At 42.6% G+C, this 44,215-nt stretch carries 38 protein-coding genes and 1 tRNA gene; 16 read left to right on the forward strand and 23 right to left on the reverse strand.

Going from position 1 to position 44,215, the window contains the following annotated elements; genetic code table 11:
* Positions 1-9 precede the first annotated feature (9 nt).
* Entirely contained in the window at positions 10-753 is a 744-nt protein-coding gene (locus tag A3775_RS13635) for a hypothetical protein (protein WP_066384693.1), read from the reverse strand.
* Positions 754-1,079: 326 nt separating this feature from the next.
* Here A3775_RS13635 and mnmA point away from each other — a divergent pair, with 326 nt between their 5' ends.
* The 3 genes from mnmA (at position 1,080) to A3775_RS13650 (ending at position 6,113) form a co-directional block, all read left to right on the forward strand.
* Positions 1,080-2,135 carry a tRNA 2-thiouridine(34) synthase MnmA gene (gene mnmA / locus A3775_RS13640; RefSeq protein WP_066425389.1) on the forward strand — a complete coding sequence of 352 codons (1,056 nt, stop codon included), beginning with the start codon at positions 1,080-1,082 and terminating at the stop codon, positions 2,133-2,135.
* A gap of 545 nt (positions 2,136-2,680) precedes the next feature.
* On the forward strand, positions 2,681-3,859 hold the full coding sequence (gene sat, locus A3775_RS13645) for a sulfate adenylyltransferase (RefSeq protein WP_066384688.1): 1,179 nt from the start codon (positions 2,681-2,683) through the stop codon (positions 3,857-3,859).
* A gap of 100 nt (positions 3,860-3,959) precedes the next feature.
* Entirely contained in the window at positions 3,960-6,113 is a 2,154-nt protein-coding gene (locus tag A3775_RS13650) for a caspase family protein (RefSeq protein ID WP_066384685.1), read from the forward strand.
* 61 nt (positions 6,114-6,174) lie between these two features.
* Here the strand turns inward: A3775_RS13650 and A3775_RS13655 are convergent, their stop codons facing one another.
* Positions 6,175-7,047, reverse strand: coding sequence for an S-methyl-5'-thioadenosine phosphorylase (locus A3775_RS13655; protein WP_066425392.1), 873 nt, complete (start codon positions 7,045-7,047; stop codon positions 6,175-6,177).
* Between the two features lie 290 nt (positions 7,048-7,337).
* Here A3775_RS13655 and A3775_RS13660 point away from each other — a divergent pair, with 290 nt between their 5' ends.
* Entirely contained in the window at positions 7,338-7,541 is a 204-nt protein-coding gene (locus A3775_RS13660; RefSeq protein WP_066384681.1) for a hypothetical protein, read from the forward strand.
* 5 nt (positions 7,542-7,546) lie between these two features.
* On the opposite strand, the gene A3775_RS13665 is transcribed toward A3775_RS13660, so the two are convergent.
* The 9 genes from A3775_RS13665 to A3775_RS13695 form a co-directional block, all read right to left on the reverse strand.
* Positions 7,547-9,367: an ABC transporter ATP-binding protein gene (locus tag A3775_RS13665; RefSeq protein ID WP_066384680.1), complete on the reverse strand. Its 1,821-nt coding sequence runs from the start codon at positions 9,365-9,367 to the stop codon at positions 7,547-7,549.
* An 82-nt stretch (positions 9,368-9,449) separates the two neighbouring features.
* On the reverse strand, positions 9,450-10,340 hold the full coding sequence (locus A3775_RS13670) for a serine kinase (protein WP_066384679.1): 891 nt from the start codon (positions 10,338-10,340) through the stop codon (positions 9,450-9,452).
* Positions 10,341-10,771: 431 nt separating this feature from the next.
* The gene (locus tag A3775_RS24265) at positions 10,772-10,933 is read right to left on the reverse strand and encodes a lasso peptide (protein ID WP_156481632.1); all 162 of its coding nucleotides are present in this window, start codon (positions 10,931-10,933) and stop codon (positions 10,772-10,774) included.
* Positions 10,934-11,110: 177 nt separating this feature from the next.
* Positions 11,111-11,293, reverse strand: coding sequence for a lasso peptide (locus A3775_RS13675; protein WP_066425394.1), 183 nt, complete (start codon positions 11,291-11,293; stop codon positions 11,111-11,113).
* 99 nt (positions 11,294-11,392) lie between these two features.
* Positions 11,393-11,566: a lasso peptide gene (locus A3775_RS24270; RefSeq protein ID WP_156481633.1), complete on the reverse strand. Its 174-nt coding sequence runs from the start codon at positions 11,564-11,566 to the stop codon at positions 11,393-11,395.
* Between the two features lie 96 nt (positions 11,567-11,662).
* Complete coding sequence (locus A3775_RS13680; RefSeq protein WP_066425397.1) at positions 11,663-13,687, reverse strand: lasso peptide isopeptide bond-forming cyclase; 2,025 nt, start codon at positions 13,685-13,687, stop codon at positions 11,663-11,665.
* Positions 13,684-14,118, reverse strand: coding sequence for a lasso peptide biosynthesis B2 protein (locus tag A3775_RS13685; protein ID WP_066425399.1), 435 nt, complete (start codon positions 14,116-14,118; stop codon positions 13,684-13,686). Before A3775_RS13685 ends, A3775_RS13680 begins: the two co-directional genes overlap by 4 nt.
* Positions 14,102-14,407, reverse strand: a complete 306-nt coding sequence (locus A3775_RS13690; protein WP_066384673.1) for a PqqD family peptide modification chaperone — start codon at positions 14,405-14,407, stop codon at positions 14,102-14,104. The genes A3775_RS13685 and A3775_RS13690 overlap by 17 nt, the downstream gene beginning before the upstream one ends.
* Before the next feature lie 580 nt (positions 14,408-14,987).
* A tRNA-Pro gene (locus tag A3775_RS13695) sits at positions 14,988-15,061 on the reverse strand.
* Between the two features lie 346 nt (positions 15,062-15,407).
* Here A3775_RS13695 and lipA point away from each other — a divergent pair.
* The 4 genes from lipA to A3775_RS13715 all read left to right on the forward strand — a co-directional run bounded on the left by lipA (position 15,408) and on the right by A3775_RS13715 (position 20,018).
* Complete coding sequence (lipA, locus tag A3775_RS13700; RefSeq protein ID WP_066425400.1) at positions 15,408-16,292, forward strand: lipoyl synthase; 885 nt, start codon at positions 15,408-15,410, stop codon at positions 16,290-16,292.
* Between the two features lie 79 nt (positions 16,293-16,371).
* Complete coding sequence (locus A3775_RS13705; protein WP_066425433.1) at positions 16,372-17,310, forward strand: NAD(P)H-dependent glycerol-3-phosphate dehydrogenase; 939 nt, start codon at positions 16,372-16,374, stop codon at positions 17,308-17,310.
* A 682-nt stretch (positions 17,311-17,992) separates the two neighbouring features.
* On the forward strand, positions 17,993-19,243 hold the full coding sequence (gene sigC, locus A3775_RS13710) for an RNA polymerase sigma factor SigC (RefSeq protein ID WP_066384668.1): 1,251 nt from the start codon (positions 17,993-17,995) through the stop codon (positions 19,241-19,243).
* Between the two features lie 319 nt (positions 19,244-19,562).
* The gene (locus A3775_RS13715; RefSeq protein ID WP_066384666.1) at positions 19,563-20,018 is read left to right on the forward strand and encodes a Fur family transcriptional regulator; all 456 of its coding nucleotides are present in this window, start codon (positions 19,563-19,565) and stop codon (positions 20,016-20,018) included.
* Positions 20,019-20,341: 323 nt separating this feature from the next.
* Here A3775_RS13715 and cobN read toward each other — a convergent pair whose 3' ends face one another.
* Positions 20,342-24,364, reverse strand: coding sequence for a cobaltochelatase subunit CobN (gene cobN / locus A3775_RS13720; RefSeq protein WP_066425402.1), 4,023 nt, complete (start codon positions 24,362-24,364; stop codon positions 20,342-20,344).
* Positions 24,365-24,456: 92 nt separating this feature from the next.
* Between cobN and A3775_RS13725 the strand changes: the two genes are divergently transcribed.
* Positions 24,457-26,421: a GAF domain-containing sensor histidine kinase gene (locus tag A3775_RS13725; protein ID WP_066425404.1), complete on the forward strand. Its 1,965-nt coding sequence runs from the start codon at positions 24,457-24,459 to the stop codon at positions 26,419-26,421.
* 296 nt (positions 26,422-26,717) lie between these two features.
* Entirely contained in the window at positions 26,718-27,299 is a 582-nt protein-coding gene (locus A3775_RS13730) for a hypothetical protein (RefSeq protein WP_066425406.1), read from the forward strand.
* Positions 27,300-27,308: 9 nt separating this feature from the next.
* Here A3775_RS13730 and A3775_RS13735 read toward each other — a convergent pair whose 3' ends face one another.
* Positions 27,309-28,211: a hypothetical protein gene (locus A3775_RS13735; protein ID WP_066381812.1), complete on the reverse strand. Its 903-nt coding sequence runs from the start codon at positions 28,209-28,211 to the stop codon at positions 27,309-27,311.
* Positions 28,212-28,323: 112 nt separating this feature from the next.
* On the opposite strand from A3775_RS13735, the gene A3775_RS13740 reads away from it, so the two are divergent.
* Positions 28,324-29,235, forward strand: coding sequence for a metallophosphoesterase (locus A3775_RS13740; protein WP_066381814.1), 912 nt, complete (start codon positions 28,324-28,326; stop codon positions 29,233-29,235).
* A gap of 418 nt (positions 29,236-29,653) precedes the next feature.
* Here the strand turns inward: A3775_RS13740 and A3775_RS13745 are convergent, their stop codons facing one another.
* On the reverse strand, positions 29,654-30,127 hold the full coding sequence (locus A3775_RS13745; protein ID WP_066381815.1) for a TspO/MBR family protein: 474 nt from the start codon (positions 30,125-30,127) through the stop codon (positions 29,654-29,656).
* A 268-nt stretch (positions 30,128-30,395) separates the two neighbouring features.
* On the opposite strand from A3775_RS13745, the gene A3775_RS13750 reads away from it, so the two are divergent.
* Positions 30,396-30,977, forward strand: coding sequence for a DUF3611 family protein (locus tag A3775_RS13750; protein WP_082803745.1), 582 nt, complete (start codon positions 30,396-30,398; stop codon positions 30,975-30,977).
* Between the two features lie 50 nt (positions 30,978-31,027).
* Here the strand turns inward: A3775_RS13750 and murD are convergent, their stop codons facing one another.
* The 3 genes from murD to cutA all read right to left on the reverse strand — a co-directional run bounded on the left by murD (position 31,028) and on the right by cutA (position 35,170).
* Positions 31,028-32,407: a UDP-N-acetylmuramoyl-L-alanine--D-glutamate ligase gene (gene murD, locus A3775_RS13755; protein ID WP_066425412.1), complete on the reverse strand. Its 1,380-nt coding sequence runs from the start codon at positions 32,405-32,407 to the stop codon at positions 31,028-31,030.
* An 84-nt stretch (positions 32,408-32,491) separates the two neighbouring features.
* On the reverse strand, positions 32,492-34,645 hold the full coding sequence (gene glyS / locus A3775_RS13760) for a glycine--tRNA ligase subunit beta (RefSeq protein ID WP_066425414.1): 2,154 nt from the start codon (positions 34,643-34,645) through the stop codon (positions 32,492-32,494).
* Between the two features lie 204 nt (positions 34,646-34,849).
* Positions 34,850-35,170 (reverse strand): divalent-cation tolerance protein CutA, encoded by a 321-nt coding sequence (gene cutA / locus A3775_RS13765; protein WP_066425418.1) that lies wholly within the window; start codon positions 35,168-35,170, stop codon positions 34,850-34,852.
* A 111-nt stretch (positions 35,171-35,281) separates the two neighbouring features.
* On the opposite strand from cutA, the gene A3775_RS13770 reads away from it, so the two are divergent.
* Positions 35,282-36,058 (forward strand): carbonic anhydrase, encoded by a 777-nt coding sequence (locus A3775_RS13770; RefSeq protein WP_066425419.1) that lies wholly within the window; start codon positions 35,282-35,284, stop codon positions 36,056-36,058.
* 114 nt (positions 36,059-36,172) lie between these two features.
* Here the strand turns inward: A3775_RS13770 and A3775_RS13775 are convergent, their stop codons facing one another.
* Positions 36,173-37,609 carry a deoxyribodipyrimidine photo-lyase, 8-HDF type gene (locus A3775_RS13775; protein ID WP_066425421.1) on the reverse strand — a complete coding sequence of 479 codons (1,437 nt, stop codon included), beginning with the start codon at positions 37,607-37,609 and terminating at the stop codon, positions 36,173-36,175.
* 177 nt (positions 37,610-37,786) lie between these two features.
* Between A3775_RS13775 and A3775_RS13780 the strand changes: the two genes are divergently transcribed.
* Positions 37,787-38,344 (forward strand): cupin domain-containing protein, encoded by a 558-nt coding sequence (locus A3775_RS13780; protein WP_066381835.1) that lies wholly within the window; start codon positions 37,787-37,789, stop codon positions 38,342-38,344.
* Here the strand turns inward: A3775_RS13780 and A3775_RS13785 are convergent.
* Positions 38,338-39,606: an ABC transporter substrate-binding protein gene (locus A3775_RS13785; protein WP_066381868.1), complete on the reverse strand. Its 1,269-nt coding sequence runs from the start codon at positions 39,604-39,606 to the stop codon at positions 38,338-38,340. The genes A3775_RS13780 and A3775_RS13785 overlap by 7 nt on opposite strands.
* A 68-nt stretch (positions 39,607-39,674) precedes the next feature.
* Positions 39,675-40,328, reverse strand: a complete 654-nt coding sequence (locus A3775_RS13790; RefSeq protein WP_066381839.1) for a glycosyltransferase family A protein — start codon at positions 40,326-40,328, stop codon at positions 39,675-39,677.
* A gap of 90 nt (positions 40,329-40,418) precedes the next feature.
* Between A3775_RS13790 and A3775_RS13795 the strand changes: the two genes are divergently transcribed.
* Entirely contained in the window at positions 40,419-40,919 is a 501-nt protein-coding gene (locus A3775_RS13795; RefSeq protein ID WP_082803744.1) for a methyltransferase domain-containing protein, read from the forward strand.
* 70 nt (positions 40,920-40,989) lie between these two features.
* Here the strand turns inward: A3775_RS13795 and A3775_RS13800 are convergent, their stop codons facing one another.
* On the reverse strand, positions 40,990-41,886 hold the full coding sequence (locus tag A3775_RS13800) for an LD-carboxypeptidase (RefSeq protein WP_066381840.1): 897 nt from the start codon (positions 41,884-41,886) through the stop codon (positions 40,990-40,992).
* A gap of 606 nt (positions 41,887-42,492) precedes the next feature.
* Between A3775_RS13800 and A3775_RS24275 the strand changes: the two genes are divergently transcribed.
* Positions 42,493-42,651, forward strand: coding sequence for a hypothetical protein (locus tag A3775_RS24275; protein ID WP_156481634.1), 159 nt, complete (start codon positions 42,493-42,495; stop codon positions 42,649-42,651).
* A 57-nt stretch (positions 42,652-42,708) separates the two neighbouring features.
* Here the strand turns inward: A3775_RS24275 and A3775_RS13805 are convergent, their stop codons facing one another.
* Together A3775_RS13805 and A3775_RS24675 are read right to left on the reverse strand one after the other, a co-directional pair.
* The gene (locus A3775_RS13805; RefSeq protein WP_066381842.1) at positions 42,709-42,954 is read right to left on the reverse strand and encodes a hypothetical protein; all 246 of its coding nucleotides are present in this window, start codon (positions 42,952-42,954) and stop codon (positions 42,709-42,711) included.
* Positions 42,955-43,100: 146 nt separating this feature from the next.
* The coding region (locus A3775_RS24675; RefSeq protein WP_304439291.1) for a calcium-binding protein at positions 43,101-44,215 on the reverse strand (1,115 nt) is incomplete at its 5' end.

Raw genomic sequence — 44,215 nt, forward strand, 5'->3', positions numbered from 1 at the left:
GTAAAAAATTTACCGGGCGTAGTAAACTCTGGCATTACCAAAACCGCCTTCGCGCAACAATTGGTTTATCCTGATGGCTTCAGTTCGTTTATTAAAAGGCCCTACGGCAACGTGTGGCCCTAGAGGTTGTTGTCTCGGATTCACTTGATTGTATAATCTTGTCAGTTGTCTGACTTGGAAGACAATAGAGGATAATTCCTGTGAGTTGGCAGGAATAATCGCGTAATACCCGCCTGTGTTCCTGACAGAATTTCTATTCACAGGATTATTAGGCATGACTGGTGCATTAGAAAATCCCGCAATTTCAGCACCATAAATACCAATTCTCTGTAACTGTAATACTCGCTGTTGAGCATTGACTAAACTATTAAATACTCCTGACTGCACCACAGAACGCCCATTGTACTGGCGAATGTAAGCTGTAGGTTCAATTCGACGGACTTGTTGTAGAGTTTGTGAGTTTCTGTTGTCAACGTAGACTGAGTAACGTTGAAAGTTTTGATTATATTGGTACTGTACTGGTTGATAGATTTGGGAACTCTCTCCAAATTGATTAAAATCCACCGTCTGCTCCGGTATAAAGCCCGGTGGCGGTGGTAAATTTTCATATACACTTTGAGCTAACAGTATGCTGTGATTTTGAGCAATTTGCCCTTGTGCGGGACTTATATCAGCAGCCAGCGCGAACCAACTGCCAACGAAAACAGGCATCATCGGTAATGCAAAATATTTGGCTATCATCTGACTGGACATCTTGGTAATTAACTAATTTAGTAGAATTTACCTAGTGCTAGCTTAAAGGTTGTAAGTCTAGGTGGCAATAAATACCTCTAAACAAATTTTCAAGAGCAAAGAGTCACAACCGGATGGGGTATCCACTCCCTGAGTACAAACAGCCTTGAGAGTCAGGCTTTAAAGGATATATGCTACAATTGAGCAGTTAAAAATCTTTCGTGTCTGATGGGTGGCGATCGCAATTCTTTAGTCTGAAGATGAGCGTTGAGTACCTACCAAATTTAATTATTTAACCCTCAAGTTTTCCATTCTGCAAGGCGGTTAGCCAAGCACTATTGAAAGATATGAAAAAAGTCGTCGTTGGTCTTTCTGGTGGCGTTGACAGTTCCACCGCCGCCGCTATTTTACACCATCAGGGCTATGAAGTCATCGGTTTGACCCTTTGGCTGATGAAAGGCAAAGGACAATGTTGCTCTGAAGGTATGATCGACGCTGCTTATATTTGTGAACAATTAGGCATTCCCCATCAAGTGGTGGATATGCGGGATGTCTTTCAAACTCATATTGTCGATTATTTAGTCACTGGTTACAGTGCTGGCATTACACCGTTACCTTGCTCTCAGTGTAATAAAACGGTCAAGTTCGGGCCTATGGTAAACTATGCCCGTGAACAGTTGGGTTGCGATCGCATCGCCACAGGTCATTATGCCCGCATCCACTACAATCAAGCAACTGGGCGTTACGAATTGTTAAGAGCCATTGACCGCAACAAAGACCAGTCTTATTTTCTGTATGATTTGTCTCAAGAGTTACTAGCAGCGTCACTATTTCCCCTAGGGGAAATGCAAAAAGCCGACACCCGGCGCATTGCGGCGGAACATGGCTTAAAAACTGCCGACAAGCCAGAAAGTCAAGACCTATGCTTAGTAGAAAGCAACGGTTCTATGCGGTCGTTTTTGGATAAGTATCTCGCACCCAAAAAAGGTGAGATTGTGGATACCACAGGCAAAGTTTTAGGACAGCATGATGGTGTCCATCATTACACCATTGGACAACGCAAAGGATTGGGAATTGCCGCACCCGAACCACTGTATGTGATTGCCTTAGATGCAGTGAATAATAAAGTAATTGTAGGCGATCGCACCAAAGCCACCCAGGCAGAATGTACAGTCGGGCGAGTCAATTGGGTATCTATGGCTGAACCAACTACCCCTATTCGTGCGTCAGTGCAAATTCGCTACCGTTCCGCACCCGAACCAGTGACAGTCATACCTTTAGAAAATTCCCGCGTCCGCTTGGTGTTTGATGAACCCCAGTTCAGTATTACACCCGGACAAGCTGCGGTTTGGTACGACAGCGAAAAAGTTCTCGGTGGCGGAATTATTGAGCAGTTTAGCTAATTCTGCATCAATTTTGATGTCCGCCAAAATCGCCCCTGCTTGCTGACAGCGATTTTCAGGTAAATGAACCACAAAAGAAAGTTTTAAAACCTTGTAGAGACGTTGCATGCAACGTCTCTACACCTTTGTATATAGCGGTTTTGAACGAGAGTCAGAAGAAAAATTATTGAACGCAGAGAGAAGTCTGAGCGGCGGCTTCCGCCGTAGACGCGCAAGCGGCTTGTCGTAGACATCAGAACTTCTCCTAACGGAGACGCTGCGCGAACGGTGTAAACGCAGATAAACGCGGATGAATCTTTATTCTGTTTGGTTGCCTCCCCTATAGTTAGTAGGGTGCGTCAGTGTGAAGATTTTCTTGGCATAGCTAGGGTTTCTCGTCCTGACGCACCCGACATTTTGGAGATTTTTTGATCTGGCAGTCCCTGAGTCACGCTACTCTGATTTTTCCAATCCCTAAACTATTTATGTTTCTGTACCAGCATTTTGATAAGTTAGTACATAGTTCGCAACAATAACACACACTTATCGCTAAGGGGGATTGTAACTTGAGTCAGCAACCAGATGCCATTGCCGCACACGGTGGACAGTTGATTAATCGCATTGCCACACCAGAACAAAGAGAAGAATTTCTTTCTAAGGCTGAGTTTTTGCCCAGAGTGCAACTCGATGAACGCGCCGTTTCTGATTTAGAAATGATTGCCATCGGTGGTTTTAGTCCCCTCACTGGTTTTATGAACCAGGAAGATTATAATCGGGTGGTGACAGAAATGCGCCTCGCTAACGGTTTAGTGTGGTCAATTCCGATTACACTTTCTGTCTCCGAGGAAGTAGCAGCACCTTTAAAAGAAGATGGCTATGTTCGTCTAGATAACCCCCAAGGTGAATATATTGGGGTTTTGCATCTCACACAAAAATATCACTACGATAAAAACCGCGAAGCTATCAACGTCTACCGCACTGATGAAGCTAAACACCCAGGCGTACAGGTAGTTTATAACCAAGGTGCTGTAAATCTGGCTGGTGATGTCTGGTTACTGCAACGCGATGATCACCCTTATTTCCCCAAATACCAAATTGATCCGGCTGCTTCACGGCAGATGTTCAGAGAAAAAGGTTGGAAAACTATCGTCGGTTTCCAAACCCGTAACCCCATTCACCGCGCCCATGAATATATTCAAAAGTGCGCTTTAGAAACAGTGGATGGTTTATTTTTACATCCTTTGGTCGGCGCAACCAAAGAAGATGATATCCCGGCGGATGTGCGGATGCGTTGCTATGAAATTTTGCTAGAACACTATTACCCCACAGACAGAGTGATTTTAGCAATTAATCCCGCCGCCATGCGTTACGCTGGCCCCCGTGAGGCAATTTTCCATGCTTTAGTTCGCAAAAACTACGGCTGTACTCACTTTATTGTGGGACGAGATCATGCTGGTGTGGGTGACTATTATGGTACTTACGATGCTCAATACATCTTTGATGAATTTGAGCCGAGTGAAATCGGTATTGTACCCATGAAGTTTGAACACGCTTTCTACTGCACCCGCACCAAACAAATGGCGACAACTAAAACCAGTCCCAGCAAACCAGAGGAACGGGTTCACCTGTCTGGTACTAAAGTTAGAGAAATGCTGCGTCGCGGTGAGTTACCCCCACCAGAATTTTCTCGTCCCGAAGTTGCGGCGGAATTGGCTAGAGCAATGCGAGTACAAGTATTGGCTTAGGCTCATTTGTTGGCGAACAAACAGTATAGACTTTAACTGTACACTCTACACTTCAGCCCTAAAAGCTATATGCTTAGGGGCTGGAGGTTGATAGCAAATTATGAAGCGTCGGACTTTTTTACAACAGATTGGCTCAATACTCGCAGTGTTGGGTGTGACTGAGGCTGAATGGTTTAGGTTAAGCGATCGCTATTCTCAAGCTTTAGCACAACCCACACCGCGCAAACTGGCATTATTAATCGGCATCAATCAATATCAAAAAAGTCCCTCTCTCAATGGTTGTCTCACTGATGTCGAACTGCAAACAGAACTTTTAACTCATCGGTTTGGCTTCCAACCCTCCGATATTCTGACTTTGACTGAGGAACAAGCTACTAGGGAAGCCATTGAAGCCGCTTTTTTCAATCATCTCACCCAGCAAGCCCAACCTGGGGATGTGGTGGTGTTTCATTTTAGCGGTTACGGTACGCGCATTCAGGTAGCACCAAATCAGCTACAAAATGCTTTAGTAGCTGGGGATGAAAATCCAGCATTACAAAATGTTCCCATTGCTAATTATGTACTAGAAGAAACCTTACTATTATTATTGCGATCGCTCCCCACAGATAAAGTCACCGCAGTCTTAGATACTAGCTACTCTACCCCTAGCACCGCCCAAACTACCGGGTTGCGAATTCGCGCCCGTCAGGAGTTACCATCGGTACAGTTAGCACTCCCAGAATTAGAGTTTCTCAAACAACTCAAAACCCAAACTTTGCTCAAGGCTCAAGATATTGAAGTCAGCCCAGCTATCATATTATCTGCTACCTCAGATATGGAGGAGTCGGCTAGAGAGGTATTGTTATCTGGTTTTAGTGCCGGGTTATTTACTTACGCTTTAACTCAACAATTGTGGGAATCCACCCCAGCCACGACAATTCAAGTGAGCTTTTCCCGTGTGGCTAGTGCGATGTCTCAATTAGGCAGTAAACAACAACCAGGGTTAGTCAGTAACAAGAAAAATCAACAGGCAGGAGTTACCATCGCCAATTTACTCCCAGATAGGATGATGGGCGCAGAGGGAGCAATCATCGCTACAGAAGATGATGGTAAAGTCGCGCAAATCTGGCTAGGTGGGCTACCTGCTCAGGTATTAGAATACTACGGTATTCATTCCCGACTGGCTTTAGCATCAGGGGAACATTTAGAGGTGCGATCGCGCAGTGGATTAACAGCTAAGGCGCAACTCGCTAAAATAAGCGATACTACACCTTTGCAAGTCGGGCAACTCTTGCAAGAAGCAGTCAGAGTTTTACCCCGCAATATTAATTTAACCGTAGCTTTAGATCCGAAACTGGAAAGAATTGAACGTGTCGATGCCACCAGTGCTTTTGCGACACTTCCCCATGTTTCTAAGGTAGTGGAAGGAGAACAACCAGCCGATTATGTGTTTGGTAAATTGCTACAAACTCCTAGTCGTTATGGTTTATTTTCTCTCGGTGGTGAGTTAATTCCTAACACCACAGGGGAATTTGGCGAAGCTGTCAAAGTCGCTGCCTTGCGATTAGCAACGAAATTACCCACCCTCTTAGCAACCAAGTTATGGCGACTGACAGAAAATGAAGGTTCTTCTCGCTTGCCTGTGAAGGTAACGTTAGAGATTTTGGGGATTTCACCGAAAGTGGTATTGCAACGGGAAACTTTACGGAATCTCAGCAGTCAACAAAGTCATTCTCCTACCCGCAACCAACCAGTTGCTATTCCTACGGTTCCCGTTGGTAGTCGCGTACAGTACCGGGTACAAAATAAAAGCCAGCAGCCTATATATTTGATGCTGTTGGGTATTAACAATCATCGAACTGCGATCGCTTTCTACCCCTGGCAAATAGTCTCAGATTCTGATAATAGTCCCAATAATCAACCTCTACTGCAACCAGTAGTTATTCCCCCCGGTGAAACTGTGACTTTACCACAAACTGCCACTACATCGGGTTGGATGATTTCTGGGCCTACCTATGAATGCGAACACCAATTAATTTTTAGCACTTCGCCTTTTCCTGAAACTTTGAAAGCTTTGGAAACTGCTAAGTATCCCACGGGAGATCAACAGCCTATTACTACTTTGGTCAATCCTTTGGTGATTGCTCAAGCTTTGTTGCAAGATTTGCACAATGCTAGCAATGTTAAGGCGGAGATGAATGGTACTGCAAACGATTATTATATCTTAGATGTGAGTCATTGGGCAAGTGTTAATTTTAGTTTTCGTGTGGCTTAGGTGGGTGTGAGTTTTAAACGCGGAGGGGCGCGGAGGCAACGCAAAGGGGCGCGGAGGTTTTTTAGAGGTATTTTTTGAGTAGTAGGGCTAATTTTTCTTTGGTGGCGGTGGGGGCTTGGGTTAGATTAGTCAAGATGGCGTATTTGAGGGCGGTGTGGGCTTCGCTGGTTGGGGGGTTTTGCCTGAGTCGTCGGACGGTTTCTTGTATGGCTTTTTGGGCGTTGATGGCGTTGCGTTGTAGGTTGGCAATTACCATGTCTACTGTGACGCTATCGTGTTCTGGATGCCAGCAATCGTAGTCTGTGACTAGGGCTAGGGTGGCGTAGGCAATTTCGGCTTCTCTGGCTAGTTTGGCTTCTGGTAAGTTTGTCATGCCAATTACGGTTGCACCCCAACTACGGTAAAGGTTTGATTCGGCTTTGGTGGAAAATGCTGGCCCTTCCATGCACACGTAAGTACCGCCACGATGTAGGCTGACTTCTGGTAAGTTTAAAGATGCGATCGCCTCTGCTAAGATATTCGCCAAGTTTTTACAAATCGGTTCGCCAAAAGCAATATGTGCTACAATCCCTTCACCAAAAAATGTGGAAACCCGATTTTTGGTTCTGTCAATAAATTGATCTGGTATTACCATATCTAAGGGTTTGGCTTCGGCTTGCAAAGAACCTACCGCACTGGCTGAGATTAAATACTCTACTCCTAGTTGTTTCATGGCGTAGATATTGGCACGGAAGGGTAACTCTGACGGTAATAGCGTATGATTACGACCATGACGAGCTAAAAATGCTACTCTGGTGTTTTCTAAAGTTCCCAAGATTAACGCATCAGACGGCGCACCAAAGGGTGTCTGAATTTGTACTTCTTCTACATCTTTTAACGCATCCATTTTGTAGAGTCCACTACCGCCAATGATGCCAATCTGAGCCTGTGCCATGATTTTTGACCTATTGTTTATTTAACTGCCTAGTTATTTTACCTAAAATACGAGTATCAGAGGAGGCATAAAACTCTTGACAATTTCGCCTCAGTAATTCCGTAGGGATACTCATGTCATACTTCATCAAAAATTGTTATTTTGTGAAAAATTAATTGCAAAAAATACATGAATCATATTTGATTTCTGAGAAAACTGTGTACACTTGTAAAGTCCTTCTTTCCTGTCCCCTGTTCCCTGTTCCCTGTTCCCTGTTCCCTGTTCCCCTACATAAAGTTTCAGTGAATAATATGCAAGCTACCACTACCTCAACCCCCATGTCTTTAGAAACTGTCTTGCAGCGCATATTCACTATTAACAGAATTACGCGCCGTGATCAGCAGTTACTTATGTCTACGTTGCTGTCTAAAGCAGATTTAAGTGAGCAAGAACACCAGCAAATCAACCGCATATTGGATGGTTTAAAACGAGGATTACTCAAAGTTGTTGATTAGCACAGCTACATCAGATACTGTTGCGCTTGCGTTTCAAACAAATAAGCATAAGTCCCATTCATCTGCATCAACTCATCATGGGTTCCACTCTCAACAATAGTGCCATTATCCATGACATAAATTCGATCAGCCATTTTCACTGTAGATAAACGATGGCTGATCAAAATTGCCGCTTGATCTTTAATCAGTTGGCGGAATTTATCAAACACTTCATACTCGGCTTTCGGATCCATTGCACTGGTAGGTTCATCCAATACAATTAATTGGGAATCTCTTAAAAATGCTCTAGCCAAAGCAACTTTTTGCCATTGCCCAATACTCAGTTCTTCTCCTTCTTCAAATAGTTTACCTAATACGGTGTCATACCCTTTTGGTAATTTACTAATTACATCATCGGCACCGGAACGACGCGCCGCAGCAATAATGCTTTCCCGTTGTGGTGGTAAATCAATGTTTGCTAACCAAATATTTTCTTGGGCTGTGAAGTGATATTTGGCGTAGTCTTGGAAAATTACACTAATTTCTCGCCGCAATTCTGCTGTTTTATATTCTTTCAGGTCAATGCCATCAATCGTAATTTTCCCACCTGTGGGGTCATACAATCTACACAACAGTTTAATTAGTGTCGTTTTACCTGAACCATTTTCTCCTACTAATGCAATTACTTCTCCCGGCCCTACTCTCAAATTAATATCTTTTAATGCTTGACGGGTAGTAGTAGAATATTGAAAACTGACGTTTTGAAATTCAATACCACTTTGCATCGGTCGGGGAAGCGGTACTGGGTTGATCGAGTCTACTATTCTCGGTTTAATATCCAGAAATTCATAGAGGTTAGCCAAGAAAAGATTGTCTTCATAAAGTGCAGAAATACTGGCTAATAAGGCTTTAATATCATTCTGTCCTTTCTGCAAAGCTTGGTAATAAAGAACTAAATCCCCTAGGCGTAGAACTCCGTTGATAGCTTGATAAATAATAAACGCATAGATAACAAAGATGATAATACCAGCGATCGCTTCTGCTCCAAAAAAAGCTAAGGAGCGTTTACTCAGAACTGCAACTTTCTCCTTGTATAGCTGCTGACGGATGCGCTGATACCATTGACTAAAATAGCCACCTATATCAAATAAGCGGATTTCTTTGGCATACTGGTCTGATGTTAACATCCATGCCAAATACATGGCTTGTCTCTCGGATGGTGTCCATTTGCGCTGCCAACGATACATTACACGACTAAATTTGACTCGCACCAATAAAGCCGGGAGAGCCGCTACAAATAATATACCAATAATTCCCCAGTGCAATGACAGCAATAAACCCACCATTGCAATTAATGACACACTACTTTGAGCAACCTGTGCCAAGCGGTTGAGGATTTGCGGTGGTCTGTAGGGTGCTTCTTGTTGCGCTCTTTGCAGTGTATCGTAATATAGGGGATTCTCGTAATATTCTAGGTCTGACTCGATGGATTTGGCGTTAATGATACCCTGCATATAGTCAGTTACCCGTTGCGAATGGGCAGTAATGACTAATTCTGTAACGGAGTAGCAAAGATTGGTGAGTAGGGTAACTCCACCAGCTAGCAAAATCAAAGGAATCACAGAGTTAAACGCAGCTGCTTTATTAGCTATAGAGAAGTTAGCAACTACTGTGTCTATGATTAGTTTGGTAAGATAGATTGATAATACTGGTAGTATGCCTTGAATAAATACCAAGACTACGCGAGCGATCGTCAACCTCGGACTACTTTGCCAAACTAGGCGTAATGCAGGCACAAGGCGTAACGTTTTTTTTAGCTTGGCTTGAAATAGTTTGCCTAATTGCATAGTTAAAGTGGCGATCGCAATTAAATATTTTTCTTGGTCAAAACTTAAACCAGCCTATTGTTCCAGAATCTCTCCCATCTTGTCAAACGCTCATGTTGACAGGCGCGGAATTTTCAGCCAGATCCTTTTCCACTAACTTGATTAAATCCGGCAGTGCTTCTAACGAGCGTTGCCGTCGTAAACTTAACACAGGAATTTGTTTAACCAGAGTAGTACATTGCATAAAATGCTCTTTCAACAACTCTGGTGCAGTTAGTGCTTGCATTTCCCGCGAATGTTTCACTAATTGCCCAAAGCCTTGCTTCGCTTCTAAAGGAACGATTTCTGGGTGAGTTCCATTCGCAATCACATAAATTCTACTAATAGGTACAGGTTCTTGGCTAAAACCATCTTGCAACCTGTGGACACGCTTGATAGTCTGGGAGTTCAGCAGAGGTAAGCTATCAGCCCCATGACCAAAATTAGCAGCCGCATCAGGCCACAACTTAATCTGGGGAAACCCTGGTATAACTAGAGATTTTTCTGTGTCTACTTTAATTGCTAAAACGTCATCTGTTAGAATGTTATAGCCATGAGCATGGAAACATTCAGCTAAAGTTGACTTACCTTGTCCTGAGTCAGCCATAAAGGCGACAGCACTACCATTGATCACTACACTACTGGCATGAAGCACTAATAACCCTCTTTGCCGCAGTAGTATGCACAGAATCGCACCCAGCAGAAAAGTGCGGATCATCGCTTCATCAATATCGGAGTGAGGATCGAGGATAATTTCTCTACCCCCTTGCACCAATACCGTACCCCATCCTGGCACCTCACCGAGTACATAATCACCGCCGTTACTCCGCTTCTGCTCTGGGTTGTTTAGCTTACCAAAGCGTATAGTAACATCTGCTGGTTTGTCACTAGGGATGAGTTCCGGTAAGGGTAACTCTGAATGAATACCTAAGTTATAAGCTGTATAAATGTACATTTAAAATTACTGTGTTTTTACTTAAAAAATGTTTTTTGTTAAATAGAATTTATATTTTACCGAAGATTTGGGTTTGAGGTTCCCCGTCCTTCTAGGACGGCTTTCTGATAGAATAGCAGCAACAGGCAGGGCATTGTCTGTTGGGCGAGGCGATATAAGAGGGGCTTTCGCCTGCTATCGCTGTTTTAACCCAGAGTCTCCACCCTTCTAGGGCGGGGAGTATGTCAAAAGGTTAGAACTTGACAAATCTGGCAAATTCGTTTATCAAGGAAGACATCAGGGAAATATTTCCCTGATGCTCTACGATAAGTTATTACATCTTGAAAGCAGGTGTCAAACTGCTTTTGTTCATACCTAGCTGTAGATAATTATGGGTGTAAAAGTCAAACCCTACTATTACCCCCATAATTAGGCTAGTTATTTGGCTACAACTATGGCTTAGGTACAACTACGCCGTCTACAGAACCATTAGCGGCGAAAGCGGTAGATCCGTAATGGAATGTATCGTTAATAGCTGGGTTACCAAAAGCATTGGTAATGTTTTCTACACTGCCGTGGATTGTCAATTGGGGAGCATTGTAAGCTTTTTTCATTTGTCTAGTTTCCTGTTTGATAAGTTGTTGATTTAATAGGACTTGTGAACCAATTAAGTCCTGGTAGGAGCAGCCTTGATCAGCAAAACCCCTAGTCCGACTTATGGTTTAATTTGTATTTATCTCAGCCAAATAGCCAGCGTGAAAGATTTATCAAGGTGAGGTTTTTGACTACAACTATGGCTTAGGTACGATGACTCCGTCTCCTCCAGAACCGCTCAATCCAACTAATGAGGCTGGAAAAGCTGATCCTCCTACGTATATTAAATCTGCAACATTTGGTTGTTGACCAAAAGCATTGGTAATGTTTTCCACATTGCCGTGGATTGTCAGTTGGGGAGCATTGTAAGCTGTTTTCATGTTTCCCTTGTCCTATTAAATAGCTGTGGATAACTATGGGTGTAAAAGCAAAGTTATGCTATTACGCCCATAATTAGGCTAGTTAGTTGGCTACAACTATTACTTAGGTATTACTACGCCGTCTTGAGAACCACTTAGTCCGATTAATGCGCCAGGGAAGTTTTGACCGTTAACTTCAAATGTATCATTAGCACCTGGAGTACCAAAAGAATTTGTAATGTTTTCAACACTGCCGTGGATTGTCAATTGGGGAGCATTGTAAGCTTTTTTCATTTGTCTAGTTTCCTGTTGGTTAGTTTCTTGATAGCAATTGTGAACCAATTAAGTCCAGGTAGGAGCAGGCATCATCAGCACAACCCCTAGTCCGACTTATGGTTTGATTTGTGTGTGTTTCAGCCAAAGAGCCAGGGTTAAAGATTTCCAAACGGGCATTACTCCCTGGTCATCATAAATGTCATTTGTAGACAATACATAGTCATAGAAACTTTGGAGAGAATTTATGTCCACAAAGTCTGCGATATTACTAGGATTAGCTTTAATTACCTCCTCTACAATTTGCCGATCAAGATGCAGTAATCCCCGGCGGAAATTTGGTGTCATGCTGGTTTTGCCACCACGCCATTGTATTTCTTGAGGCAGAATACCATTCATAGCTCTCCGCATGACGACGCGAGACCATCCCTGGTTGAGCTTCTGCTCAGGTGGTAAAGCTAGACACAATTCAATCAGTCGTTTATCCATGAAAGGATGACGCGACTCTAGAGAAAATTCGGCAGCGCATTGATCTACTAACTCCAAAACTATAGTAAACATATTTGAGTTAAAGCTACGCCATTGATCCTCTCTCACTGTTACGGCTGGACTCTCATCGTCAGATGAAGACTCTTTGAGATTGTCTAGACCAACTTTTTGGGCAAATCTAGGGTTAATCAGGGGAGTAAAATTATTTGTATGGTTCTGATAACCTCGGAGCGATCGCCAAACATTTAATACAGATTCAGGTACTAAAGGTTTGATTCCGTAAGATACAAACAATTTCTGCCGAGAAATCCGAAAATTTTGACTGATTTGATTAGCAGTTTCCGCAAACTTCAACCATTTTCCCTGTTGTGCCAATTCCTTGAGGTAGGAAATGACATACTCATGAAAAATAGCCGCTACTGAGGTCTGAAAGTGCTGTGAGACTGCATTAGCTTCTGTCAGAAAAGTATCCCATTTACCTTGACGTGCTAACTCCGCAAAATATACAGCACCATGCGATACTGTTGTATCACCATCAAAACCATCTAAACAAATCCTGATACCCGCTTGCTGTGTGGCACGATTTAATCCCCATACTAAATAGTGGCTAGGGCCAAGGTATGGGTCATCCATGTATTGAAAATAGTTCTGCCATTCTGAGATAGGCCCAGCTTGATCAGGATGTACATAGTGGGGTATACACCCACCTTGCTCTAACACTGGATTAATATATTGACGCTCATCACATTCAGGAACATCATTAAAGATATTCGAGAAGGTGTGTAGTTGTGCGCCGTTTTCTGATTGTAATATGTTCCGTGCTACACACGCCACTGATGAGGAGTCTAAGCCACCACTGAGATGACAACCTACAGGGAATGCGCTACGTAGACGACAACGTACTGCTTCTGTAAAGACTTCCCGAAAAGCTTCAGCGTATTCTGCATCAGAATTGAGCCTTAATTCATCACCCACTTGTAAAGCCCAGTAGGAGCGAGACTTTAACCCTCCTTTGTCGCTGACTACCATGATATGTCCCGGAGGCAACCGGAAGATATCTTCATAGACAGTGCTAGACTTATCTTTTTTAAATGGGTGTAGATGATTGGCGATCGCTTCTTCGTTCAGTCTTCTGGGAACTTGTGATAAACACAACAGTCCTTTAATCTCAGAAGCAAAACAAAACTGCTTACCAGGTCTGTAAAAATAATATAACGGTTTGATGCCAAAATGATCTCTGGCGCAAAAAATTATCTGTTTACGTCTATCCCAAATTACAAAGGCAAAATCTCCTAGCAACTTGGAAGCACATTCTTCAGCCCATTTCTCGTAAGCTGCTAATACCAGTTGGCTATCTGTAATTTTTTCAGATGTCCAACCATCTAATTGTAATTTATATATTAATTCATCCCGATTGTCTAGGCGTAAGTCTGCGGTCAGAACTAAGTCACCTGTTGGATCAACTAGCGGCTGCTGCTCTAATAATGACTCAGGAGTAGTCCACAGCATCCGATGCCCTAACCCGACAAAATCAGAACACCATATATCCGCTCCATCTGGCCCCCGTTGAGCCAAAACATCGACCATGCGCGTCAATTGTTCATTTTCTACTGGTTGTCTATCCAAGTTGTAGATGCCAACAATGCCACTCATAGTCCGTTCCTTGGTAAAGATGGTAGTGGTTTATAGGATGAAAGATTTGCTAGATGACCAATGACTACTTTTCCTTGATTTTCAATCCAAGCATGCGCTTCTAATTTACCTTGCTCATCTTTAACAACACCTATTCGCAGTTCAGGAGAGTAACCACGTCTAGTCATCAAGACTTGACAAGTCAACGCGCGCGCTAAACACTTAGCTCCTGGTACAAATTTAGTGCTGACATCCACAGCCCAAATAATTTTACCGATAGTAGTTTGGTTAACACTGATGTTTGGTTGATTTATCTTATTTAGCAGTGTGCGTAACTGACTAAATGGCAGTAACCACAAACCCAGATTGACAAACAACAAGAGCAAAAAAGTATTGATCAGGAGAAGGCGATCGCTGTGATTGAGGAATAGAAATTTAAGCAGACGCTTCATTAGTAATCTTAATCAGTCCCTTAGCTGCTAAATCTTCCAGTAGAATCATTAAGTCACGCTCACACACCTCTGGTTCAACTTCATACTCTGCCAGTAAAGCCGCCTGAATCTCTTTTATACTTTTAGGTGCTTGAATCATATTCCAGACACTAGCTCCTACCTGATTCAGACCATAGTAAACTCCCGACTTGACATCGAGAATTACTGCTTCCCCTTCCAGTTCAGAGGAAACTTGCTCTTGGCTGGCTACTATCCTGGAATACTCAGATGAGATTAGCTGTGCTGCCATTTTTAATTCCAGTGGTTTTTCTTAAGTGTATCTAATTAACTATGACAATATATAACATCTTTCTCTGGTGCGCGCTACGTTTCTCCAGTAACTTTACTGATTGTTTTCAATTACACTCAATTTTTAAAGTCTTGATAAAGAGAAAATCACCTGATGCGGTTTTTTATTTGGGGAATCACGCCGGTATTTACGGGTAAATAAACCAATACTGACCGCTAATCCTCCATCCAAAATAACTGCCTGAATTCCCTTGTATGACAAGATTTTCGCCTTGAAACACTACACTCTTTACCATCACTGATAAAGAATTAAAAACTACATTTTTGCTTCCCCAGCTAAGTGCTTGTTCAATGTAATTGCTTTATAGAAAAATTATACTTGTCAATATATCTCAAGTTAGATTATGCGTGTCTAAATGAATGACAAAGAAATAGATAATATCTCACCTTGATTTAATCCAAGCTACTGATAAGAATTAATTATAAAAACCCAAAAATGTATTGTGTGAATGGGTGCGAAACATTCGGACGCAATGCCAAAAAAGTCGCACCTGAGTTGCATAACTGTTGTATTTCTAGAATCGGGATGACTGGATTCGAACCAGCGGCCCCTTCGTCCCGAACGAAGTGCGCTACCAAGCTGCGCTACATCCCGTAAATTTACATATAATCAATATCATAACACAAATTCTGGTGAATGCTAAGGGTGTAGGGGAGGAGAGGAGCGGAGGAAGCGGATGAGATTTGTCCCCAGACTGGATTCCCCTGTTTGTTGCCTATGCCTAACATATAGGAATCCGATGTGATTATTGAAATTACTTGTGTAGTTAGGGAACAGGGAACAGGGAACAGGGAACAGGGAACAGGGAATAGGGAACAGGGGTGTACTGATTTTTTTCAGAAATCAAATATGATTCCTATATATATATAGATGATAAATTCAGCGAGGAATTTGCTTGCTAGGATTAGATTTGTATAACTATCGTTGGTAAAAGCTGATTGTGACTGTTAAGCCAGACTGGTTGCGAGTAAAAGCCCCTCAATGGGAGCGTGTCGGTAATGTCAAAGAAATTTTACGGGATTTAGCACTTAATACAGTTTGTGAGGAAGCATCCTGTCCGAACATTGGTGAGTGCTTCCAAGCTGGAACGGCGACATTTTTGATTATGGGGCCAGCTTGTACTCGTGCCTGTCCTTATTGTGATATTGACTTTGAGAAAAAACCCAAAGCTTTAGACCCCACAGAACCAGCACGTTTGGCGGAAGCGGTACGCCGCATGAGACTGAATCATGTAGTAATTACCTCTGTCAACCGAGATGATTTACCAGATGGTGGTGCTGCTCAGTTTGTCCGGTGTATTGAAGCAGTGCGTACAGTTTCACCCCAAACCACAATTGAGGTGCTAATTCCAGATTTGTGTGGGAATTGGGAAGCTTTAGAAATAATTCTCCAAGCTGCGCCAGAGGTACTAAACCATAATACAGAAACAGTTCCTAGACTGTATCGGCGGGTAAGACCCCAAGGAAACTATCAGCGCACAATGGAATTACTCCAACTCAGCCGCCAAATGGCTCCTTGGTTGTACACCAAATCAGGGATTATGGTAGGATTGGGCGAAACTGATGCAGAAGTTCGCCAAGTTATGCAAGACTTGCGCGCTGTAGATTGTGATATCCTCACCATTGGGCAGTACCTGCAACCGAGTCAAAAACATTTGCAAGTTAATGATTTTGTGACTCCAGAACAATTCGCCGCTTGGCAAGCTTACGGTGAAGAACTAGGATTTTTACAAGTTGTGTCCTCACCGTTAACCAGAAGTTCTTACCACGCCGAACAAGTGCGGGAACTGATGCAGCGTTACCCACGGAAAAAGATTGCAGAGTAGAGACGGGATTAATCGCGTCTGTACAAAAAGTAATTGTAATTTTGAATTTTGAATTTTGAATTTTGAATTTTGAATAGTGGTGCAAGAAACTACCATAGCAATTTTAGGCGCGGGTGCTTGGGGTGCAACTCTAGCCAATTTAGCAGCAGCAAACGGTCATCGGGTGCGTGTGTGGTCACGTCGGGGATGTGATACTTTAGCATCAGTGTTACAAGATGCTCAAATAGTTGTGTCTGCTATCTCTATGAAAGGGGTGAGAGAAGTTGCTTCTCAAGTAAGTTCTTTCACCCTTTCTGTGCGAGACGCTACGCGAACACCCACAACGATTTTTGTCACGGCGACAAAAGGGTTAGAACCTGAGACTATCTGTACACCGTCGCAAATTTGGCAATCAACTTTTCCTGAGCATCCGGTGGTGGTACTGTCGGGGCCTAATTTATCTAAAGAAATTCAACAATCATTACCAGCTGCTACGGTAGTTGCTTCTCAAGATGCGACTGCGGCGGAAACCGTACAGGTGGCTTTTACTTCCCATCGATTTCGAGTATATACCAATGCTGATCCCGTGGGTGTGGAGTTGGGCGGGACACTGAAAAACGTGATGGCGATCGCAGCAGGTGTCTGTGATGGTTTACACTTGGGAACTAATGCCAAAGCCGCTTTAGTCACACGCGGACTCACAGAAATGGTGCGTCTGGGCAATTTTTGGGGGGCGAAGACGGAAACATTTTATGGTTTATCTGGTCTAGGAGACTTGTTAGCCACCTGTAACAGTCCTTTAAGTCGTAATTACCAAGTCGGCTATCAATTAGCTGCTGGTAACTCACTAACAGACGTTTTGGCTAATTTACCAGGAACCGCCGAAGGAGTAAACACTTGTCAGGTATTAGTACAACTAGCTAGACAAAAAAATATCGTCATCCCAATTACTGAGCAAGTTTATCGATTAATCCAAGGTGAAGTCACACCACAACAAGCACTCGATGAACTGATGCTACGAGATATCAAGCCAGAATAAAAATCATCCGTTGGCAGATGTGAAATTCGTCGTCAGGGCTATAGCCCTGATGTTGGCTTGCTTTCATCTCTACTAGAGCCTGTGCCAACGAACTGGTATCACCGTATTAATCGGCAATGGCTCCACTACAAGCCAAAAATCAAAACCAAAAAAATAAATATTGATCAGATGCCAATTCAGTGTAAAGTGTTGATGAAAAATTAGTAAGTATTAACTGAACATCTGTTGAAAGTATCACTTGTTACAGAACACTCAAAGATAATTCATAATTTATTACTTTAAGTTTCTCCTCAAAAATCCTGAGAAAAAAAAGTAGAAAATCGTCAGGAAATTACTTTCATATTCATGTAGATGTGACTATGCCGGTGATCATCATGATGTTTACCGACATATATTTATACCAATTACCAAAATAGCAGCTAATATTCATTCTGGTGGAAAAGCTGACTATGTAGTTCCGATTTAAACCCTCATCATGGATTTGAATAGCTATTGGTTCAATCAGTAGTTCAGTAGCCGAGATAGTTCGGTTTTGATTCTGAACAAATCACAGTAAGTTGTTTTGCAACAAAACATTACTGGAAACCTCTACCGTGTTAGTTCATCTAAAATCACGGGAACAATAGCAACAGTTAAATAGCTGACCGCAATCTATTGTTACCTGGAGCCATAGAGACGATTTATGCCAGCAACATCTTTTTACGCAGATGCCGCCTACAACACCCAAAAATCCAGCCAGGTTTTAGATCCTGATCTGACAGTTGATGACAGTGAGTTATCCGTGGATGATCTCCATGATTTGGAAATAGCTGCTGCTGATCCTCATAACTTGTCTGCCAATACTAACCGTCGTAGTACAGATTTAGTACGTCTATACCTTCAGGAAATAGGCCGGGTGCGGTTGTTAGGAAGGGATGAAGAAGTTTCCGAGGCACAAAAAGTCCAGCGATACCTGCGATTGCGGACAGTGCTGGCAAATGCCGCCAAACAAGGAGATGCTATAGCAGCCCCTTATCTTCATTTGATTGAAGTGCAAGAACGTTTGGCATCAGAATTAGGACACCGCCCTTCATTGGAACGGTGGGCGAAGACAGCCGGGATCAATATCTCGGAACTGAAACCGATTTTGTCAGACGGTAAGCGTCGTTGGGCAGAAATTGCCAAGATGACTGTAGAAGAATTGGAAAAAATACAGTCCAATGGACTGCAAGCCAAAGAACACATGATTAAGGCGAATTTACGCTTGGTTGTGTCTGTGGCCAAAAAATATCAAAATCGTGGATTGGAATTATTAGATTTAGTTCAAGAAGGAACTCTGGGCTTAGAACGGGCTGTAGAAAAATTTGATCCGACTAAAGGATATCGTTTTAGCACCTATGCTTACTGGTGGATTCGTCAGGGTATTACCAGAGCGATCGCAACTTCTAGCCGTACAATTCGCCTGCCTGTTCACATCACAGAAAAACTTAACAAAATTAAAAAAGCTCAACGTAAAATCGCTCAAGAAAAAGGACGTACTCCTACTTTAGAAGACTTGGCTCTTGAATTAGATATGACACCCAGCCAAGTGCGAGAAGTTTTGTTAAGAGTTCCTCGTTCTGTTTCTTTAGAAACTAAAGTCGGTAAAGATAAAGACACCGAATTAGGCGAATTATTAGAAACCGATAGCGTCACACCTGAAGAAATGTTAATGCGAGAATCTCTACAAAGAGACTTGCAAAATTTGTTAGCCGATTTAACCAGCCGTGAACGTGATGTCATTTTAATGCGGTTTGGATTAGCAGATGGTCATCCTTACTCGTTAGCAGAAATTGGCCGCGCCCTTGATTTATCAAGGGAACGAGTCCGTCAAATTGAATCCAAAGCTTTACAAAAACTGCGCCAACCTAAGCGGCGTAACCTCATCCGCGACTATTTAGAGTCTCTGAGTTAAATGTGATAGTCATAGTCAATAGTCAATAGTTAATAGTGAACAAAATCTATACTAGAGATTGTTGACTCTGGACTATTTGCTCCGAAAAACTCAATTGATCCCCACTTTTAACTGCTATCTATTGCTGATTAGAAACTTTGGCAATTAATGATAGCTATGTTTTTCTAGTGAATGGCTGGATATGTATTGCCGATGGGGATCACATTACTTATTTTTTTTTCAAAATTTAATAATTATTCTCAATAAGCAACGATTGTTGCAAATAGGATGAAATATTTGCTATATTCTCAATTAATAGGCTTTGTTGAGAAAAATTAGTATGACTGTCTATACAACTTCTTCATTAAAGGCAGAATTAAACGAGAGAGGCTGGCGTTTAACTCCCCAAAGAGAGACAATTTTACACATTTTTCAAGAACTTCCTCAAGGCGAACATCTCAGTGCTGAGGATCTTTATCAACGCTTAGAAAGCGATGGTGAAGGAATTAGCCTCTCAACCATCTATCGGACTTTAAAGTTGATGGCGCGGATGGGTATCTTGCGGGAACTTGAATTAGGTGAAGGACATAAACATTATGAAATCAACCAGCCTTACCCCCATCATCACCATCACCTGATTTGTGTGAAATGCAACGCGACGATTGAGTTCAAAAATGACTCAATTTTAAAAATTGGGGCTAAAACTGCTCAAAAAGAAGGATTTCACCTGCTTGACTGTCAAATGACAATCCATGCAGTATGTCCCAAGTGCCAACGGGCTTTGATGCCACTGTAGCACTTGGGTAGGTAAATCAAGGAAATTACTCAAATCAATCTATAAATAGGATATTGAGCGATTTCTCTAGGGTGGTTAATCGGAGGTACGCAACCTGTTCAGGATTTATATTGGCAATACCGAAGCGGGTGCTAAAAGCGTCCGCTTCTGATTTGACACTCCTCGTCCTAAAGTCCGAGGATTCTTGGTTCAGTCAATGAGACTAATACCATAGAATTCTTGAGCTTGCTGAATGGCTTTTTTGGTGTCTTCTGCCATGATCCCATTTCATGGGCCTTTATAAGCGGAAGCTAGATGCAAATACGCGATATTATCCATACCACTTATTTTTCTTCAATGCGGGCTTCAGCTTGATGTACTATGTTCCGTAAGTTTTCTAATGTTGGTATATTTACATCCTGCCATAAACCGCGTTTGTGTGCCTCTAATAATCTTTCAGAGATATCACGCAGGGCATGGGGATTTTTCTCCAGGATAAATTCTGAAACTACGGGATCAAGTAAGTAAGCCTCCATGACACCTTGATACATATAATCTTCTACACATCTGGCTGTGGCATCGTAGGCAAATAAAAAATCTACGGTTGCTGACATTTCAAACGCGCCCTTGTAGCCGTGGCGCATCATGCCGCTAATCCACTTAGGATTTACCACACGAGAACGATACACCCTTGTTATTTCTTCTTGAAGTTGGCGGATGCGTGGTTGAGCCGGAAGCGAATGATCACCAAAATAAGCTTCTGGATTTTTTCCTTGGATAGAACGCACCGCCGCCATTAAACCACCCTGAAATTGATAATAATCATCGGAATCAAGTAAGTCATGCTCACGGTTGTCTTGATTGTGTAGCACAATTTGCATTTGTGCTAATCGCTGGGTGAAGGCTTCGGGGGCGGAGATTGTTGACTGTTGATTGTTGACGGTTGACTGTTGACGGTTGACGGTTGACTGCTGACTGTTGACTGTTGACTGTTGACCGGAGGAATTTTGAATTTTGAATTTTGAATTTTGAATTCCTGTATAGGCGTAGGAACTCCAGTTAATGTAGGCGTTGGCTAGGTCTTGGTCATTTTGCCAGTTTTGTGATTCAATTAAGCCTTGTAGGCCAGCACCGTAAGCACCTGGTTTAGAGCCAAAAATACGATAGCGCGATCGCTCCAAGGCTGCTTCTAAACTTAACCCTTGTTGCATCCACAAATCAGTATCTTGCCTAACTTGCACTGCTAATGGGTTCTGCTCTGGTGGTTCATCTAAGGCGGCGACTGCATTAACGGCTTGCTCAAATAAATCGATTAAGTTGGGAAAAGCATCACGGAAAAATCCCGAAATGCGTAATGTGACATCGACACGGGGTCTTCCTAAAATGCTGAGGGGTAAAATTTCTAAATCTACAACCCGCCTAGCTGCACCATCCCATACAGGACGCACACCCAACAAGGCTAACGCCTCGGCGATGTCATCACCACCTGTCCGCATTGTTGCTGTTCCCCACACAGATAAGCCTAGTGTTTTAGGATACTCGCCATGCTCTTGGGTGTAGCGTTCTATGAGGTTTTCGGCGGCTTTTCTGCCGACATCCCAGGCGGTTTCTGTGGGAATGGCGCGAATATCCACAGCGTAAAAGTTTCTGCCGGTGGGTAAAACTTCCGGTCGTCCCCGTGTGGGTGCGCCTGATGGTGCGCTGGGGATGTATTTTCCATCTAGTCCGTTGAGGAGGTTGGTAATTTCTGTTTGGGTTTGTTGTAATGCGGGGAGGAGTTTAATGTTAATCCAATTGAGGAAATCAGGGAGTGGGGATTGGGGGTTGGCTATGAGTTGTTCTACTAATGAGGCGGCGTGTTCTTCTAGGACGGTGACAGCATCGCCTACGGTACGACAGGGATTTGGGGTTTTGTGGGCTAAAATTTGGCGATCGCCTGCTGATAACTCGCTGCTAAAATCGCTGGTGAGGGGGTCGCACTCTAAACCCCAAGCATCGGCTAAAACCCTGGTGATACCTGGAGAATAGCGGTTAGGGATGCGGGCGATCGCCACAATTAAATCTCGGAGTTGTCTACCTTGGGGACATTGCCCAAAAATATGTAAACCATCACGTATTTGTGCTTCTTTTAATTCACACAGATAACCATCCAGTGAATTTAAAATTAAAGCTTCAAAATTCAAAATGTCTTTCTCATCCTTAATCCCTAAATCTTTGTAAAGATTTTCTTTGATCACTAATTCCCGGATGCGATCGCGAATAGCTGGTAATCGAGACGGATCTAAACTTTCCGCTTCATAATACTCATCAATTAAATTTTCCACCTGTTGCAAAGCCCCATACAATTCCGCGCGGGTCATCGGTGGCGTAAGATGATCGATAATCACCGCCTGGGCGCGACGCTTGGCTTGAGAACCTTCACCGGGGTCATTGACAATAAAAGGGTAAAGGTGAGGCATTGCCCCAAAAGCTACTTCTGGATAACAATTACTAGACAATGCCAAACTCTTACCGGGTAGCCATTCTAAATTGCCATGTTTCCCTACATGAACAATGGCATCAGCCCCGAAACATTCCCGCACCCAATAATAAAAAGCTAAATAAGCATGGGTAGGCTCTAAATCTGGTGCATGATAATTCAAACTAGGGTCAAGATCATAACCCCGTGATGGCTGAATACCCACAAAGACGTTACCGAGTTGAATACCGGGAATGGGGACTCTTGACTGGGGATTGGGGAATGGGGACTCTTGACTGGGGACTCTTGACTGGGGAAAAGAGTCTTGATTGCTCCCCTGCTCAATATCTCCCCAACGTTGATTAATTCCTTGCTGCACTGCTGCGGGTAAGGAAGCGAAATATTTTTGATACTTGACAAATGATAAACTTTGTTGTACTAGTCGCCAGTCTCTACCTTCTGGGTCGTTGGTGACACCAGATGTTAAACGTGCAATTAATTCATCGCTGTTATCAGGGGGATTTTCGACTATGTACCCAGCCGACTGCAAAGCTTTGAGGATTTCGATACAACTGGCTGGGGTGTCTAGTCCGACACCGTTGGCTAAACGTCCGTCACGGTTGGGGTAATTAGCTAAGATGAGGGCTATTTTCCGGTCTTGGGGGGGTTTATGACGCAGTTTGACCCAATTAGCGGCTAATTGAGCCACAAATTCAATGCGATCGCTCACTGGTTCATAAACTACCACATCTGTTTCTAAGTCAGGATTGCGGGTTTGTACTGCCTTAAAGGAGACAGCACGGCTAATTATCCGCCCATCTACCTCTGGTAATGCCACATTCATGGCGATGTCACGGGGAGAAAGTCCGTTTAACTGTGCTTCCCACTGTTCCAAAAATCCGCCACTGAGAATTACCTGTAAAACTGGTACATCTAATTTTTCCCACAGTTGAGTTTGGGGTGATTCTGTGTCTAAACGGGCTAGGGAAAAACTGGTGGTATTGAGTAACAAGCCGATTTGTTCTGAGTCTTTCGGCTGGAAAAACTCACATAATTCTACCTGCACATCAGGATCACGTAAGGAAGAAATAAACACTGGTACAGGCTGTAAGTTTCTTTGCGCTAAAGCCGTACATAGTGCATCAATTACCTTAGTGTTTCCTGCCAAGTAGTGGGCGCGATAGAATAATATACCCACTTTGGGGCATGGGGCATGGGGCATTGGGCATTGGGCATTGGATTGTTCTTCCCCTGCCTCCCCTGCTTCATTGTCCCTAGTCTCTAGCAATTCTTTAATTTTGAATTTTGTAGGCTTGCCTTCCCGTAGGGTATTTTGAATTTTGAATTGATTTGTCCCAATTCCCCAGTCATACAACCCCACACGCGGAACTGGTTGCGCTGGTGGTGGGTTATATGCAGTTGCTAGGCAGGTATCAGAAATAAATTTCAGGGCGTTAACAGCATTTTCTACGCCGCCTTCGTGGAAATATTGCCATATTTGGTTAACAGTAGCCACTGGCAAGGTAGACTGAGACATTAGTTCAGGATCTAGAGCATCGTCTCCTGGCATTACAATTAAGTTTGTACCAGTACGTTGCACAATTTCCTGCACTACTTCTAAACCGTAACTCCAATATGAACGTCCTCCCAATAGGCGTAAGATAATTACCTGGGCAAGTTCTAATACTTGTTCGCTATAGGTATCTATACTAATCTGCTGCTGCAATAGCAACAAATTAGCCACTCTTAATCCCGGAAATGTTGCTGGTAATTTGGGGAATGCAGCCGCCAAGGTTTGAATGTCAGTATCAGCAGCCGTAATAAATACCACCGGAGCAGGAGTTTGTTCCAGAAAAATTACACCTTCTGACTGATTCCATCCGACCGATGTGCTATTTATTCGGTGCATATCCTTAATTACCGCCTTAAATTATTAGTTAGAACTAAATTTAAATTATTATTTCAGCCCAGCATCCAACCCCTCTTACCAGATATTTGAAAATGCTTAGTTCTCCTGATTTGAGCTTTTCTCGAAACTTGTCTTCAGTTGTGTTTAATCAACTTGGGGAACTGTTGCAGCAAATGGCTCAATCATCAGAAACTGCTGCTTTGGTTCTCACAGAAGCTGTTTTGTCACGGATTCGCATACCTGGGGAGTGGGAAAGACAAAGGTTTACTTTGGTGGTGTCTGAGGGATTTAGTGCGCTGTTGCTAGGAGAACAAGACGAGATGAGTCTCTGGGAAGAATTGACTCCTGTTACCCCAGACTCAACCCATGTTACAGGAGTTTACAGCAATCAAGACTCCATACTCAATACTAAGTTAACTTTTCATGCAGAGGCGATCGCCTCGTTTATCTGGAAATTGAAGGATTTGTTTGGGCGTGATTCGGATACTTACCAACATCTGGAACGTTATCACCAAATTATCAGCCCTAATAATGCTACGCTACAAAGTCAATTTTCGTTGTTGTTATTAGAATTTCTGTTACCACAACCACAAGCAGAATTAACAACGTCTACAGTTGATACTATTCCTGAAGTTTATGCCTGTCAAGCAGTAGAAGATGCTTTAAAAAAACAAATTGCTCAAGAGAGACTGCTGAATCAGGTAACAACCCAAATCCGCAAAAGCCTAGATTTGTCTGTAATCATGACAACGGCGATCGCTAAGGTAAGGGAGTTTTTAGAGTTAGACCGATTAGTAATATATAAATTTCAAGGGTCACGAGTCAATCGGCAAAACTCCCAGTCATCTGTAAGCGCAGATTATCAAATCAAGGGGGGTTGTATAGTCTATGAGGCTCGTGCTACAGATGCGATTAAGTCTGTGCTACATTTTCAAGAAAAAGCTTGCTTTGCTAGAAATTCTCCATGTTGGGAGAAATATCGTCAAGGCTTTACTTTAGTTGTCGATGATGTAGAACAAACTTACGCTCTAGAAGAGTGTTTGTTGAATTTTTTACGAGAAAGTCAAGTTAGGGCAAAATTAGCAGCACCGATTATGTTTGAAGATAAACTATGGGGGTTGCTAATTGCTCATCAATGTTACAGCCCTCGTCAGTGGAATGAAAGCGATAAAATTTTACTGATTTCAATAGCTGAACAATTAGCGATCGCCATTCATCAATCAGAATTAATGCGATCGCTTACCCAAGAAAAACAAACTCTGGAACAACGAGTTATTGAAAGAACAATGGCTTTACGTGATGCTTTACTAGCGGCGGAAGCTGCAAGTCGTGTCCGCAGCGAATTTCTAGCCACTATCAGCCACGAATTACTCACGCCTTTAACTTATGTAATTGGGATGTCATCTACTTTGTTACGTTGGCCTTTGGGTGAATTGAGTCAACGACAACGGGATTATTTACAAACTATCCACGATAGCGGCGAACATTTATTAGAAATGATTAATGATATCCTCGATTTGTCACAAATTGAGGCTGGGAAAGCTGTTTTAAATATTACAGATTTCTCTTTAGCCAACATAGCAGAGAATACGATAGAATCATTACTGGATAAAGCGAAAAGTGAGCAAGTTAGTCTCAAGCTAGATTTACAAATTGACCCAAGACGCGATCGCTTCACTGCTGATGCTCCACGGGTAGAACAAATCCTTTGGAATCTTTTGACTAATGCAATTAAATTTACCCCCGAAGGCGGTAGCGTAACTTTGCGTTTGTGGGTAGAAGATGACACCGCTATTTTTCAAATTGAAGATACTGGTATTGGTATTCCTGAAAATCAATTACCATTACTATTTGAAAAATTTCAGCAACTCGATACACCCTACCGCCGTCGCTACGAAGGTACAGGGCTGGGTTTAGCATTAACTAAACAATTGGTGGAACTGCACCGGGGTCGAATTGAAGTAGAATCCACAGTGGGTATTGGCTCAATTTTTACCGTCTGGATACCGTTTCAAAAGGGAATGAGTAAGGGCGGGTTGAACAGTGAAAATCTGTAGTCAACTAATTCTTCATCAATCTGCCCGGACTTTAGTCCTGATGCTAAACCAACCTCGCTAATACTTCAGGGTATTCTCAAAATCAATAAAAATTTAAGGATAGTTTGTATACTCTTGCAATATGCTGTGAGTAGGTGATTGCAATTTGAATGTAGTGCAACAACGCAATTGCAAGGCTTGGGAAAACTTTACTATTATTTACATAATCAGGTTTATTTATGCCCACATAATTATATAGTTGGTGCCTGATATTAATACTATGACTTTGATTTGATCAGGTTGGGAGCAAGAGGAAAATGAGTATATTAAAAGCTAAACAGCTATCTCAAATAGTTTCTGTGAGTGTAGTTGCTACATTCGCTGTAAATTTTGATATGAAACCTACTCAAGCCGCAATTTTTCAATATCACTACTCTGGTGTAGTTACCGAAGTTTATGGCGAGGGTGAAGAATTACCACCTAATTTTGAGATATTAGGCTTTCGTGAGGGCGACTCAATTAGTGGCAGCTACGGCTATGATGATACGGTAGCTTTAGGCTCAAACATTTTTCCTTTGACTGAGTTTACTTTAAAAAAAGGCTCAAATGTCATTCAAAGTTTAACTAATTTCCTCGGTGTCCCAGGCCAAGGTACGATAAATTTAAATACTGGAGAGATAAGTATAAATGGGGCAGAAGGATATTTTGTCCCAGGATATATTTCTATCAATCAAGATACTTTATGGTACGGAGTTCACGGTGTAGCTGTGAGGGCTAGCTTTAATCGATCTTCTGCAACACCTATTCACTCTATCCCAGAACCTTCTTATACGCTGTCATTAATTGCTTTCGGTATGACAACTATATTCTGGCGTTATCAACATTTTGCTAAACGTTAGTTATTTCACCTAACGTTGAAAAATAATCATCTCAGTACCGACAACGGGGTTGCGCCCTACTAACCTATCTTGAGTGTCAATAATTTCTAAATGGGCAAAATCTAATTCTTGTGAACGCTGTAAGATTTCAGCAGCGAGTTGATTTTGTGCGGACGCTTTGAGATTGTACCAGTCATCATTAATTTTCACAGTTAAACTGCTGGTACGAAAGTTAGCTTGAATTGATTGTATTAGTCCAGAAGCAACTTTATCACTAATTTCTGCCACTTGATTTTCAATGGCTGCTATTAAAGTTTGTTCTGGGGTTAACTCTAATTTAGGTGTGGGTTCTGGCTTTGGCGTTGGTGTGGGCGTTGGTGTGGGCGTTGGTGTGGGTTCTGGTGTGGGTTCTGGTGTGGGTTCTACTTCAGGTGGTGGGGGAATTTGCGCTGCTGGTGGTGGTGTGATTTCCTCTGGTGGTTGTGGTTCGGGTAATGTTGGTTCTGGTGGAGTAGTAATTGTTGGTGTGGGGGTGGGGGTGGGAACTTCTTCCACTGGGGGAACTGTGGCTATTTCTGGGGGTTTATTGCTCAAGACAGTTGCAGTTGTCCACAGGATAACCACGGCGATGCTAGCAATGATGCCTGTCAATGCTGTATCCGTCAACTTTGTAGACACGTTGGATGGTAAAAAAGGACGGACTTGCTTAAGTAAAAATCTACTCCATCTTGAAGGGAGCGATGGGCGCAGCCCCGCTTCTGCTTCTGTACCCGGTGGCGGTGCTGTCTCTAATTTCTCTACAGTTGCTTCTAATACTCCTATCGTTCCCCTCAGCAGTTGAATAATTTTCGCCTTCCAAATAGGTTGATTTCTCAACTCATTTGTCGGTTCCGGTTGATTAGCTGGGGATTTAGGGGTATTGTCTTGTGACATGGAACTTTCACCAAAACCAGAAAATCACAGTTAAATAACTGCCCCTAATGTATCACTTCATGGTTAATTGCTTGGGCTAAACTGACTATTTAATCATTGCATTTGGTTAATTATGAAACTCAACCGCCGCCAATTCTTATTTTTAAGCAGTCTCTCTACCCTGGCTACTGGTGTCTTAGCTGGGACAATCACTCGTCAACATGACAAAATTAACTTGGTTGACTTAGCAACCGCTACCACACCAGCTAAAAAAGATTTATTACTACGATTTGTATCTGTGGCTGACACCGGAACGGGAGCCAAAGGACAGTATGCTGTAGCTAGGGCGATGAAGCTTTATCACCAGCGCAATCCTTATGATTTGGTAGTGTTAGCGGGCGATAATATTTACAACAACGGCGAAATTGAAAAAGTTAATGCTGTATTTGAGCGTCCCTATCAACATTTACTTCAGCAAGGTGTGAAGTTTCACGCTTGTTTAGGTAATCATGATATTCGGACTGATAATGGTAATCCACAGGTCAAATATCCTGGCTTTAATATGAATGGTCAGAGGTATTATACTTTTCGTCGCGGGGGTGTGCAATTTTTCGCTTTGGATACTAACAATAATGCCGATTGGAAAAAGCAAATTCTTTGGTTAGAAACAGAATTAAGTCTTAGTAATGCTCCTTGGAAGGTGGTATTTGGACATCACCCAATTTATTCATCTGGTGTCTACGGTAGTAGTCAATCTTTTATTAAAACCTTTACGCCGTTATTTAAAAAATATGGTGTGCAATTATATATTAATGGTCATGAGCATAGTTATGAACGGACTCGCTCTATTGATGGGACTACTTATTTAATTTGTGGTGCGGGTGCTGGTAATCGTCCTGTGGGGCGTTCCGTTTGGAGTGAGTATTCTACCAGTAATTTAAGTTTTGCTGCTTATGAGGTTTATTCTGATAGAATTGAGGTATGTGGTATTGGTACTAATCATCGGGTTTTTGATCGGGGTGTGATTCGGGTTAGAGATTTTTAAACGCGGAGGGGCGCGGAGGAAACGCGGAGGGGCGCGGAGGTTTGAGGAGTGTTTGGGGGTGAGGTTATTTCAAATTAGATATTAGGCTTTGTATAAAGATGAAAATTATTAGGGCTACGCTGCTTAGTAGGGAAATACTCAGGGTAATTAGAACGGGTATATTCATTGCTTGAATTATGGCGATCGCTCCTAGACTGAAAAGTATTGCAGCTATGAAACTTATACAACTGATCAGATTTTTATTCAAAGTCTACCCCTCTGGTTTATTTATTCATTCTCAATTTACTAATAAATTATTAGTCTGAGTAAATGCTGTAAAGGGAGTTACTTAAATTTGAATCAAATTGTTTGCTAGCAATTACAAAGCTATATACTATTTGAAATTTATTAATTATTGTTGTTAAATATGGCAAGAAGTTTAAGCATCTTGAGGATTTAGCTTTATCATTTGCCAAGTGGTATATGTGCCGATGGGACTCCAAAGTAAGTAAGGTACTAATAATAGTGTCGCCCAACCTGAAACGGTTAAGACGGCGATCGCTAAAATAATACAGATGGTAAAACCTGTACCACCAAGAAGTGTTCCTACCTGAAGACTGCGAATCCGAAACATTACAGGGGTATATGCAATTGTGACAATTTCTAAGAGTAGGTATAATCCCATCAGTAACCAAGTTTTATTACTGTCTGGATCGGTTTCCCAAACAATATAAGCTGACCAAGCTCCACAAGTAAAGATGGTAATCCAAATTAAGGGAATCGCTGACTCAAAGGTTAGCCATCTCGGTCTACGCAAGCGTTTGAACCACTGGCGATCGCTGGGTGTAATCCAGTTAGCTGCTAAAGCTACTAAAATAGCCACCCCCCCAATCACCATCCAAGATTTTATCATGCCCCCGTTTCCTTGCGATCGCTACCTACGACTGAAGTATGAGTGTTGATGTACAAATTTTGTCAGTTGACGGCTGTTTCCCCATCAATCTTAAGTGGGAAATTGGGCTGATGGTATCGGGCATGAAGTTTTTCCCCTCCGCTTCCTCCGCTTCCTCTGCTTTTCCCTCTTTCAACTGTGGCGACTTATGTCTGTAGGTGGGGGTAGAAGCACAGAATTACTCATATCTTTGGGTTAGGGGAGAAGGCTAATTGAGATGAATAAAAATATGCAAGCAGAATCACAAACAGAAACGGGGTTAGTCCATACTACGCCCAAGCTGCATGACATTGCTAAAACGATTCGTACCACAGGCAGGATTGCCTTTTGGGTACAGTTGACACTGGCGGTAGTTACTGCCTTAGCTTTGCTGTTCGCTGCTACTGGGCGGGACTTTGCAGATCGACAAACTTCAGGTTTAGGAGTGGGAATATTTTGGGCGATCGCTGGATTACTCGCCTTATTTTTTAGTGTATACTGGGATTATCGCTATAGTCGCATTGGTAAACTGCTAGACAATCCTAACCCCACCCTGCACCCTAGCAAAGCAGATACAACCAGAGCGATTCGATTGGGAATTCTAGCTAGTTTAATCGGAATTCTACTAACCCTCTTAGGTGCTGGCGCAACCCTAGCAGTATTAACAGCCAAAGTTGTCTCCCAACCCCCAGGAGTAGCCATCATCGATCCCAACAAAATTATCCGCGCCTTAGATGTCTTCGTCATGGTAGCAAACATCAACGGTATAGCCGCCCACTTCATCGGTGCAGTTTCCTCAATGTGGCTACTAGAAAAAGTCCACCAACACTAAAATTAAATCTTCTCCGCGCCCCTTTGCGTTTCCTCCGCGCCCCTTTGCGTTTAACTCCTCTCCCCTCTCACCCACTCCCAACACAATCGCCGAAAATCCTCTCCCCGCACCTCAAAATTCGGGTACTGATCAAAACTTGCACAAGCCGGAGATAACAACACCACAGAAGCGTGATGCTGCTTCGCTAACTCCGCCCCCCTGGGTACAGCCCTCGCCATAGTTTCCACAACTTCATAACTACTATAACCCACCGCTTCTAAACGCTCGGCAAAAGCGGAAGCTGCCGCACCAATCAACAACACAGCCGCCGCCTTACTTTGAATACTTGCCAACCAAGCTGTATCATCCCCTGGTTTCGCTTCACCACCAGCAATTAACACCACAGGACTATTCACAGATGCTAGCCCGACTTCCGCCGCGTCATAGTTCGTAGCTTTGCTATCATTAATAAAGTCTATACCTTCCCAAGTGCAGATATGCTCTAACCGATGACTAACACCGGGGAATTCTCGCACGGCTTTGTCTATCGCTGCTGGTGCAATTCCCGCCAAACGTGCTGCACCTACAGCCATGAGTAAGTTCTGTAAGTTATGGCTTCCCACCATCCGCAATGCTGAAGCTTGTATAATTCTTTGTGGTGTAGAGTCGGGTTGTAATTTTTCTACAAGCCAACCATCTTCTATATAAAAGCCTTTCTCACTGACTAGAAAATCTTTCCCTTTCACACTTGTCCAGTAAGCGTCAGGCCAGTGACTTACACCAACTTGATGCAGATAAGCATCATCACCGTTGAATATCTGCAAGTCTGACTGATTTAATAGTTTAGCTTTGATGTTGTAGTAATTTTCTAAAGTTTTGTGTCGAGCCAGATGATCTGGTGTAAATGTTGTCCAAATACCGATGCGAGGAGCGAGAGAAACAGAAGACTCTATCTGATAGCTGCTAATTTCTCCAATCACCCAGTCTGGTTGTTTTTCTGCTAAAGCTACTTCACAGGCAGCATAACCAATGTTACCACAGGCAGGGGCATCAAATCCGGCGGCTTGAAAAATGGCAGCGACTAAGGCGGTGGTGGTGGTTTTGCCGTTAGTACCTGTGATTGTTACCCAAGGAAGCGATCGCAAATGTCGCCAAGCTAGTTCCATCTCGCCAATTGTTTCTATCCCCATACTTCGCGCTTGCACTAATACGGGAATATCCCAAGGTACACCGGGACTAACCACAATTAAATCGGGGACATCCGCACCGTCTAATTGTAGTGCATATCCCAGTTTAACTGTGATGTCTTCCTGAGCAAGTTCTTGTTGTTGGGCGAGGAGGGTTTCGGAGGTGTTGCGATCGCCTAGCACTACCTCCCAACCTTCCCGTTTCAACAATCTCGCCGCAGCAATACCGGACTTTCCTAATCCAATGATCTGAGCTTTGGACATAGACTGTGGCAGAGTTCCCTGGTTAAGCAATCATCATAGTATCGCTTCTTGGCAAAAATTACACCTGTTTTTTGTTGCTTTATATTACAAATTTTTGACGATCGCCCCAAAGTCAGCTAGTACACGGGCATGATTTCGCAATAATCCCAGTAAATTCAAGCGATTGCGCTTAATTTCTGGATTTGGATCCATGACTAAAACGCTATCTGCACCATCAAAGAAGTTACTCACTGTCGGCGCAATATCGGCTAGTGCGGCTACTAACAGTTGATAATTGCGTGATGCTTGTGCGGCTTGAGTTTGGGGGACTAGCTGCACTAAGGCTGCATAGAAAGCTGATTCTGATGACTTTTGGAATAGTTCGGGACGGACTACAGTTGTAGGATCTAGCTGTTGGGTGTCTAAATCACCTTGGGCGGCTAGACGTGTAGAACGGTTGACGGTTTCGTAGATTTTATCGAGTGTACCATCTTGGCGGATTTGTTGCAAGTATAAGGCGCGATCGCGTACATCTAGTAAATCCTGCAATGCCCGTTCTGTATATTCTGGGTCATTATCTCCCAAAACTGCGTTGACTAAATCATAGTCAATCTGCTTTTCTTCTTGCAACAAGGTGCGAATTCGTTGTAAGAAAAAGTCTTGTAAAGCGGTGGTTAAAGATTTCGCATCTTTATTATATGTTGCTGTAAAATCGGCGATGATTTGACCCAATAGCTGTGATAAATTTATTGGTAAATTTGCCGCCCAAGTAATGTTAATTACCGCATTTGCCGCCCGACGCAATGCAAAGGGGTCAGAAGAACCAGAGGGAATTAAACCTAAGCCAAAGATACTGACTAAAGTATCTAATCTATCTGCTAAACCAACAACTTGACCTGTGAGGGTGTTCGGTAAACTAGCACCTGCACCTGTAGGTAAATAATGTTGAACAATTGCCGTTGCCACTTCGGCATCTTCGCCACTGGCGACAGCGTATTTTTCTCCCATAATGCCTTGCAATTCTGGGAATTCATACACCATCTGGCTGACTAAATCAGCTTTACATAATAAAGCAGCCCGGTGGATTTTCTGGCTTTTATCTGACTCTAATTGTAATTGGTTAGAGATATAATCAGCGATTTTGACTATTCTATCTACCTTGGCACGTAATGAACCTAATTCTTCTTGGAAAGTAACAGTTTCTAATTGAGGTAAATAGCTTTCTAAGGGTTTAGCTAAATCAGATTCATAGAAAAATCTGCCATCAGCTAATCTGGCACGAATCACCCTTTCATTACCTACAGCAATAATGTCTGATTTTGTGGGGTTGCCGTTAGAAACTGTGATAAAATTAGGTAGTAATTTTTCCTGTTCTGCACCATCTTGGAATACAGGGAAATAACGCTGGTGAGTCACCATAACTTCTGTAATTACTTCTGTGGGTAATTGCAAAAATTCCGGTTCAAATTTACCGACGACGGCGGAAGGATATTCTACTAAATTGGTGACTTCTTCTAACAAGTCGGGGTAAATGACTGTCGAACCGCCAGAGGTTTGGGCAGCTGTGGTTACTTGGTCTTGAATTTTCTCGGCGCGTGTTTCTGGGTCAACGATAACATAAGCATCATTGAGGGTGTCTACATAACTTGTAGCTTGGGGAATGGTGACAGGTGAGGGATGTAAAACGCGATGACCATAGGAGATGCGATCGCTGATAATAGTTTTAGAACCATTCTCTAGTGTAATTGGGAGAATTTCCGCATCTAACAAAGCCACTAGCCAACGAATGGGACGAGAAAAGCGCATATCTCCATCACCCCAACGCATCAAGCGTTTACCTTCTAGCTTAAAAATCCATTGCGGTACAAGTTCCGTGAGAATTTCCGCCACAGGACGACCGGGGGTTTTTTTCTGGACAAATACAAAATCGCCTTTGTCAGTGGGACGCATTTCTAAAGCTGCAATGTCCACACCTTGCTTTTTAGCAAAACCTAAAGCGGCTGGGGTGGGTTGACCATCTTTAAAAGCCGCTTGGGCGGGTGGGCCTTTGATTTCTTCTTCCCGGTCTGGTTGCTGGGATGGTAAACCTGTAATTAGTACCGCCAAACGCCGGGGAGTACCGTAAACTGCTACAGATTCACTGCTGAGGCTATGATCTGCTAAACTTTGAGGGATGAGCGATCGCCATTGTTCCATAGCATCGCTGAGAAAGTTTGCAGGTAGTTCTTCTGTACCAACTTCTAATAAAAATGCCGGCATAGGACTCTGTTTTTAACTTTGCGTAGCTTAACGTTATTGGTCAATTCCAACAGTTTACCTCGCCACAAGGCTGACGTGACGTAGGTCGGCTCAAAAGCAAGTTTCAAAAACTTGTAGAGACGTTGCATGCAACGTCTCTACATATTTCCCCATTCCCTGCCTTGCGGCACGCTGCGCGAATGTAGGGAATGGGGCAAAGGGGGGTTAGGTCTGTCTAGAGGAATTAGTTTCAATCCAAGCGGCGTAAGGTGCATAGATGTGTTCTAATGCCAAGGCGTGAATCGCTGGTAGTTCGTAAGAGTGGAGTTTTCTGATTGCATCCTCAACGGCTTGGTAGTTTGCCTCAGTGGTTTTGAAAAGTATGCGAAACTCCTTTTCGTTCTGAACTGCGTCATTCCAAACGTAGAAGCTTTCAATCTCGGAAATTTGGGCGCAAGCGGCTAGTTTTTGTTCTACCAAAGTGCGGGCTATGTGTTGCGCTTCGGCGAGACTGCCAATAGTTGTGACAACGGCGATGTAATTCATCTGTATAAAAATGCAAACTTCCCCGTGAGACTATCTTACTGGATACCGATGCGGAGTATGATATTTTGACGCATCCCGTAATTTGGGTATTTACCGTCAGTTAATTGTATTATGTACAGACGACATTTACTAAAATATCTGGGAGCTAGTGCATTAGGAGGTGCGATCGCCTATAGTAGATCATTCCCAGCATCAGCTACCACTTTAGATCAAATTCACTGGGGTTATATTGGCGCAGCTAGTCCCGAACATTGGGGAGAACTATCTCCAGATTTTCAACTGTGCCAAACCGGAAGACAACAAACACCAATTAATCTTGAAGATACAACTGTAACTGAATCAGAAGCCCTAATTTTCAATTATCACCCCACACCACTGAAAATTATTAACAACGGTCATAGCATACAAGTAAACTACACACCGGGTAGTGCTTTGACATTTAAGGGTGAAAGCTTTAACTTGCTTCAGTTTCACTTTCATCATCCCAGCGAACACCAAATTACTGGACAACCTTTTGACTTAGAAATCCATTTAGTACATCGTAGTCAAGCTGGTAAGTTAGCCGTTGTCGGGATATTTGCTCAAACAGGCACATTTAACCCAGTTTTGCAAAGTATTTGGGATGTCATGCCTATTCAGCCACAACCTGAACAAATCACGGCTAATACCAGCATCAATGTTAGCCAATTATTGCCGAGCGATCGCAGTTTTTATGAGTATCGCGGTTCTCTCACCACTCCACCCTGTTCTGAGGATGTACTGTGGTTCGTCATGCAGCAACCCATAGAAGCATCGAAACAACAAATACAACAATTCGCCGCCCTTTTCCCCCACAATTCCCGCCCCCTTCAACCACTCAATAGCCGCACTGTACTGCATTCGAGTTAAAATAGTGATTGGGGACTGGAAGGGACTGGGGACTGGGTGAAGGATTCTTTAATTTTGAATTTTGTAGGCTTGCCTTCCCGTAGGGTATTTTGAATTTTGAATTGATTTGTCTCCCTACTTCTCTCCCTTTTGCTGTTGATAACGCAACTTAAATAGCCGTTGTTGTTTTTGATGATCAACTATCGGTTGAGGATAGCCCACAGCACGACGTTCTAAGGGTGTAATTTTACCCGTAACTAAAAATTCCGTATCTATAGACCGCAATTCTGGCAACCAAAAGCGGATATACTCAGCATCAGGATCAAATTTTTGCGCTTGACTGGCTGGGTTAAAAATCCGCACAGGTTTAGGATCCATTCCACTAGATGCACTCCATTGCCAACCGCCATTGTTCGCAGATAAATCACCGTCAATTAGCTTCTGCATAAAATATTTTTCTCCCCACTGAGGATTAATTAACAAGTCTTTGGTGAGGAAACTTGCAACTATCATCCGACAACGGTTGTGCATCCAGCCAATTTCATTCAACTGGCGCATGGCTGCATCAACGATGGGATAACCGGTTTTACCTTCACACCAAGCCTGAAAATGTGCTTCGTTATTTACCCACGGGAAATTTTTAAAGATATCGCGGTAAGCACCATCAGCTAGTTCGGGGAAGTGATACATCGCGTGTTGATAAAATTCCCGCCAAGCTAGTTCTTGTTGATATGTGCGGATGCTGGCGATCGCTTCTTCGCTATTGCAATTTTCTAATAGTTCTGTTGTCGCTTGCCAAACTGTGCGGATTCCGATTATACCAAATTTTAACGCCGCACTCAATTGTGATGTGCCATCAACAGCAGGAAAATTACGCTGTTCTTGGTATTCTGTAATGGCTTTGGCGGTAAATTCCTCTAGTTTTGCTTGGGCTGCTGCTTCCCCTGGCGCAATTATCAAGTCTGCATCCCAAACAAATCCTAAGTCTTTGGCTGTCGGTAAAGCTTTAACACCTGCTTGTTTAGCTAATTTTTGTTCTTTTTCGGTTAGCCCTTCCGCATTTTGCAGAGTTGCGACTGGTTGCGCCTTGGGTTTGCTAACCCAATTTTTCCAGAAGGGGGTGTAAACAGTGTAAGGTGTATTGTTACCTGAGTAAATTTCTGCTGGTGAGTGGAGAATTTGATCCCAGTTGTCGGTGAGAAATGCGATACCTTTGGCCTTTAAGGTTTCTATGATAGCGCGATCGCGTGTTTGCGAATATGGTTCAACATCCCAATTCCAAAACACAGCCTTAGCTTGCAACATCTCGGCTAAAGCAGGAATCACCTCTACAGGTTCACCATGCAGGATTAATAACTGACTTCCCGCTTCTGCATATCGCTGTTGTAATGCTTGCAAACAGCCAATCATGTAAGTCACTCTAGCCGGTGCAACATCATCTCGTTCTAAAATATTAGGATCAAGACAAAACACACCCGCCACTTTAGAACTTTGCTCTCTTGCCAAAGCTAAACCTGTATTATCAGCAATGCGTAAATCGCGACGATGCCAAAACAAAATTAAGTCAGACATTGGAGTTTTATATATAGTTCACTCGTACTAGCTTAAACTCTACTAGCACTATTTAATGTAGCTAAGGCTTTTTTGATACGGTTCAGTAATACAACTCCAGTAACCCTATCGGAAATAGTGGATTATTGAGTCAAAGTTATGTATACTCTTGTTAAGAGTAAATTTAATGTTTCTGTCATGGCAACCTTGTTACTGGAAGACGGCACAATAGAGAGCGAGTTACCAGAAATAGTTCGAGAACTTGAAGCTCTTGGTATCTATTTAAAACACTACGACCCAGGAACATCGTTGCTATTTCCCGACCTGTTAGGGCAGGAGTTATTGACAGATGGCGAGAAGCACCATATTGTAGATTTGCATAACAGTGTGTTGGAATTTCTCCAACAGGAAAACGGCTCTCTGTGGTGTGATTTGTTGAATGTGCATCCAGGGTTGCCAAATCTCGACACATTCATCACTACTTATAGTCAGTATCACACTCACACCGCCCCTGAATCATTATATGTGTTGGCTGGAGAAATGATTTTTGGTTTTGTGAAACCAGACGGTAGCCAAATACAACTGTTAGTTGAGTCTCAAGATTATCTGCACATCCCGCCTGGGGTAGAACATTGGTGCAGTCCCACTGCTTCACTACATTGCAAAGCAGTACGCTATTTCAGCACCGCCGATGGTTGGCTTCCCAATTATACAGGCACTCAGTTGAGTGATTCTATGAACAAGCCCGGCTACTGATTCCAAATTAATTCTAACCGTTCTTGTGCTGTTTTGAGAGCCTTTTCGGGAGACTCACCTAATAACGTGGCTTCAATTGCTCGACCTAGACTATCAGATAGGCGACTATATCCCGCAATTATCGGTCGAGAACCCGCTACAGACATCTGTTCTGTAAATACTTTTAATACTGGTTGTTTGCTGATGAATTGCTGATAAGCTTCACTTTGAGTAGCTTTGATATTCACTGGTAAAAAACCCGTGCCGATACTCCATTCTGTTTGGAATTCTTCACTCAACACATATTCCAAAAACTTGAGTGCAGCTTGTTCTCTGGCTGGCGTAGTTTTCATCAAATACATCACGCCCGTAGCTGTCACTGTCGCCCGTCCATCTTTTGCAGGTATGGGAAACACATCATAATCAACGTTAGATTTCATGATATATGTCCAAGGCCCTGTAATTTGCATCGCCACTCGACCAGAAATAAAAGCGTCCTCTTCATAACCGCGTTCTGGCACAGAAAGGGTTGCAGAACCATCTTTCATCAAGTCGTTCCAGAATTGCAAAGCATTAATAGCTTCTTGGTTTGTCAAATTGGGTTTATTATCTGTTACTATCTCGCCCCCAGCACTCAATAAAAAAGGAAACCAACTAAACACAGTCCATTCTTGCTTTCCTAAAGGTAGTAACATTCCATACTGTTCAGGTCTGTTATCACCATTGCGGTCAATAGTCAGCTTTTTAGCAACTTGCCTTAATTCTTCCCAAGTCTGAGGCGTTTGTGTAATTCCCGCAGCTTGGAACAGCTTTGGTCTGTAAAAAATACCGAGATTGGCAGTACATAGGGGAATTGACCAAATATGGTCATCTAACTGCAATTCTTCCCATAAGTTGGGAAGGACTTCCGACTTCAACGGTAATTTGTCTAACCATTCATCTAAAGGTTGAATTGCTCCTAATTCGGCAAACTGGCCTGTAGTTTGTGGGTCATAAGCCAGAATATCTGGAGCCGCATTACCCACAACAGCTGTTAAGATTTTCGGCAATTGTGGTTGACCGATAAAGATAGAATCAACCTGAATATCGGTGTGAGTTTGATTAAATTTGTCTACTAATCTGTTAAACACATCCCGATTCACAGGGGGATTGATTGATTGCCATAGTTTGACATGAATTACTTTGTCATCCTGCTGATTTATCCCCTGACAACCAGTTAAAAATATGAGACATATACTCAGAACAATCCCCAGCAGTGATAACCGCCTAGCTAAATTGAGCATCTGACCAAAAAAAATCGGAATTTTGGAGGGAAACAGGGTAAAGTTCATGCTAATTAGTTATTTTTACCTTACCTATAGTTATTAGTAAAATTCTTACTTACACTACTTTCTGCTCTTGTATAAACATAAGTTTCTGGTTCTTTGATTTTTTGTGTTTTGAATATTTTTTCGGCTCGTTCCCATAAATCTGTGTCTTCTCCATAAGCCATGTGATTAAATCCCTGTAATTCAAAGAATACCTTTCTTTTTCCAAAAAATGTAGCACCTAAAACACATTCTCGCAAATCAATGAGTTTTTCTGGCTGATAATAATCTGCAACTAAAATTTCTTCTTCGCTAAAAACTCCCCCTTGAATCAAGTCAATTTCTGGATGAGCTTTCATATATGCTAACCGTGGTTCTAAATGATTTGGTTTATATGAATCATCACTATCAAGGAAGGTGAGATATTTGCCGAAAGATGCCTGAATACCGGCGTTTTTAGCGTAACATTGTTTTTTATTTTGATGTTTTAGATAACGGATATTATTGTATTTAGCTAGATATGGATTGACAATTTCAACGGTATTATCACTGCTGCCATCATCCACTATCAATAGTTCCCAATTTGTAAAAGTTTGATTCAGGACGCTATCAATGCATTTATTTAAGTAACGAGCGCGGTTATATGTACAGATGATAATGCTGATTTCTGGGCTGATGTCAAAAGCAATAGGACTCATAATGTGTTATTTGCAGATACAAGATAGGTTATTAGCAGAGATGCTCAAGAAGCAAAACACACTTTTGATATTATCATAATTTGCTGGAAAATGAACTATTTCAATACGTTGTTACTAATTACAGATCATGCTCAAGGTCGGGTTTTAGATTTTGGTGGTGGAATTGGGACGCATACCCTTGGTACAGCAATGTATCCACAGGTTGAGCAGGTTGTATATTGTGATATTAATCCGATTAATCGTGATTTGGTTAAATATCGGGCTGAACAGTTGGGGTTAAGTGAAAAAATTGTGTTTTGTCAAGAGTTGCCTGATAAAGAAACTTTTGACACTATTATTTTTATTTCTTTTGATGTTTTAGAACATTTGCCAGACCCTAGCCAGCAGTTATTAAAGTTTCATCAAGCTCTAAAAGATGAGGGTAAAATTATCATGAATTGGTGTTTCTTTAAAAGTTATAATCAAGAGCATCCTTTTCATCTTGATGATCCTGATTTGGTAGAAGTTTTCTATCGTACCCTTCAAAGTCAGTTTTTAGAGATATTTCACCCTCACCAAATTACGGCTCGTTGCTACCGGAAGTTAGTTTAGTTGCATTGATTATGGCTGATGTTTAACTATTTTTGATTTTCAACAGCCATTGCAATTTTTCTAGATCAATTTATTGTTGAATTTCTAATATCCCTGCATTTGCATCTAAAGTGACTTGTATTCCAACGGGTAAAGCTGCATTCGGGCTATCATGACCAAAGGGTAAATCTGAAACTATGGGAATACCTAAATCAGATAAGCGATCGCGCAATACTTCCTCTACACTAAAACTAGGCAGGTGGGCTGGGGCTTCGCATTTAGTAAAGCCACCTAACGCAATACCTTTGACTTTTGCTAAAATCCCACTTAAACGCCATTGTGTCAGCATTCTATCAATGCGGTATGGTGCTTCGGTGACATCTTCTAAAGCTAAAATTACACCATCAAAGTTAGGTTGAATTGGTGTGCTTAAAAGATGGGTAGCCACTGTCAAATTTCCTGGGAGTAAAATCCCAGTAGCCACACCACCACCCCAACCGCATCCTTTCAGGGGTGGCAGGGTTTTTCCTTCTACCCAATCGAAAAGACGCTGAATTGACCAGTCTGGTTCATCAGCTAAGGTGGTTAATACAGGGCCATGTACACTAGATATACCTGCGTTGTAAAGACTCCATAATAAAGCGGTGATATCAGAAAAGCCAATCAGCCATTTAGGAGTGGAGTTTACTTGCCAATGCCAATTTTCTAAGATGCGAGTGCTACCAAAACCACCTCTAGCACAGAGAATACCACGACAGTCTGGGTCTTGCCAAGCGGCTGCTAATTGATATCGACGAAATTCATCTTTGTGGGCGAGATATCCCCAACGATGAGCAATATCAGGACTTACTTCTATACGATAACCGCGCGATCGCCAAATTTCTATACTTTGCTCAAAGGCTGCAAATTCTCGCAAAGCACCACTGGGGGCAATAACTCTTAGTAAATCTCCGGGTTTGAGAGGTTCAGGTAAGATAGTCGATTTCATTTATAATTCTGACAAAGTAAAAACTTAGAATAGCCGAGAGAAAACTTTATACCAAGTTTTCAATCGTAATATCCTACACTAAGTTGTCTTGTCAAATACCATGACTGATATCATGTCCGTTTGTCCGTTTGAATAGTTATCATATCTGTTGGGGTAGCTGATATCTTGCACCATTCTCAATAACCGTAGGGCGATGCACTGCCAACAACGTAAAAATCAGGGTTTGAGGGAATTTTTGGCATTGCCCACCGCCCTGTAATCGCAATAAAGCAACTGGTGCAAGATGTCAGGTAGGGAACTCTGAACAGGGAACAGGGAACAAGAAAAGATCAGCATCGAAAACTGATCACCAGTAATTAGCCGGACATGATATGATTTTTTAGCCCCACAAACGAAATTTTCAGCAGCTTGTAGAGACTAACCATGCTGATTGTCTACACCTGTGGTTTAATTAACCAAAAACTGCTGTAATCAGCGTGGGTGGGTTAACCGATGCTATGAACTGCATACTTGAGCAAAGATCAACTAATTTTCCTGGTACAATTGCTGTGCATACCTTGACACCAGCATAGACATTTTTGGGTAGAAGCTTTTGGTAACGAGGCTATTGAAGCGTTAGCCTGTGATGTACCGATGATAGCTGCTCGTCATGGTGGACTCACTGAAATTGTCCAAGATTCTCAAACCCCAATGGGCGATCGCATGGAGCAGTGGTTGAGAGATATTTTAACATCTGTGGCGAAACAACCAACTGTAAAATTATAAGAAAGATGGTCAGGGCATAACAGGCATGAAATCAGACACTATTGAAAACCGATAGAGTTAATCGGGTGAAGGTGTAGGTGTAGGTGTGGGTGTGGGTGTAGGTGTAGGTGTAGGTGTGGGTGTAGGTGTGGGTGTAGGTGTAGGTGTGGGTGTAGGTGTGGGTGTGGGTGTGGGTGTAGGTGTAGGTGTTTCTTGGGCAATTAAATCTGATTTTTGATTGACTGCTTGAGAACTGTAAACTACTAACCCTGTGAAAGCAGTTCCCAAAAACATTGCTACAGCAAGGGACACTAAATTTCTCATAAGTTACCTTTGGTGAGATGATGCTCATCTATTGTGAGCAATCTTGAAAGTCCCTATCTCTCTCTGACGATAGAAGCATGAGTTTTTAGTTCCGACAAAAGACAGTTACGGTAGAGGGCGATCGCTCCCTACCGTAAACTATTCAACTATGCAATCACTGTCATATTAATATTGCTCAGGACTGCGTTATTGGAGAGTTGAGCAATTCTGACTTGTGCTGTACCACCGAAACCATCGACATCAAAGAATAGATTACCTGTAGATTGGTCATAGATCAAGCGATCGCTTGCCGTGGTTGCAGTTGTCCCCAATCTGAATACACTCGCATCCAACACACCCAAGGCTTGACTTAAACCAAACTCCGCTTTGGAAAGGAGGATTTTGTCATCGGCAACATTGAAATCGGTGATGGTATCAAAATCACCAAACAGGGGAAGACTTAATTGGAAATTATCCTTACCAGCACCACCAGTTAAGGAATCACTACCACTACCACCGATGAGGGTATCGTCACCATCATTACCATGTAGGGTATCATTACCATTGTCACCGATCAGGCGATCGCTACCACCCAACCCAGAAAGCCAATCATTGCCATTACCGCCTGACAACACATTCGCCGCCGAGTTACCAATCAGGATATTATTACCACTGTTACCAGTACCGTTAATGGCATTACTTCCTGAAAGTGTTAAGTTTTCTAGGTGATTGCCCAATTGCCAACTGATAGTAGAGATAACTACATCTGTACCACCATTTGCCTCTTCAACGATGGTGTCTCCTGAATTATCTACAAAGTAAATATCATTGCCGCTACCACCTACCAAACTGTCTGCACCAGCACCACCATCTAGCCAATCGTTACCAGTGCCACCACGCAGGGTATCATTACCTAACTCGCCATACAGCTTGTCATTACCGTCTAAGCCGTCAATAATATCGTTGCTAGCTGTACCGTTGAGGGTTTCTGATGCTGATGTGCCAATATTCTGCTGAATGGGAGCAGGTAATTGATATTCTGCAACTAGGCCACCAAATCCGAATAAATTAGGCTTGCCACTGCCTGCAATGTTAAATGATACGGAACTGCTTCCTAGTTGGTATCTAAAGCTACGTACATCCTTGAGGTCATACAAAGCAGATTGCCCCCAATACTGTCTTAAATCTGCATGAAATACTGATAACTCAGACTTATCTATAAATCCGTTATCATCAGTATCTTCTCCAGTAAAGTAATTTAGACCAAATGGGTAAATTCCAG

The sequence above is a fragment of the Anabaena sp. 4-3 genome, assembly GCF_001597745.1.
In the GTDB taxonomy this organism is placed as follows: Bacteria; Cyanobacteriota; Cyanobacteriia; order Cyanobacteriales; family Nostocaceae; genus Trichormus.

Coding starts and splice junctions, on each gene's coding strand:
- A3775_RS13635 (WP_066384693.1), bottom strand. CDS start 753: ATGTCCAGTCAGATGATAGCCAAATATTTTGCATTACCGATGATGCCT.
- mnmA (WP_066425389.1), top strand. CDS start 1,080: ATGAAAAAAGTCGTCGTTGGTCTTTCTGGTGGCGTTGACAGTTCCACC.
- A3775_RS13650 (WP_066384685.1), top strand. CDS start 3,960: ATGAAGCGTCGGACTTTTTTACAACAGATTGGCTCAATACTCGCAGTG.
- A3775_RS13655 (WP_066425392.1), bottom strand. CDS start 7,047: ATGGCACAGGCTCAGATTGGCATCATTGGCGGTAGTGGACTCTACAAA.
- A3775_RS13660 (WP_066384681.1), top strand. CDS start 7,338: ATGCAAGCTACCACTACCTCAACCCCCATGTCTTTAGAAACTGTCTTG.
- A3775_RS13665 (WP_066384680.1), bottom strand. CDS start 9,367: ATGCAATTAGGCAAACTATTTCAAGCCAAGCTAAAAAAAACGTTACGC.
- A3775_RS13670 (WP_066384679.1), bottom strand. CDS start 10,340: ATGTACATTTATACAGCTTATAACTTAGGTATTCATTCAGAGTTACCC.
- A3775_RS24265 (WP_156481632.1), bottom strand. CDS start 10,933: ATGAAAAAAGCTTACAATGCTCCCCAATTGACAATCCACGGCAGTGTA.
- A3775_RS13675 (WP_066425394.1), bottom strand. CDS start 11,293: ATGAAAACAGCTTACAATGCTCCCCAACTGACAATCCACGGCAATGTG.
- A3775_RS24270 (WP_156481633.1), bottom strand. CDS start 11,566: ATGAAAAAAGCTTACAATGCTCCCCAATTGACAATCCACGGCAGTGTT.
- A3775_RS13680 (WP_066425397.1), bottom strand. CDS start 13,687: ATGAGTGGCATTGTTGGCATCTACAACTTGGATAGACAACCAGTAGAA.
- A3775_RS13685 (WP_066425399.1), bottom strand. CDS start 14,118: ATGAAGCGTCTGCTTAAATTTCTATTCCTCAATCACAGCGATCGCCTT.
- A3775_RS13690 (WP_066384673.1), bottom strand. CDS start 14,407: ATGGCAGCACAGCTAATCTCATCTGAGTATTCCAGGATAGTAGCCAGC.
- sigC (WP_066384668.1), top strand. CDS start 17,993: ATGCCAGCAACATCTTTTTACGCAGATGCCGCCTACAACACCCAAAAA.
- A3775_RS13715 (WP_066384666.1), top strand. CDS start 19,563: ATGACTGTCTATACAACTTCTTCATTAAAGGCAGAATTAAACGAGAGA.
- cobN (WP_066425402.1), bottom strand. CDS start 24,364: ATGCACCGAATAAATAGCACATCGGTCGGATGGAATCAGTCAGAAGGT.
- A3775_RS13725 (WP_066425404.1), top strand. CDS start 24,457: ATGCTTAGTTCTCCTGATTTGAGCTTTTCTCGAAACTTGTCTTCAGTT.
- A3775_RS13730 (WP_066425406.1), top strand. CDS start 26,718: ATGAGTATATTAAAAGCTAAACAGCTATCTCAAATAGTTTCTGTGAGT.
- A3775_RS13735 (WP_066381812.1), bottom strand. CDS start 28,211: ATGTCACAAGACAATACCCCTAAATCCCCAGCTAATCAACCGGAACCG.
- A3775_RS13740 (WP_066381814.1), top strand. CDS start 28,324: ATGAAACTCAACCGCCGCCAATTCTTATTTTTAAGCAGTCTCTCTACC.
- A3775_RS13745 (WP_066381815.1), bottom strand. CDS start 30,127: ATGATAAAATCTTGGATGGTGATTGGGGGGGTGGCTATTTTAGTAGCT.
- A3775_RS13750 (WP_082803745.1), top strand. CDS start 30,396: ATGCAAGCAGAATCACAAACAGAAACGGGGTTAGTCCATACTACGCCC.
- murD (WP_066425412.1), bottom strand. CDS start 32,407: ATGTCCAAAGCTCAGATCATTGGATTAGGAAAGTCCGGTATTGCTGCG.
- glyS (WP_066425414.1), bottom strand. CDS start 34,645: ATGCCGGCATTTTTATTAGAAGTTGGTACAGAAGAACTACCTGCAAAC.
- cutA (WP_066425418.1), bottom strand. CDS start 35,170: ATGAATTACATCGCCGTTGTCACAACTATTGGCAGTCTCGCCGAAGCG.
- A3775_RS13770 (WP_066425419.1), top strand. CDS start 35,282: ATGTACAGACGACATTTACTAAAATATCTGGGAGCTAGTGCATTAGGA.
- A3775_RS13775 (WP_066425421.1), bottom strand. CDS start 37,609: ATGTCTGACTTAATTTTGTTTTGGCATCGTCGCGATTTACGCATTGCT.
- A3775_RS13780 (WP_066381835.1), top strand. CDS start 37,787: ATGGCAACCTTGTTACTGGAAGACGGCACAATAGAGAGCGAGTTACCA.
- A3775_RS13785 (WP_066381868.1), bottom strand. CDS start 39,606: ATGCTCAATTTAGCTAGGCGGTTATCACTGCTGGGGATTGTTCTGAGT.
- A3775_RS13790 (WP_066381839.1), bottom strand. CDS start 40,328: ATGAGTCCTATTGCTTTTGACATCAGCCCAGAAATCAGCATTATCATC.
- A3775_RS13795 (WP_082803744.1), top strand. CDS start 40,419: ATGAACTATTTCAATACGTTGTTACTAATTACAGATCATGCTCAAGGT.
- A3775_RS13800 (WP_066381840.1), bottom strand. CDS start 41,886: ATGAAATCGACTATCTTACCTGAACCTCTCAAACCCGGAGATTTACTA.
- A3775_RS13805 (WP_066381842.1), bottom strand. CDS start 42,954: ATGAGAAATTTAGTGTCCCTTGCTGTAGCAATGTTTTTGGGAACTGCT.